Genomic DNA, 57,671 nt, shown 5'->3' on the forward strand with positions numbered 1-57,671 from the left:
TAATCAGCAAATTTTAGCAAATGAAAAACATAAACAAATTATGATAAAGAAAATTTTAAAAGAACTACGCTTGAAAGACGATTATGATGCGGAAACGATGCTCGCTATGATTTCACTTGAGAAAAACAAATTGAATCGTCCGAAAGATGTAAAAGCGAAGACACCAGTCGAGCAAGAATTTAAAGAAGTATATGAACGTTTTGAAGAGGTAAAACAGCAATACAATTATATCGATTTCGATGATATCTTATTAGAAACGTATTATATGCTAGAAAATAACGCTCCTTTGCTTACTCAATTACAACAACGGTTCCACTATATTGAAGTAGATGAGTTCCAAGATACATCGTATGCACAATATGAAATTGTAAAATTGTTAGCCACACCAAGAAATAATTTATTTATCGCTGGTGATGATGATCAAGCTATATATGGCTGGCGAGGAGCAAGCCACCAAATCATTTTATCTTTTCCTAAGGAATTCGATAATACAACAATCATCGCACTTAATACGAATTATCGATCCAATCCATTTATCGTCGGACTCGGAAATGAGGTTATCAAACTAAATCAAGAACGTTTTGATAAAGAGCTATATTCTGTTCGTGAAGAAGGTGTACAACCCTTTTACGCACGACCAGCTACGACTCTTGATGAAGCAAATCAAATTTTGCAGCTCATTCAAGAAAAAGTGGATAGCGGCGAACGTAACTTCAAAGATTTTTGTTTACTATATCGCACACACTCTGTAAGCCGCTCATTACTTGATCAGCTTACAATTCACAAAATCCCGTTCATTAAGCACGGTGCGAGTCAGTCATTTTATGAGCATTCTTTAATTAAGCCAGTATTAGATCATTTAAGGCTGGTGGTGGAACCGTTTCGACTAGAATCACTTTCAAATATATTACCAACGATGTATATCGGACGTGATGATTGCATTTCATTTATTGAACGTGAACAATGGAAATATGGTGAGGGTCGTTTCCCTTCTCTTCTTCATTTCTTATTATTAAATCCAAGCTTAAAACCTTTTCAAGTGAAAAAGGTAAATGAGCGTATCGATTTTATTAAATTTATAAAAGAATTAGAACCGAAAAAAGCATTAAAAGAAATTATTCATGGTAAAGGAAAGTATTTAGAGTACTTACAAAGTAACGATCGTTCTTCCTTTACGATGCATAAAGATATACAAGAAGAAATGTTAGAAGAATTAATGGAGTCTGCAAATCGTTTCACCGATATTACATCTTACTTACAATTTATTGATGAGGCGATTCAAGGTCAAAAAGAAATGGAAGCATTAAAAACAATGCCACAAAAAGATGCCGTTTCGCTTATGTCAATTCATAATGCAAAAGGTCTTGAATTCCCATGCGTCTTTTTACTTGGAGCGAGCGATGGGATTCTGCCCCATACTTCTTCTTTAAAAGATGCAAATGATCGCGTTACAGATACTTCTGAAGCTTTAGAAGAAGAACGCCGACTACTTTATGTTGCCATTACGCGTGCAAAAGAAGAACTTTACATTTCCTCTCCGCAATTTTTCAGAGGAAAGAAATTAGATATATCTCGTTTTTTATATACAGTGCGAAAAGATTTACCTGAAAAGACATCCACTACATAAGTGGTGTCTTTTTTTATATCACGTTATGTACATCCCCACTACATAAATTCCCTGTTTTTATCATATGAATTAACGTAATATCAATCATATCCCATTCATATTGTAATAGTGTATGTCAGAACTCACGATAAGGAGTGAACATAATGAGCTGCAATTGTAATGAAGATAACCAACATGATTTTGATTTTAATTGTGTATCGAATGTCGTTCGTTTTATACATGAATTACAAGAATGCGCAACGACAACATGTGGATCTGGTTGCGAAGTTCCATTTTTAGGAGCACATAATAGTGCTGCAGTAGCGAATACACGTCCTTTTATTTTATACACTAAAGCTGGAACACCTTTTGAAGCATTTGCACCGGTAGGAGACCTTAAGAACTGTACTTCCCCTATTTTCCGTGTTGAGAGTATAGATGATGATGACTGTGCGGTATTACGTGTATTAACTGTAGTATATAGTGATGGGTCCCCTATAAAAGCTGGTGACGATCCGATCTGTACGTTTTTAAATGTACCACATGCGAAGTTAAAATCGACTGCTGCTTGTCTTACCGTTGATCTAAGTTGCTTCTGTGCTATTCAATGCTTACGCGATGTTTCTATATAAAACTAAATACTAATTTAAGCATGGGTTGGGTGGCAGAATTTTCTGCCACCCAATCCATGCTTAAAAGGTATTATTATGTATTTTTCTTAAAATTGGGAACTTGTCTAGAGCACAGAACCTGTCCCTTTCATTAACTAAGAGTAGAAACAGATGAAGGAGTGAGAAGCATGTTCTCTTCTGATTGTAAAGCAACTGAAATCGATTGCACGCCGAAACCAGCTAGTTCACTACCTGCCTTTGGTTTTGCGTTCAATGCATCAGCACCTCAATTTGCTTCATTATTCAAACCACTACTATTACCTAGCGTAAGTCCAAATCCAAATATCACTGTTCCTATCCTAAACGATACAGTGAGTATTGGAGACGGTATTCAAATTCAACGAGCTGGTATTTACCAAATCAGTTACACATTATCAATAAGTCTTGATAATTCGAATGCAATACCAGAAGCTGGTCGTTTCTTCTTATCATTAGATACACCACAAAACATTATTCCTGGCTCAGGTACAGCGGTCCGCTCTAACGTTATTGGTACTGGTGAAGTAGATGTATCCAGTGGTATTATTCTTATTAACTTAAACCCTGGTAACTTAATTCAAATTGTACCAGTTGAATTAATTGGAACTGTAGATATCCGTGCTGCAGCATTAACAGTTACACAAATTGGTTAATAAAAAGTGGTATTTCTTCATTGAAATACCGCTTTTCTATTTATAATAAAAAACACTCACAATAACATGAGTGTTTCAATCTTCATATTGTTTTATTATGTTCTTCTTTTTCCCGCAATTACATCCCTTTTTCTTCACAAATCCTTGTTGCTCTAATTGCTCTTGATATGCCTGTTGTTGTGCATGGTGTTGTTGCTGTATATTATACCATTGTTGCAGGTCATATGAATTTTGCCTTGGATTATTGCTCACAGCAAACATCTCCTCTACTGTCAATTCTGTCTATTTACTATATGAACAACTTCTTATTTCCGTTCCCTCATTCGTTTAAACTCCGCTTTTTCTCGTGTTATGAAAATATATTATTCTCCCATAAAATATCCCGTAATCGTTTCAATGATCGCTGCGGCACCCGCAATAGCTAATAATGCAAGTAACGGCTCCGCGGCAATAGGAATCCACTTATATAAAACCAATAAAAAAGCACTAACCCATACACCTGTACACCAATAGCAGCTTAATAATTCACCAATCCACTTTCTTAACCCTTTCCCTTTCACCTTTGTAAAAGTTGATACACTTCCATCCGGCTCTGTAATCTCTAATTCATCAATAAACGGTCTTCGTAAAAAGGCTGTAATTTTATCATAAACAATGAGACGAGTTAACCTAAAAGCTGCTAGTGCAAAAATAAAAAATAAAAGCCAACTTGTAAACAACATGATCCCACCTTCCTTATCTTCTTTCGCCTATTTAAAAAAAAAGGTCTTGAGATTGTGACCAAATCCCCCCGACTCCAATATCTTATTAATGTAAATACAAACAAGAAGATAAGGAGTGACATTAATGAGTTGTAACGAAAATAAACACCATGGCTCTTCTCATTGTGTAGTTGACGTTGTAAAATTCATCAATGAATTACAAGATTGCTCTACAACAACGTGTGGATCTGGTTGTGAAATCCCATTTTTAGGAGCACATAATAGTGCTGCAGTAGCAAATACACGCCCTTTTATTTTATACACAAAAGCTGGAACACCTTTTGAGGCATTTGCACCAATAGGAGACCTTAAGCAATGTACTTCCCCAATTTTCCGCGTTGAAAGCGTAGATGATGATAGCTGTGCTGTACTACGTGTATTAACTGTAATATTTAATGATGGGACGCCTGTAAAACCTGGTGACGATCCAATTTGTACGTTTTTAAATGCGCCAACTTCGAAATTAAAATCGACTGCTACTTGCATTACTGTTGATTTAAGCTGTTTCTGTGCGATTCAATGCTTACGCGACGTTTCTATCTAATAAGTTAAGTAAACTAAAAAACTATTAGGGTGGTAGAACATTTCTACCACCTTTACATATTTATAAACCAGCCATATCAATCGATTTGATATCTTCTATAGATAACTTAATATCTCGCATACTATTTGGTGGCATAATGGACACAATGCCATTACGGTACGATATAATCGATCCGATATATGCGATTGTCGCTGTTTTTATTCTACATCTTACTTTCGGAATGTAATGAGGGCGATTTAATAAAAAATGAATTTTTTCTTCATTATTCATATCCTTAAATGATTTATTGTACGGGACCGTTCTCACCTGCTCTTCTTGTTCCTCCTCTTCTATTTTTTCTTCTACTTGCGGCTCTTCTTGTTGTTTTTGTTCTACTACCTCTTCCACAGCACTACTTACAATATTTTCATTTCTATTACTTTGTTCTTTGCGATCCTCATTTTCAAAGTTTGTAAGAATAATTCTTTTTATTTTCGGTGCAGCAAGTTCTAAATTTACTTGCGTGATATATAACAACGGTTTTCCAACTGTTGAGCTTTTATTTTTATTCTTCACACTCGTCCCTCCCACTTCCATACGTAGCTGGATAAATCGTGTACTATTATAGTTATATTCATCACGCGGCAAGAACTTTCGTAAAAATCATTCTTTCTGAGAACAATAAAAAAGAGCAGCCTCAATGTTTAGAGACTGCCCTTTAAAAACTATAATCAATATTTATCCTAAAATATGATATCCTGAATCAACGTGAATATTTTCTCCTGTTACCCCACGTGCTAAATCACTGAATAAGAATACTGCTGTATCGCCAACTTCTTCTGGAGTTGTTGTACGACGAAGTGGCGCACGCTCCTCGATTTCTCTTAAGATTGAATTGAAATCGCCTACACCTTTCGCAGATAACGTACGAATTGGTCCTGCAGAAATAGCATTAACACGAATACCATGTTGACCTAAATCGTTCGCTAAATATTTCACACTCGCTTCTAATGAAGCTTTCGCAACACCCATAACATTATAGTTTTTCACAACGCGCTCGCCGCCAAGGTATGTTAACGTTAAAATATTTCCGCCTTCTGTCATTACCTTCTTCGCTTCTCTTGCTACAGCTGTTAAAGAGAATGCACTAATATTTTGTGCAAGTAAAAATCCATCGCGAGAAGTATCTACAAATTCACCTTTTAAATCGTCACGATTTGCAAAAGCAATACAGTGTGCAACACCGTGAATTGTACCAACTTCTTGCTTAATCGTTTCAAAGCAAGCTGTAAGTTCCTCATCATTCGTTACATCACAAGGTAATACAAGTGATTCTTGTCCTTCTAATGTGTCTGCTAATTCACGAACATTTCTTTCTAAACGTTCTCCAGCATATGTGAATATTAATTTTGCGCCTGCATTATGCAAAGAGCGAGCAATTCCCCATGCAATACTTCTTTGGTTCGCAACGCCCATAACAACAAATGTTTTCCCTTGTAATAGTTCCATGATATATCCTCCCAGAAATACTTATACTTGTTATTAGTACCTGATACTATAATTATAGTACCATAAAACCTCTTAAAGGCAAACAAAAAAGTCATTAACATAAATTTGCTAATGACTTTTTGTTTCTATAAAAAACCGTTCTAATCCTTCTTCCCAGGAAGGCATTTGTAAAAAACCATTTAATCGTAGCATGTTATGTTGAAAAACGGAATATTTCGGTCTTGCAGCTGCCGATCCAAATTCTTCGGTTGAAACGGGTAATACTTTCACCTTACTGTTTGTATGTGAAAATATTTTTTGAGCAAATTCAAACCAAGAACACGAACCACTATTTGATACATGATACGTACCGTATAAAGAAGTATGAATAAGTTTATTAATAATAACATTTAAATCCGCCACATACGTGGGAGAGCCAATTTGATCCGATACAACTGTTATTTCTTCTCTTTCTTTTCCTAATTGTATCATCGTTTTCACAAAATTATTACCATATTTACCATACAACCAAGATGTACGGATGATAAAATATTTATTATGCAGCTCTTTGACGAACTGCTCCCCCGCATACTTAGAAGCTCCGTATATATTTATTGGCGCTGGATTATGAAATTCATGATAGCCATCTGGTCTATCGCCTTGAAATACATAATCGGTACTAATATACACTAACTTAGCCCCTACTAGTTGCGAGGCAATTGCTACATTTCGAGCTCCTATTGCATTTATTCTATACGCAAGATCCTGTTCTTTCTCAGCATGATCTACTTTCGTGTATGCTGCACAATGAATAATTATATGTGGATGTATTTCTTGTACCACTTGCTGAATTTGGGATATATTTGTTACATCTAGTAGCTTTTTATCAAATGGATATATGTCATATACTTCAGGATTTAACTCTTCTTGTAGTTGCTTTCCTAATTGACCATTTGCTCCTGTTATGATAACCCGCTCTTTCATTTACATGCCCCTTACTGATCTTTTAGTGGTTTCCACCATTCCTTATTCTTTTCATACCAATGAACCGTTTCTCGCAATCCTTGTTCGAACGTATACTTCGGTTCCCAATCAAATTCATTCTTCATTTTCTCTGCATCAATCGCATAACGGCGGTCGTGCCCTAAACGGTCTGTCACATATTCAATATCTTTTTTTGTTTTTCCTAAGAAAGTAATAATTTGTTCCACAACTTCTACATTTGTTTTTTCATTATTTCCACCTACATTATATACTTCTCCTACACGTCCCTTATGCAAAACAATATCAATTGCACTACAATGATCTGTTACATGTAACCAATCTCTTATATTTAACCCATCACCATATAACGGTAGTTTCTTTCCTTCCAGCGCATTTGTAACCATTAACGGAATTAACTTTTCAGGATATTGATATGGTCCATAGTTGTTAGAACAGCGTGTCACTATGACTGGTACTTGATATGTTTTATAGTAAGATAAAGCTATCATGTCAGCGCTCGCTTTACTTGAAGAATATGGACTATTTGGAGCTAACGGGGTTTCCTCAGTAAACTTTCCTGTTTTCCCTAAAGAACCGTATACTTCATCCGTTGATACTTGCACCAGCTTAATATGCGGATATTTTTTCACCAATTCTAATAAAGTAACTGTCCCGATTACATTCGTATCATAAAATGGGATCGGGTTTTCAATGCTACGGTCCACATGTGATTCGGCTGCGAAATTTACAATCACTTGGACATCCCGATCTTTTATGACATGCTCTAGCAGCTCTCCATTTTGAATTTCTCCTTTTACAAAAGAGTAATTAGGGTGACCTTGAAGAGACTTCACGTTATTTAAATTCCCGCTATATGTTAATGCGTCATAATTAATAATCTTATATGTTCCATAGCTTTGTAACATGTAATGAACAAAGTTGCTTCCAATAAATCCAGCCCCACCTGTTACTAATATATTCATAAACAACGCTCCTACTTAAAAACTATCTTCATATTCCTGAAGTGATGGTAATACTTGATCCTTATCAGACAATATCGGATTTGTCACCGGCCATGGAATTGCTAATTCTTTATCTTCCCAAAGCAATCCCGAATCATGCTCTGCGCTATAATATTCATCTACTTTATACATAACGATAGTATGCGGAACAAGCGTACAAAACCCGTGCGCAAATCCTTTTGGCACTAACAATTCCCTATGATTATCCGCACTTAAAATGTATCCTTTCCACTGTTTAAACGTAGGTGAATCTTTTCGCAAGTCTACGATAACGTCATAAATTGCTCCTTGCATAACTTGAATAAGTTTCGTTTGTGCTTTCGGATTTTTTTGAAAATGTAATCCCCGAATCGTTCCCGCCCTAGTGGAATAAGATACATTATCCTGTACAAATGAATACGCAATCCCTAATGTTTCTAGCACCTTCTTATTATAACTTTCTGTAAAAAAGCCACGCTCATCCTCAAATAATCTCGGTTCTAACAATTTCACATCGGTAAAGTTCGTTTCTACAACTCTCATATTCTCACCTATTCTCCGTTAAACTGTTTCCCAAAGTTTATATCCCGCGCTAACACATTCGCCTTTTGAAGAGAAGCATGAGTTCCTGCATCCGTCCACCAGCCGTTCATTTCATTATAAGTAAGTACTCCTCGTTTTAAATACCAATTATTTATATCTGTAATTTCAAGTTCTCCCCGTGCAGAAGGTTTTAATTCTTTTATATAAGAAAAAACTTTCGAATCATACAAATAAATCCCTGTGACTGCATAGGAACTTTTCGGCTCTTTCGGTTTTTCTTCAATTTCAACTATTTTGCGGTCTTGAATATGTGCTACGCCAAATCTTTCGGGATCGTCTACAGATTGTAATAGTACTTTCGCACCTTCTTTTTGATTTGTAAACTCTTCAACATACGGACGAATATCATCTGAGAAAATATTATCTCCTAATATAACTACCATACGGTCATTCCCTATGAAATCTTCACAAAGTCCTAACGCTTGTGCGATTCCACCAGCTTTATCTTGCACACGATACGTAAAGGATACGCCAAATTCATGACCACTTCCCAAAAAACTAACAACATCCCCCATATGCTCTTTACCCGTAATAATCATGACATCTGTAATCTCGCATTGTTTCAGCTTATATACCGCATGATAAATCATCGGATACCGTCCAACAGGAAGCAAATGTTTATTCGTCACTTTCGTTATTGGATATAGTCTCGATCCAGTACCACCTGCTAAAATAATCCCTTTCACCCTACATCTCCCCCTTATGATGGAGATAATATATCTTTGTAATGTTCTACAAATACTTTTCGATACTTCTCATATGTATCCGCATCAAACTCATCTCCGTTGTAATGAATACACCATAAATTCGCTTGATTTGGTATACCGATCAAATAACCAGCCTTTTGAAACTCTAAAGACTGCGACACATCATAAAAATCGAACCCTTGAAACAAATCTTCTCGCCACGAAATATCATACTGCGTTGCCATTAGTAAACCAGCAATTGCTTGAACTGACATAAAAGATTGATTTCTATAAAACCCCTGATCTAAACTTAATAATTAATAATTCCGCTCTTTATACTCGATCACTTTCCCTACTAAATTTTTCCCTTCCCACCATATCCCGTTACTCGGTAAAAATTGAGCTCCAGCCACTCCAATTAAACCAAGCTTTTCATTATCTTTAAAAAGAGAAATAAGTGTATATAACATCTTGCGATTAATGAGGTAAGTATCTTGATATATATACACTTTGTACTTCGCAGGGTATGAAAGCGCTTGGTTGTATGCACCTGCCATACTTTTTGCATCTCGTATTGGAAAATTCACACCGCATAGCCAGGGGGAACACAAAGAGTTCTTATTTGCCTCTCACATTGTTTGAATAGTTCTTCCTTATTTACATAAACAATGCCTAATATTGTATGATCTTTTACTTTATAATCCACCCTTACTCTTCCTTATTTACATCTGACATATAGTGCTCCACAAATATTTCCCTATACTTTTCATAGTTCGTCATATTCACATCAAAATGATAATGAATACACCAAGCGTCGCGCTGTACAGGTACACCGACTGTATATCCCGCTTTTATAAATTCAAATGATTGAGATACATCATAAAAATCAAATCCATCAAATATGTCTTCTCGCCACGGAACGTCATATTGCGTCGCCATCAATAACCCGTCAATACATTCTACAGGAATAAATGTTTTCGATTCATGGAACGGTTGCTCTAAACTTGCCATATAAAACAAATCATTCATATAACCAATGACTTTTCCAACAATCCCCCGCCCTTGACCCCATACTCCAGTTGGAGGTACATATTGGGCTCCAATCATCCCAATCATCCCAAGGTGTTCATGTTCCTCAAATAATTGAATTAATTGGTACAGAAAAGTTCCATTTATAATAAAAACATCTTGGTGTATATACACTTTATATTTCGCTGGATGCGAAATAGCTTGATTGTATCCACTTGTCATACTTTTCGCATTTCGAATCGGCATAAATTGTACCGTATACCCTGGAGGTACTGCCAATGTCATTATATGTCGTGCACATTGTGCATACAATTTCCGGTCGTTTATACATGTAACAAATAATATTGTTTTCTCTGCATCGCTCATAATTGTGATTTTTCAGCTTCAATAATATACTGAAATACAACCGTCTCAGCCATAAAGCCGCTTCCTAGGTTATATTTTTTACAAATTCCATATAACTCCTCAATAAGTGGTTCATATATTTTATGATCAACATATACACGATCTACTTTACTAATAGCATATCCCGCTTTAAAAAACATTCTTAGCATTTCATTAAATGTAAAGAAACGTATATGTGTTTTGTCTAATAAACCATATTCTGTATACGTCCAGTTTCCAGCAAGTAAGGGAGCTAATACTGAAATATGAGATACGTTCGGTATACTGGCTAAAATCACACCATTTTGCTTTATATATGGCTTAACTTTTTCAATTACAGCCCATGGATCAAATAAATGCTCTAATACATCTCCGAATATGACACAATCAAATTGCTCCTCCTCATAAGGAAGATCTATATTTTCTATATCACCTAAAACCACATGGTCCAGTCTCTCTCTTGCCTTTTCTGCAGCCTCTGGAAATACCTCAATTCCTGATACACGTGTGCCATTTTCTTTAATAGCGGCTCCTAGTGCACCGCTCGAGCAACCAATATCAAGAACTTCTCCCCAGTCCTTTTTGATATGCTTCAATAAATTCGGATTTACTGCATTATAATGATGTTCGGATTTTCCTTCATGTAAAGAGCTTTTTTCCCGATTCATTTCACACACTCCTTATGCAAATTGAATTTGAAATATAAATCTCATATGAATTCTATAACGTGAAACTGTAATCAATAAGCTTTTTTTCATTTCCTACTGATTAGTAGCCTTCACCAATCGAGTGTTTACAGGCAGCCCGGCTTCCATCGCTCTAATCCACTCTTGAGGTTGGAGTCTTACTACCAGCTAAAAGATGTTACCTGCACTTGATTACATTGCTGCTACTTTAATATATAGCCAATCTATTAGAGTTAGAATAACGATAAACCATTTCTAAAAAACGAAACCTATTACACTTTATATTGTTCATCGAAAATCCCCCGAAAATATTTACGATTATATTCAATTGCAGCATTATTTGGAACATAAGCAGCTGCTAATTCATTGTAATAATAAGCTTTCTCTTGATCTCCTAACTTGCTATAACAAATACACATTTGTAAATATGGTAGCCATGTGTAGCTTGCTGGACTATGAAAAGGACTATCCTTTGCCAGCGGTACTTCTGTTGCAAGTTTAAACCAAAATATCGCTTCATTATATTTTTCTTGTTCCATATATATATATCCTATTCTTGTACAATTCTCTCCTCTTGGAATATCATAGCGAAAAGATTTCGTACAAGATTCAATTGCCTTTTCCCAATCCCCGCGCTTTGCATAACAATCTCCTAGCTTACCACATGCATAAATTTTCTCTTCATGCCAACCTTCGTCTTGATTAAGAAATACTTCATATAGCAAAATTGCATCCTCATATTTTTCATTATCCATAGATTCATTCGCATAATAAAACAAATCTCTCGGACTTAATTCTTCTCCAGCCGCTACAGCATTTTGAAAAATTTTCAAATTACGGTTCGTTACTTTTTTTTCTTTTTTATGCGTAACAGCGACATTACTATTCAAAATCTCACCAGAAATAGCTAAATACTCATGAACCTTTCCAAACCATTGAAACTGTTTTTCTCGCTTTACAAGTCGATATCTTTTTGTACAATATAAAGGCTTCCCATTAGAATCCATTACAAGATAATACGGCATCGAAACAGCATCCACATTAGAATCTAATTCTTCTTTTAACTGTTTCAGCGCTTCTTGAGCATCCTCTAATAGCACATCATCAGCATCTAACCATAATATATATTCTTGCGTTGCTTTTGAAAAAGAAAAATTTCTAGCTGCCGCAAAATCATCAATCCATGGAAAATTGTATATGTTAGAGGTATATCGAGCTACAATTTCTTTCGTGCGATCAATGGAACCTGTATCAACTACAATAATTTCATCAACAATGTTTTCTACGGCATCCAAACATCGACCTATCGTATTTTCTTCATCGCGAACAATCATACATAAACTAATTGTAGGCCTTTGCTTGTTCAATACCATCACCCTCTTCCAAATCAATCATATGTTATATACACAATAAACTTTCCATTTTTTTATCTTGTTCAAGTAGTTCAAGATTTCTTTTCAACAATTCACATGTCCTTGTCATTTTCTTCTAGTTTTTCACCTACTATATAATGAACGCTTTCTGGAGGTGAACTTATGTCAAATAATAATTATTCAGATGGATTAAATCCCGATGAATCTTTATCAGCTAGTGCATTTGATCCTAACCTTGTAGGACCGACATTACCACCAATACCACCGTTTACGCTTCCGACTGGGCCGACCGGGCCAACCGGGCCGACTGGGCCGACTGGTGCAACTGGACCTTCCGGTGGACCAATTGGACCGACTGGACCAACTGGGCCGACTGGTGCAACTGGCGCAACTGGTGCGACTGGACCTTCTGGTGGACCGATTGGGCCGACCGGTGTAACTGGGCCGACTGGACCTTCTGGTGGACCGATTGGGCCGACTGGCGCAACTGGGCCGACTGGTGCAACTGGTCCAACTGGTCCAACTGGTGCAACTGGACCAACCGGGCCGTCTGGTGCGACTGGTGTGACTGGACCAACCGGGCCGTCTGGCGCAACTGGTGCGACTGGTGCAACTGGACCAACCGGGCCGACCGGTGCAACTGGACCTTCTGGATTAGGTTTACCAGCAGGATTGTATGCATATAACTCTGCTACAGCTCCTTTATCTATTGGAATTAATCAACCCGTACCATTTAACACGGTTGGATCACAGTTTGGTACAGCAATTGCTCAAATGGATCCCGATACTTTCATAATTAATGAAACTGGATTCTATAAAATTACTGTTATTGCATATACTACAGCAGTAAGTTTATTGGGTAGCCTCGCAATTCAAGTGAATGGCTCTAATATACCAGGTACAGGCACAAGCTTAATCTCAGTTGGAGCACCTATCGTTATCCAAGCCATTACACAGATTACTGTCACACCATCACTAGTTGAAGCGGTTGTTACGGGAATTGGGTTATCATTAGCTCTTGGTACAAGTGCATCCATTATTATTGAAAAAATTGCTTAACTTTTACTTAGCAGTAAAACTAATACTAGTTTTACTGCTTTTTCAGTTATGAATTCAATCATGAAACTTTGACTACCTACATAATCATATTGTTGTATGACATTTCGCAGGAGGCATAAATATGGAAAATAAATCTGCTGTTCAGCTTTATCTCGAATTACTAAAGAAAACAATTTTATTTGAAATATGGTTAGAGTATGAGCCATATTTACCAGCCTCATTACATATTTCTAAAGACCTTTCCTATGAACCGGTTACAGTACCACTCCCTTTATTTATTAAGCGCTATGCTGAAAACCATAACTTAAAAATTGTAAAACCAAATATTTTAAAAAGTGAGCGCCAAGATGGCACGGACTGGCCACGAGCCGCACACAGTATGATTGGCCGAGAACGAATGAATCAATTACACGAAGCTATGGAAACTGTGGTTCGCGAAAATATAGAAGGGGATTTTATCGAAACGGGTGTATGGCGCGGAGGCTCTTGTATTTTTATGAATGGATTTTTACAAGCGAATAATATTACAAATCGTAATGTGTGGGTTGCAGATTCATTTGAAGGTCTACCAGCACCGAATATTGAACAATATCCACAAGATTACGATGATTATTTACACACATTCGATTACTTACGTGTTTCTTTAGAACAAGTACAAGAAAATTTCAACAAATATAATTTATTAAATGATCAAGTGAAATTTTTAAAAGGCTGGTTTAAGGATACTTTACCAAGAGCACCAATAGAAAAAATTGCAATTGCTCGCCTTGACGGTGATATGTATGAATCTACGATGGATGGTCTCGTAAACTTATATGATAAGGTTTCTAAAGGCGGCTATATTATCATTGATGATTACGGTCTACCACCTTGTGCAGAAGCTGTTACAGACTTTAGACATCAACGAAACTTAACAGCCCCTATTACAAAAATCGATGTATTTGGTGTGTATTGGAGAAAAGAATAAGAGAAATTTTAAACTGCAGGAGATTCTATTCCTATCTATTATTCACTCCCACTCATGACAGAATACAGCATTCGTTTTAGGAATCTCCTTACATATATAAATGTAGAAAAGGCAAACAGCGAAATGAAAAGAATATTGCGCCCTCAATTTTCCACTATAAAAAAGGAGTGTAATCATGAGCGAACTAAAAAAAGAAATAGCATTACTCCCCCCTCCCGAACTCGTTCAATATGTAGGTGGTGATTTCCAAAAAGTTGGAAAAGAATTCATGAATCATTTCATTCAACTTGGAGCTTTACAATCAAATGAAAAAGTATTAGATGTAGGTTGTGGTGTAGGTCGAATGGCTGTGCCATTAATGAATTACTTAAGTGATGATGGAGCGTATTATGGATTTGATTTGTTTAAAGATGGGATTAATTGGTGTAAAAATAATATTGCAACTAGACGTAATAACTTCCATTTTGAACATGTTGATATATACAATCAATTCTACAATCCTGAAGGAAAAGAAGATGCCTCTCAATATCGTTTTCCATATGAAGATGAGACATTCGATTTTATCTTTTTAACTTCTGTATTTACACACCTTCTCCCAAAAGAATTAGAACATTACGTATCTGAGATTGTGCGTGTATTAAAAAAAGACGGAAGATGTTTTATTACGTTCTTTTTAATAAACCCTGAATCGTCCTATTATTTAAATACAGGACTAAGTACACTAGGTTTTTATCATCAAATGGATAATTGCTATGTTTTAAATAAAGATATTCCTAATTTTGCAGTTGCTTATCCTGAAACTGATATTTGCACCTTATTGAATAAATATGGATTAGAAATAATGAATAAACCGTATTATGGTTTATGGTGCGGCAGACATGAATATACAAGTTATCAAGATATTGTTCTTACAAAAAAAAGCTTCTGAAAGGAAGTTACGTATGACGCGTGAAAAAAATCCACCTCTCGTTTCCATCCTTATTCCTACTTATAATCGATCACATTATTTCAAAATCGCTCTAGAAAGTGCATTAGCCCAAACTTATTCAAATATAGAAATTATCATCGGGGATGATAGTACAAATGATGAAACAGAAACTTTAATACGTGAACAGTATTTGCCGCATTACAAAAACGTAACATACATTCGAAATACCTCTACTCTAGGACAATTTCACAATGACCTTATGCTCATAGAAAAATCAAGTGGCGAGTATATAAATTTTTTAATGGACGATGATGTATTTTATAAGCAAAAAATAGAAAAAATGATGTCCTATTTTGAGCAAGAATCCAATAAAAATCTTGCCCTTGTCACTTCTTACAGAGTACGTATTGATGATCATGGCGATCCAATAGATGATGCCCAGTCAACACAAAGATTATATAGTGAAGACACCCAATTAAACGGAATATTTTTAGGTGACTGGATGTTAAGAGTCGGGCAAAACATTATCGGTGAACCTACAACTACTTTGTTTCGAAAAAGTTTTCTCACTGAGCCCTTCGGCACACTTAACGGAAGAGAATACGCTTGTAGTGTTGATATGGCATCATGGATTTCTTTACTTTCTAAAGGAGATGCAGTATACATTTCTGAATCTTTAAGTCAATTTCGCCACCATGCTGGGCAACAAATACACAATAAACTCCTTCAAGGTTGTGAAGATTTCACACATCTCGTTGTAACATCAAAAGAATACGGCTTTTTACAAAACACTACAGACTATAGAACAGCTCTACTTAGCGCCTACCAATGGTGCAAAGGTTCTTTACAATATTATCGCAGTCTACCAGATCTCATTCCAGACGCACATGTACGTCTTTCCCATTGTTTGGATATAATTATTAAAGAGTTAAATTATTAAGCTATTCGATAAAACAAAGAATGTATGAACTATATACATGATTCACATGGTTCATACATTTTTTCTAAACTACAATACCCATTCATATAAAAAGCAGTAGAAAGGAATACACACATTGAAAGATTCAAATTCTCAATATCAAATAGACTACGTATTACTACTCATTTTATTTGCCATTGGGACTGTTAGTTGTTTTGCTATTGCAAGTGCGCAAACCTCTTTACCACCATTTTTACAAAACGTAAATTTTGTACTAAAGCAAATCCAATGGTACTTCATTGGATTTATAGCCATTGGTGTTATTATGATTATCGATTTCGATCGTTATCAAAAAATTGCTTGGTATTTGTATAGCTTTGCAATGGTACTGCTAATTGGGCTAGAACTTCAAGTCCCAGGTGCTGTTACAATTAAAGGCGCTACCGCTTGGTACAGGCTTCCAGGCATCGGAAATTTACAGCCGTCTGAGATTATGAAATTGTTTTTAATTATCGTCATTGGACGAATTATAGCGGATCATAATGAAAAATATTTTTTCCGAACAACACGCGAAGATTTTATATTGCTTGGAAAAATATTTGCAACAAGTTTGCCACCACTACTCCTTATTGCAAAAGAACCTGATTTAGGAAATACGATGGTCATTTCGGCGATGCTCGCAGCAATGATATTAGTGTCTGGTATACGATGGCGTTTCATTTTCGGATTAACCTCTGTGAGTTGTGCTGCTGGTTCTGCCCTAACATATATTTATTTTGCTCATACGGAATTCTTCAAAGAACATATCCTACAAGAATATCAATTAAACCGATTCTACGGCTGGTTAGCTCCTTACGAATATGATGCGCAAGGCTATCAATTAAGACAAGCATTTTTAGCTGCTGGATCAGGAGAAATGCAAGGAAAAGGTTGGGAAAATGGACAAGTATATTTTCCAGAACCACACACAGATTTTATTTTCACGAATGTCGCTGAACAATTTGGCTTTTTAGGCGCAAGTGTCATTATTTCACTTTTTTTCTTACTCATTTTCCGAATGATTCATATCGCTATAGAAAGCAATGACCCTTTCGGTAGTTACATTTGCGCTGGTACAATCGGCATGTTTACTTTCCAAGTCTTCCAAAACATCGGAATGACAATTGGATTACTCCCTATTACAGGAATCACATTACCTCTTATGAGCTACGGAGGAAGTTCGCTACTTACATACATGATTGCGATTGGATTTATTTTAAATGTTCGCTCAAGAACGAAAATCTTTATGTTTAAATGAATCACACAAAAACGGTATATTTTTATCTCTATCCCTTTTTAGTTATACTAATGAAAAATAGGCTGGAGGTTTAAATATGAAATATGACATTATAGGTGATATTCACGGCTGCTTCCAAGAGTTTCAAAATTTAACAACGAAACTAGGATATAACTGGAATAGCGGTCTGCCGGTTCACCCTGATCAACGTCAGCTTGCATTCGTTGGTGATATTACAGACCGTGGTCCCCATTCATTACGCATGATTGAAATCGTATGGGAACTTGTCATAAATCAAAAAGAGGCTTATTACGCTCCTGGCAATCACTGCAATAAACTATACCGTTTCTTTCTTGGGCGTAATGTAACAATCGCTCATGGGCTCGAAACAACTGTTGCTGAATATGAAGCATTACCTTCTCATAAGCAAAACATTATAAAAGAAAAGTTCATCACTCTTTATGAACAATCGCCTTTCTACCACATATTAGATGAAAAAAGAGTAATCGTATGTCACGCTGGGATTCGGCAAGATTACATAGGACGACAAGATAAAAAAGTACAAACATTTGTATTATATGGCGATATTACTGGAGAAAAGCATGCTGACGGCTCACCTGTCCGTCGCGATTGGGCGCAAGAATATAAAGGACAAACTTGGATTATATATGGACATACACCAGTAAAAGAACCTCGCTTTGTAAATCATACAGTCAATATCGATACTGGCGTTGTATTTGGTGGTCAGCTCACTGGACTACGTTATCCCGAAATGGAGACTGTTTCCGTCCCTTCTACCTTGCCTTTTGTCGCTGAGAAATTCCGTCCAATTTCATAACTTTCCTTACTTCGTACAATCCATAAATCACGGCGGATTACCGTATTTTGAAGTGTATCTCATCTAAAAACTAAATAAAGTAATTAAAAAAAGATGCAATAAAGTGCATCTTTTTTTAATTACCCTACATATAATGTCGCAGGAGGTGACAGAATGAAGAAAAAATCTTCTAAACAAAAAAGAAAATGCCCACCTTTATATCTGCCCATGTATGGAATTAACAACTGGTGCAGTATTCGAGCTGCAGCTTTAGAAGAACTCGAAGAAAAAAAGTCATCAAAAAAAGCAAAGCAAGAACAAAATATGTCTCTTTAGAAAACGCTGTAATGAGCCGCATAATCGATAATAGAAAAACGAAGATGCAGCAAAAAAACAATTCTCTCTCTACTCATGATGAACAGGTAATACATGCTGAGCAAACAGAGAAAAATACGGAGGAAAATATCCCCGTAGCAATAAATAAAAAAGCGGAACCAGAAATTCCAGCAGCTATTATAAATCAAGTGAAAAAAATAAAAGAAGCATTAGCCCCCCAAAATAATGTACAAACGGAAAAAACGATCATCATTCAAGCCCCTGCACCTGAAAATACAAAAGTAAAAAAAGGGAGCAGGTATGCACATGCAGAGGGGCTTCACTCTCATGCAGAGGGTACAGCTTCACATGCAGAAGGGCTCCTTACACACACAATAGGTCCTTTTTCTCATGCAGAAGGATCAAAAACAAAAGCAACTGGACATAGTTCGCATAGTGAAGGAAGTGAAACGACAGCAGGTGGTTCTTACTCTCACGCAGAAGGTAAACATACGATTGCTTTAGGCGAAGCAGCACATGCAGAAGGAACCGCAACTATCGCTAACGGATTCTCTTCTCATGCGGAAGGTATGCATACATCAACAGCTCAATTTGCAGGTAGCCATATTATGGGGCGCTTCGGCGTGGCAGAAGAATCTTATTCTTGGTTCATTGCAAATGGCACAAACGACACTGACCATAATATAGGTGCAAAATGGCTTGCTCATAATGGAGAAATGTACATTGAAGGCGCTTCTTACAACGCAAGCGGAACAGATTTTGCACAAATGTTTGAAACAGAGGACAACAAGCCAATTGATGTTGGTTATTTCGTTACATTTAGTAACGAAGAAAAAATTCGGATCGCTACTTCAAACGATTCATTCCTACTAGGCGTATCTAGCGCTACGCCCGCTATCATCGGAAATAGCGGTGCTTTAAACTGGAAAAAACGCTACGAAACGGATAACTTCGGAAGACGGAAATATACAAAGACGGCAACACAAGAAATACAGCCACTCTTAAATACAAACTGGGACCCAGCTTGCAAATATATAGCAAGAAAGGATCGTGCCGAGTGGATTCCTGTCGGATTAATTGGACAAATATTAGTACGTGATGATGGGACTTGCGACACTCATGGATTTTGTCGTCCAAATGATGATGGCATCGCTACAAAAGCCGAAAGTGGTTTTTTCGTTATAAAGCGTACGGGTGATAATCAAATTTTAATATTATTCCGTTAAGAAAAAGGGAACAAAATTCTTCATTGCATAAGAATTTTGTTCCCTTTTTAAATATGTTTTAATAGCTCTTTCATATCGGGTGGAATCGTCGTAGTAAACGACATTTCCTTTTCTAAAATAGGATGATAAAACGTCAACGATGTACTGTGAAGCGCTTGTCGCTTCATTTCATCCCTTCTTCCTCCATATAAGCTATCACCAAGTAATGGATGTCCCATATACGCCATATGTACACGAATTTGATGCGTTCTTCCTGTTTCAAGTTCAAGCGATACATGCGTCTTATGGTAGGCGCTATCAATCACTCTAAAGTGAGTAACTGCCCTCTGTCCATTCTCACAAACTGTTCGCTCAATAATGCTATCCGATTTTCGTCCAATCGGTGCATCAATCGTTCCTGCTCGTTCTATCATTTCTCCATGAACGACTGCTTCATACGTTCGTCTTACAGCTTTTTGCTGATGCTGTTTCGATAAAAGATGATGCACAAAACGATTTTTTGCAATAAGCATAAGCCCTGAAGTATCACGATCTAATCTTGTTACGATGTGCACCGTACTTGCAACATGCTGCTTATCATAATGAGATAAAAGCGCATTGGCAACACTTCCTGTCGGGTGTTCTCTAGACGGAATCGTTGACATGTTCGCCTCTTTATTAATGACAAGAACTGCTTCATCTTCATATACAATGCTTAACGGGATATCTTCTGCAATCATCCCTTCGCTTCTTTCCTCCACTGGAAAAAAGACACGCAACTCTTCACCAGCTTGTAACTGATGACGAACGCTCGTATGTTGACCATTTACTTCAATTGCTCCGCCATGAAACTTTATATCCGTTAAAGCGGCTTTAGAAATCTCTTTCGTTTTTAAAAATTCCCTAACTAAAATTCCTTCTTCAGCCGGCCCTATATCCCATTTCAACGTAAATCTGTTCAAATATATAAACCCTTTCTATTTATCTGCAACAAACGAGTCACGAACTCGTTTCCAGAACGGGAACGGACGAAAACGAACAAACCGCACTTTCTCGTTTGCAACGCGATACTGGATTGATTTCACATCTTGATGAACCATCGTTAAATGATCCACCGTAATTTGTAAGTTCATTCCTGCAGCCGGTTTCAACACACATGTATGATGCTTCGGCAATACGAGTGGCGAGCCTACAGTACGAAACACACGGTTGTTAATAGATGCCATTTCTGCAATTTGAATCGCTTCAATAGAAGGGTGAATAATTGCTCCGCCAAGCGCTTTATTATAGGCGGTACTTCCTGAAGGAGTAGAAATACAAAGACCATCGCCGCGGAACGTTTCAAAATACTCTCCGCGTATTTCTACTTCTGTTACTAATGTACCTTCCGCACTTTTTACAGTCGCTTCATTCATCGCCAAATACTGTGACTCTTTACTACCATTCACATAGCGAATAATCACTTCTAAAAGTGGATATTCCACCACTTGGAATGGTGTTTTCGCAATTGCAATTACTAATTTCTCTACTTCTGTCGGTAACCAATCTGCATAGAAACCTAAATGCCCTGTATGTACACCAACAAATGCTGTTTCATCCAATCGATTATAATAGCGATGAAACGCATATAAAAGCGTTCCATCCCCCCCAACAGAAATTACAATATCGGGTTCCTTTTCATCCATTATAAATCCAAAATCTAGCAAATACTCTTTCATCGTACTTGCTAATGTATCTGATGATTGATCTCCCTTTGACATAATTGTAAATTTCATCGCCCAACACCCTTTAGTTTATGATTCGGAATCTTTCGCTTCTTGCTTTCTTGAAAAAATCTTCTGTGCTTCTTGAATTTCAAGACGAATAGAAGACATTTCTTCATCTAATAAAAACGCTGCTTCTGCTGCACGTTGTAAGCGTATTTTAATATCTTCAGGAAAACGCCCACTATATTTATAATTTAAAGAATGCTCAATTGTTGCCCAAAAGTTCATTGCTAGCGTGCGTATTTGGATTTCTACCAATACTTTTTGTTCCCCCTGTATCGTTTGAACAGGGTAACTAATGACAACGTGATAAGAGCGATAACCGCTATCTTTCTTTTGCGTGACATAATCACGTTCTTCCACGATTTCAAAGTCATTTCGTTTTCTAAGATATTCTACAACAGGCTTAATCTCATCCACGAATTGACACATCATTCTAAGACCAGCAATATCCTGCATATCTTCTCTCAACCGATCTAACGGTACATTTCTTTTTTCCGCTTTATCGATAATACTCGCAACTGATTTCACTCGTCCAGTTACAAACTCAATTGGGGAATGCTCTGTCAACATCGCAAACTGTGTACGCATTCCTTTTAGTTTCACTTTCAGCTCTGCCACCGCTTGATGGTAAGGTGCTAAAAATTCTTCCCAATTTCGATTCACTTCAACCACCACCAAAATCAATCCATTTGCTTATAGAAATACTTTTTCTACAGCAGTTACTAATTCTTCTCCGTAATTTGCATTACCTTCAATATTTTCAACTAAATATTCTACTTCTTCTTTTAATGCTTCTAATTCCATTTCAACACCATTCACTTGAATAAACATTGCTGTATCTTTATTCATCGCTTCATGCAGCGCTTCCCAGCATGTATGCGGAATACTTACATAAATGAACGATGATTCGTTTTCTAAGATATATAAAAATGATAAATTGTCTGAGTCTACAAGTACGTGATTACGTGCACTTAACTCCTTTACCTCTATTTCAGTATTTTCCGCACAAAAAATAAGAGCATTCTCTCTCTTTTCTACGCTCTTAACTTGGATTTTATTTTGCATGCTCTAACTCCTCCATCTCAACTTCCTGTCTTACTTAACAGTATTATTGTATCATAACATGAACGCAAACAAATAAAACATTGAACCAAATTTGCGAAAAAGCGATAATGTGTAAAGAATTATTTTTCAAAAGGAGCATATACAATGACACAAGAAATTGAAATTGAATTTAAAAATATTGTTACAGAAGAAGAATTCGATACATTATGTAAATTATTCTCTATTGAAGTATTTACAAAACAAGTGAATCACTACTTTGAAACACCGGGCTTCTCATTAAAAGAAGCTGGCTCTGCACTTCGTATTCGTCATAAAGGGGAAACTTATACATTAACGTTGAAACAACCTGCAGAAGTCGGCTTGTTAGAAACGCATCAAGTCGTAACAGCAGATGAAGCAAGATTGATGATGGAAACAAATACAATTATTCAAGGCGCTGTAGTAGATCAACTACACAAATTACAAATTCCTGTTTCTGCTTTAACTTATATGGGTAGTTTAACAACAGAAAGAGCTGAAACATTATTTGAAGGCGGAACACTTGTCTTTGATCATAGTTTCTATTACAATCACGATGATTATGAAATTGAATTTGAAGTGCAAGATGAAGAAACAGGAAAAGCTGCATTTATTCGTTTATTAACGCAACATAACATACCAATCCGTCATACAAATAACAAAGTAAAACGCTTTTTCCTTGCCAAACAAAACAAAGCACGCTAAAGTGAAAATTCCACTAGTGAATACGTTCTACTAGTGGATTCCTCTCACTTACAAAAAGAACATGATTGATTAGCAACATGGAGAATACGCAACGAATGTTTAGTAGGCTATTTATTTGCCCTCCCTAACATTCCATTGCTACAATAGATATACATTTCATGGAAAAAGGAGTTTATAAAGGATGAGCAAGCAACCGATGACACCATTTGAAGCAATTGGCGGTGAACAATGCATTGCAATATTAGTAGACACATTTTATTCCTATGTCAGTAAACACCCTGACTTATCTCCCATCTTCCCAGATGATTTAACAGAAACCGCTAGGAAGCAAAAACAATTTTTAACACAATATTTAGGTGGTCCTAATTTGTACACTGAAGAACACGGTCATCCTATGTTAAGAGCACGCCATCTTCCGTTTGAGATTACTCCAAAACGAGCAGAGGCTTGGCTATCATGTATGGAGCAAGCAATGGATGATACAGGAGTGCACGGTCATATAAGAGAGTTTGTTTTTGAACGTTTAGCATTAACTGCTCAGCATATGGTTAATACTCCAAACGAAACAGGTGAAGTGTAATGGATAAGCAGGAAGCAAAGCATATAAATATGCCATCTCCTTCCGCATGTGAGCATAAGTCTGTAGAAGCATATTTATTTATTGATCCACTTTGTAAAGATTGCTGGGAAATTGAACCCTTTATTATTAAACTATGGCTTGAATACGGGAAATACTTCTCTATTCGTCATATCGTAACAGGAAAAGTGGATGGAACGAACGCTTCCTCACACAAATGGAATAAACCTGCTAATATTCGATTTGTGTGGGAAAAGACAACAAGTTTACAAGGTTTTTCATGTGATGGAAAGGTACATATGCAAGAAGCATCATCAACACCATATTTAGTTTCGATGGCAATTAAGGCAGCCGAGTTACAGGGTCGAAAAGCAGGTTCGAAGTTTTTGCGAAAACTCCAAGAATACATTTTCCTTAAAAATGTATCAAACCCTGACTGCGAATTATTACTTGCATGTGCGAAAGATAGCGACATTGATGTAGAAGAATTTAAAAAAGACCTACATTCTGCTAGCGCAAAAAAAGCATTCCAGTGTGATTTAAAATTCACGAATGAAATGCATATTACAGAAATACCTTCCCTCGTCTTTTTTCATGCGAATTCAGATGAAGAAGGTATTAAAATTGCTGGAACTTATTCCTATGACGTATACGTACAATTATTGAAAGAGCTCGTAAAATGTGAAATTGAACCAGAACCGTTACCACCTCTAGAAGTATTATTAGAAGCAACACAATTTATCTCTTCAAAAGAAGTAGCATTTATATATGACTGCCCGCAGCAAGAAATCGAGCGCGAACTAAAAAAATTGCAACTGAAACGAAAAGTACAAATGATTGAGGTAAAATGCGAACGGTATTGGAAATGGATAGCAATAGAAAAAGACCTGGTGTAAACACCAGGTCTTTTTCTTTACGGCTTATAAAAATATTAAAGGGGATGGGAGAAATTTTCACGTTCAAACAAAGGGGTATATGTTTGTATGTGAATTCGTTCACGCTTATTATATTACAAGATTCGACGTCAGATGACAACCCCTTTTGTCGAATTTCACACTTTTGTCACATTCTAAACGTTTTCATTTTTGAATAAGCTATATAAAAGCTCTTTAGGAGGTGTTTTTCATTAAAAAATCCTATCTGTTACTCATTTTTTTATGTGTCCTCGTTTCTTTTTTCTTGTATATTCTCTCTCTACTACAAGCTTTTCCTAAAATTATTGCTTTGCCTCTTTTATTTGGAGTCATCGTCATCGCTCTTTCTTATTTCAATCATAGAAAACGATTTAAAGGGTTTTAATTTCAAAAATCAACTGTAAATCTGTCCTCTAATTTAGAAAAAACAAGGAAATTCACCTTGTTTTTCGACAAATATCGACAAATTGTTTTCCAAATAAAAAGACGAGGATAAATCCCTCGTCTTTTCTATTACTTCTCTTCAAATAATAACGCTTCTAATTCATTTAATTTTTCTTCGAATACTTGTAGTGCTTCTTTTACAGGTTCTGGAGACGCCATATCTACTCCTGCTCTTTTCAGCACTTCAATTGGGTAATCCGAGCTTCCTGCCTTTAAGAACTCGTTAATGTAACGTTCTACTGCTGGTTGCCCTTCTTCTAAAATTTGTTTCGATAAAGCTGTTGCCGCACTAAATCCTGTTGCGTATTGATATACGTAATAGTTGTAGTAGAAGTGCGGAATACGAGACCACTCTAAGCCAATTTCTTCATCGATTACTAACGCGTCACCGAAGTATTTCTTATTTAAATCGTAGTAGATTTCCGTTAACATGTCTGGCGTAACAGCATGTCCTTCTTGTACTTTCTTATGAATAATATGCTCAAACTCTGCGAACATCGTTTGACGGAATACAGTACCACGGAATCCTTCTAAGTAATGATTTAATAAGTATAGACGCTCTTTCTTATCTTCTGTCGTTTTTAATAAATAATCATTTAGAAGTGCTTCATTACAAGTTGATGCTACCTCTGCAACGAAGATTGAATAATCCCCATATACGTGCGGCTGTGTCTTTCTTGTATAGTAACTATGCACAGAATGACCAAACTCATGAGCAAGTGTAAATAAATTATTTACATTATCATGCCAGTTCATTAAAATATACGGATTTGTCCCGTATGCACCAGATGAATATGCTCCGCTTCGCTTTCCTTTATTCTCGTACACATCTACCCAACGATTTTCATATGCTTCTTTCAAAATTTCAACATACTCATCACCAAGTACGTTTAAAGATTTTAATAACAGGTTTTGCGCTTCTTCATATTTCACGTTCATTTTCACTTCTGGTACGAGCGGTGTATATAAATCGTACATATGGAGCTCATCAAGTCCTAATGCTCGTTTACGAATATCAATGTAACGATGTAATAGATGTAAGTTGTCATTTACTGTTTCAACGAGTTGATCGTATACTGCTTCCGGAATATTATTATTACTTAATGCAGCTTGGCGAGCAGAATCATATTTACGAACGCGTGCATTGAAATTATTACGTTTCACTGCACCGCTTAACGTACTTGAGAATGTGTTCTTAAATTTCCCGTACGTTTCATAAACAGCTTTGAATGCATCTTCACGGACACGACGATCATCACTTTCTAAAAACTGAATGTAACGGCCATGCGTAATTTCTATTTCTTCTCCATCCTCACCTTTAATAGATGGGAATTTTAAATCCGCATTATTCAACATACCAAATGTATTACTTGATGCACTCATCACTTCAGACGCTTCCGCTAGTAAAGCTTCTTCCGCTTCAGATAATACGTGCGGGCGTTGACGTGTAATTTCTTCTAATGCATGTTCATATACACTTAAATCTCTATTTTCTTTCAAGAATGTTTGCAGTGTATCTTCTGAAATCGTTAAAATTTCAGGCACGATATAAGCTGTACTACTAGATACTTGTGAGTATAAATTTGTCGCACGATCATTTAATGCTTGATATACAGAGTTTGTCGTATCTTGATCGTAACGCATATGAGCATATGTATATAGCTTACCTAATCGCATTGAAATCTCATCTTCATATTGCAGTGCCTCAAGTAAGTTGTCCGCAGAGTCACCAAGCTTACCTTTAAATTCAGTTAACTTCGGTAATAACTCTTTAATAGCTTGGAATTCCTTTTCCCATTCTGCATCTGTTTGGAAAATATCTTCTAATCGCCACGTATTTGCTTCTTCAATCTCATTGCGATCTGGTAATGTTTTTGCTTTGTTTTGTTCAGACATTCTTAAAGCCCTCCTTTAAATATCTCTACTTAAGTACAATTCGTTTTTTTGCTATGTAATTCCTTCACAATCCCCCTTTATTATATCCCCTTTTCCATCTCTCATGTTGAACTTTGCCTCAAATAAAGATAAGGCATACGCTAAACATATTTCATCATGCTTCCTAATATCTTCCTCTGTGTGCAACGTAACTACATCCCTTGTTTTCTCGTAGGTATAAGTTCCCACTTTATGCAAGACACCTACATAACATAAAAAGGTCATATATTCGGTAACTGCCTCTTTCCATATGTGCCGCGAAAAATAGGGAAGTAGGCGTCTTTTCGAATACTTCTTCACATAACTACACACATACCCCAGGGAAATACAATCCCCTACTACAAGTTGCCCTATACACTTCATATATAAAACAGCTTGCCATATAAATGGATTCGTTTGAAAAGCAAATGCAGACGGAAGCGGAACACCAATTTCAGAAGGAAAGCTCGCTGGAGGGCATTTTAATTGATATAAGAGGTGTAGTAATGACTTATAATTATAAGTCCAAATTGGCAGAGCATTTTGCCGAAAATAGCTCTTCCTTTTCTTCCACTCCTGCTCTAATTTTTCTTTTTGGAAAGGAACAGAGGAAAAAAGCATGTCAATAGTAGTCGTATCGCTTGGTAAATAAATAGTATGCGAGAAAGAGACATTTGTAGAAAACGGAGTGATAAATGCGCATTTCATAAATGATTTTTGCTTCGGACAGAAGAAAATAAGAAGTGGCTGAGGATAAGATTGTAAGGAGAAAGCCAGAAGTGAGGAGAATTTCATCAAATATGCAGATTGCTTTTTTAATTGATTTCCACCAATAATCCAGATGATCTGGATGCCAGCTTGCCAATACGAGTATGTTCGTTTCGAAAGCTGCTCTACGGAAAGATTCGCACATTGATATTCAATCGCAACTTTTCTATCTGCTCTCTCTACGAAAACATCTGGCCTTTGCTGAATTTCTGGAAGGTAATGCTCTATATTCACATGAAACTTTTGACGTTTCAACCATCTATATAACAATTCTTTACCATTCATATGATATATAGATTCTACTTCATAAAAGGCAAGGCACGAATCAACTTTCTTATGAGCAAAATGCCAACTTTTTTGTGTCCCTAATTTCATTCGCACTTCCTTTCCGCAAGCTATGCAAAAGAAGCGTTCCATTTTGCGCATACGTTGTAAAAGCTCTTCATCACGATTATACAGTAGATGAATTTTCTCCCCATTTTCTCTTTTAGCGATAAACATTTGAATCACACCCTTTCAGCTCCTTATATTCTACAATTTGTTACAAATTCCTTTAAAAAAGAGATGTCCAAATTTCGGACATCTCTTTCTATAACAACGGTGATAATAACCGGTACGTCGATTCCACAATCCTTCTATGGAGACGTCTTTTATGAAAACGATCGACATGAATTTCACTTGATTCTTCTATATCTTCTTTAAAGTCTTGAACGAGTTTTCGAATGCTATCTGTATCATATAAAAAGGCATTCACCTCAAAATTCAAATGAAAACTTCTCATATCCATATTTGCTGTTCCAATCGAAGCTAAATCAGAATCGACGATGACCACTTTACTATGAAGAAAACCTTTTTCATATTCATATATCTTTACTCCTGCATCTAAAAGCTCTGGGAAATATGATCTTGATGCATAAAAGACAGTGCGCTTATCAGGTTTACTCGGCATGAGTAAACGAACATCAATACCAGCAAGTGCCGCTACCTTTAGTGCTGATAAAATGTCATCATCCGGAATGAAATACGGCGTTGCAATCCAAATGGATTTCCGAGCAGAAGCAATCATTGCAAAATACAAATGTTTAATCGTTTCCCATTTATTATCTGGTCCACCTGCAACGAGTTGCACTCCTCCCCAATTTTCCCCTTCTACTGCTGTCGCTTGTAAATATTCAGGGGCTAACACAGCCTCACCAGTCATATAAAACCAATCTTGAAGGAAAATAAGTTGCAAGCTTTGAACAGCTTCACCACGTAAATATAAATGTGTATCTCGCCAAAAACCGAAATATTTATCCTTCCCTAAATATTCATCACCAATATTTAGTCCACCTACAAACCCTTCATTCCCATCAATAATAACGATTTTCCGGTGGTTTCGATAATTAATTTTATCGTTTAAAATCGGAAAGCGCACAGGGAAGAACGGAATCATTTCTACACCTGCATCGTTTAATTCTTCAATATACGATTTCGATAACTTAAAACTGCCAACCGCATCATATAAAAAACGCACGACAACGCCTTCTTTTGATTTCTGTATTAAAATATCTTTAATTTCTGTTCCTAGCTTATCATCACGTACAATGTAATATTCCATATGAATATGATGTTTCGCTCGTTTCAATCCGTCTAAAATAGCCTGAAACGTTTCATCTCCATTTGTTAATGTTCTCGTTTCAGTTTGGAATGAAATATTTAAAGCACCTAATCGATCCGCTAAACGAAATAACAACTCCTGATGCTTATGATCACGCAAAATTCGCTCTTCATAATCTTCATGTCCCTTATATTGTAAAAACGCCTGTTCATCGAGTAAGGCCTTCTTCTGGAACATTCTTTTTCTCCGAAAGTTCTGTCCAAATAATAAATAAGCGAAGAATCCAAATACCGGAAAAATACCTAACACAATGAGCCATGTAAGTGTTTTAGATGGGTGACGGTTCTCTAAGAAAATAACGCAGCCAATTAAAAATGCAGATACCGTAAATAAAATACTAATAATACCTAAAATCGAAACATCTTTTATCCCAATTACATCCGAATAAAATGCTACATCAATAAACATACGCAACGAAACAAATAACGCGAACAATAGTAGAACAAAGAAAATCAACTTTAACGTATTTTTCATCTCTTACCTCCTTACGAAGAAAGCTTTCCTATTCTTCATATAAAAAGCCGATTTCATACTACAGAAATCGGCCTACGTTTTAGCAGGAAAATTATTGCGAATTGTTTCAAGCGCATGCTCTTTCACAATTTGTTTCCCATACTCACCTACACGATGAATTGTTAAAGTAGATTCTTCTCCATATTCTAAAATAATACTTAGAATACGATCAATTTCCTCTTCATCATGTAGCACTTCATCGAATTCCACATATACATAATAGCGGTCCTCAAACGAATACAGCTCATCTTTTATATCCTCAAAGATAAGACGGTGGCTTAATGAAATAACATCTTCAAAATCATTAAACTTAATTAAAAAGCCAAACGTACCATCTTCATTAAAGTTTGTTCCTGTTTGTTCCTCTACCTCTTCCACTAATTCTTGCTGGAATAATGATTCGATCCCTTCATCTAGAGGAATGTCTATAATTTTATCTACCCCTATTGGCAGCTCCAGCTTTTGTCCATCCTTTGACAGCTCTGCTTTCGTTACAAGTACTTCAATCCCTTTATCGACTGCTTGCACTTGAATCCATAGCGGTCCATCAATAAAGAAATCGTCATGATCACGAGCTTCGTCCATCATCTCCCAAAAGAGCTCTTCACTTCGTTCGCGGTCGTACCAAATTTCTTCACGATTAAACCCTCTGTCCTCTATATCAACGTACGTAATAAAAAATTTCATCGTATGGTCATTAATTCTTTCAATTTCCAAAATACAACTCTCCCTTCCTGCTTAGAATTGTTATGAAGGGATTCCCCACTCATATGACAAATCAATAGATTCTTGTACTCTCATTTTATGATAAGATTCTCCAGAATGGAAATAAAATCGATTTATTTTACAAAAATAGTTATATGCCTATCTTCATTCGATCATCTACACGAATATATCATTATAGCGATTTCTTACTCACAAAAAATTTGGACATACATTTCCACATTCCCCCGTACACTGTAATAAAGTGAAACTTCCTTTACAGAAGATTTTTTAGTCCCCAAGATACAGGGAAACCTTCTTCATCACATACATATAGTTCGCTTATTAAAACATCATAAATGGAGGCAGACGAATGGACTTAGAGTTTTTAACATCTGTACTAATGATTGTCGGTATCGATGTTGTATTAGGTGGCGATAACGCAATTGTCATCGCATTAGCTAGCCGAAATTTACCTGAACCTAAACGAAATAAAGCCATTTTGATCGGTACTATTTTAGCAATTGTACTACGAATTCTCCTTACCATACTAGCTGTCTACTTACTTGACATTCCATTTCTACAGCTTACTGGCGGGATTTTACTTACATTAATTGCAGTCAATTTATTAACTGATAATAGCAACGACCTTTCTTCTATTCAAGGAAAAACAACTTTATTCCAAGCTGTGCGTACAATTGTATTCGCAGATCTCGTTATGGGGTTTGATAATGTTATCGCCATTGCAGGTGCAGCTCACGGGAGGTTTTTACTCGTCATAATCGGCTTGTTCATTTCTATACCGATTATCATTTGGGGCAGCAAACTTATTTTAATACTTATGGAACGCTTTCCATTCCTCATTTATTGCGGCGCAGCAATTCTTTCCTATACAGCAGGAAAAATGGTTACACACGAAGATAGACTTGCAACTTTCTTTCATAACAATCCAGATTTCACCACGAGCATTCCTTACCTATTCATTTTCACTGTTCTATGCATCGGTATTATCGTTCAACAAGTTCGATTACGGAATGTGAAACATTAAAAAAAACCTTCTACTATATAATAGGTAGAAGGTTTTCATATTATTATAATTAATTTACAAGACGCTGTGCTTCACGTAATTGGAACGTTCTTACTGTACGTGGTAAGAAACGGCGGATTTCGTCTTCATTGTAACCTACTTGAAGGCGTTTTTCGTCGATCATAATTGGACGACGTAAAATCCCTGGATAGTCACGAATCATCTTATATAAATCTTGAAGTGGTAAAGACTCTAAGTTTACATTTAATTCTTGGAAAACTTTCGAACGAGTAGAAATAATCTCATCCGTTCCGCTTTCTGTCATACGTAAAATCTCTTTAATTTCCTCAATCGTTAATGGATCTGAGAAAATATTACGTTCTGTATAAGGAATATGATTTTCCTCTAGCCATAATTTCGCCTTTCTACAAGACGTACAGCTTGGAGAACTATATAATGTTACCATACAAAGCTCACTCTCCTTAAAGAGTACAAATTCTGTACTAATTACAGTTTAAATTTCTAATTTCAGCAATTTTTCGCGATAACTTGTCTTATTGAAAAGTGCAAAAATCGCATTTCATGTAAGCAACAACTTTTAATAAACAACAATTACTTTTAATAAGTAACTTCTATAATCATTATACAATAGATTTTACAAGAAATATACAGTAAATTTCCTGTTAGTTGAGAAAACTCTTCCGTGTATTTCACTGCTATGTAACATGATTACACTCACTTAAACTGTCCTTTAACAAGGACATTCAACCCTTTTTAACACTCGCTTTCCATAGATTGTTCATATGATATATAGTTATATTCCCATACTCTTTCCTATGAAAAAGAGAACGTTTTCTTACTTTTCCCTGATAATTCAATTAAAAAATGTAAGACATACAGGTAAAAACAAAAGGAACATTTGTTCTTATTTTAACAAATATTTTTCCCCCTGTCTAGATGATTTCTAAAGCAATTTAAATATTTTTCTGACATTTCTTTCTTTTTTTCCCCTTATCTCATACAATAAAAATACAGACAGGCAAAGGGGGAATTTGAAAATGATTGCTTTTTTTATTGATTTTGCCACCGTCGCTGCCCTCATCATCGGAATAACAGCATTGATTGGAGTCATTACAAATAGCATCGGAGAAAAACTCTTTGGCGGAAAAGAAAAAATGAAGTTTGTTAACAAAAGTTTGGATGTACAATCTGGTTGGAACCAAGTTGGTGGAAAAGGTATCTATAAAAAACGCACGTATTAAAAAAAAGCAGGTAATCACCTGCTTTTTTGTTATTTCCCTACTGATGCCCATTTGAAACTTACATCGCCACCATATTTATGGTTGTACATATCTTTAATTGTTTCTCTTTGTAAATACGCTCTACCACGTTGATATACTGGAACAATTGCAGCGTCATCAAGTAACATTTTCTCTGCTTCAAGTAGGTTTTTCCAACGAGCATTTACATCGCTACCATCTTTTTTCGCTTTCATGATAATTTCATCATATTTCGGATTAGAGTACTTCATTTTATTTTGTGATCCATCAGTTACAAACATATCAAGATATGTAATTGGATCTGGGAAGTCTGCACTCCATCCAGAGAATGACATTACATAATCGCCCGCATCTTCTAATTTTAGTTTTTGTGCGAATGGTTGTTGTTTAATTTTCACTGTTAAACCTGGTAAATTCTTTTCTAGCTCACCTTTTAAATATTCACCAGTTTTCTTCGATAATTCAACATCTTCATTTAATAACTCTAATTCAATTTCATTTTTGCCAAGCTCTTTTAAACCAGCTTCCCAATATTTCTTCGCTTCTTTCACATTTGGTTTTACAATATCCCCATTTTCAGCACGGAAATCTTTTTTATCTGGTCCTTTAATGAAGTTATCAGGAATTAATCCCGTTGCTGGCTTAGAACCGTTATTTAATAGTGTATCAACGAATGGTTTACGGTCAAAAGCAAGTGAAATCGCTTTACGAATATTTTTATTTGCTAAAGCTGGATCTTTCTGATTTAAACGAAGGAAGAATACAGATGTATCTTCTACTGTTTTGAAATCAGGTTTGCCTTTATATTTATCGATGAATTCCGCTAATAACGTCGCTCGGTCGATTGCATTTGTTTCATATAAGTTAATTGGCGTAGCTGTATCTTTTACAATATTAAAGTTTACTTCTTCAAGTTTCACTTCTTTATTGTCCCAATAGGATGAACTCTTTGTCATTTTAAAGCTACGTTCATGTTGCCACTCACTTAATGTAAATGGTCCATTATAAAGCGTTGTATTTGCTTCTAAAGCAAACTTCGTACCTTGCTCTTTCACAAACTTTTCATTCACAGGATAGAAGATTGGATAGACCATTAAATCTACAAAATACGGAATCGAGTTGTCTAATTCCACTTCTAATGTATGATCATCAATTGCTTTTACGCCTAATTGATCTGGACTCATCTCTTTTTTGTTAATTTTCTCTGCATTTTTTATGTCATACATAATGTATGCTGATTTCGCTGCTGTATCTGGATTAATTGCTCTTTGCCATGCATATACGAAATCTTTCGCAGTTACAGGTTCACCATTTGACCATTTTGCATCTTCACGTAATTTAAATGTATATTTTTTACCATCTTCGGATTTTTGGAATTCTTTCGCTACACCTGGAACTAACTTATCATCTTTTCCAAGACGATATAAACCTTCCATTGTATTGTTCATTACTTTCGAAGAAACCGCATCAGCTGATAAAGCTGGATCCATCGTTGGAATTTCTTGTGTCTCAATTAAGTTTATAACTTGCTTTGTACCGCTCTTCCCGCTATCCCCTTTTGCGTTCGCTTGCGGCTCTTCCTTGTCATAACTACATGCCCCTAAAATCATGCTCATTGCTACCGTTGATAATACAAAAACCGGCATCTTTTTTTTCATATTTCCACCCTCCACAAAAATGTTAGCCCTTTCATTTTCAAACAAAAAGAAATATATATATGTTCTAACAATTCATATTATACACACAAATATATTTTTTGTATATTTATATTTCTATTTTATTAAAATTTTCTGTTAAAAAATAACTCTTTGTAAACGTTTCATACTGCCGTTTATCCATACTAAAGTGCAAAAAATAATTATTTTTATATTTTTCTAAATTATCAGAGAAAAACGAATTTTATATCCTATTATATTTTCTGTATAATTATCCTTCACTTTTTAACATAAAATAGCGCTCCCTTCATATTAAAAATATGTAGGTTAAAATGAGTGCAAAGGATAAGAAAGTATGTTACGATACACTTTGCTAAAAATAGATATCGGTAAAGAGGGGACGGACATGACAGCAACTCACTCCAAAAACAGGCCGGCAGAGAAATTAAGTTTATTCTTATTAACATGGCCTATTTTTCTAGAAGTTTTTCTTTTTATGTTGATGGGGATCGCTGATACTTTCATGTTAAGTGCATTATCAGACGATGCTGTATCTGGGGTTGGTGCAGCAAATCAATATCTCCATATCGCTATTTTGGTACTAGAAGTCATAGGGAACGGCGCAGCTATCGTTGTATCTCAATACCTCGGTTCCAAACGCTTTATGGAAGCATCTAAAATATCAGCATTAGCCGTTACATTAAATTTAGTAGTCGGGCTCGTTATAAGCGCTGGTTTTCTTTTATTTTCGAAACATATGATGATGGCAATGAACTTACAAGGCGACGTATTAACGTATGCACAAAACTATTTATCTATCGTCGGGGGAGCTATCTTCCTTCAAGCTATTATTAACTCATTAGCTGCAATTATCCGCGTACACGGTTTCACAAAGCAAGCAATGTTTATTTCACTTGGGATGAATATTATTCATATTGCCGGAAACTACGTACTCATTTTCGGGAAATTCGGTTTCCCAGAGCTCGGTGTGCAAGGGGCAGCCATTTCTTCTGCTGTCAGCCGACTTATCGCACTTATTGTTTTCTTCTGGTTACTGTACCGCGTTATGGGATACCGTGTGAAATTACAATATTACTTCACCTTATCAAAAGAATACGTCGGGAAAATTTTAAAAATCGGCATTCCATCGGCATTCGAACAAGTTATGTATCAAGCTTGCCAAATTGTCTTCCTATATTATGCAACATATTTAGGAACAGAATCATTAGCAGCTAGACAATATGCTACTAACATCTCGATGTTCACTTATTTATTCGCAATTGCGATCGGTATGGGAACTGCAATTATTATCGGCCGCCTTGTTGGTGGCGGCGAAAAAGATGAAGCATATGAACGCGTATGGAAAAGCGTAAGATGGGCAATTGGCGTAACTTTATGTATGGTCATCCTCGTGATTACATTCCGCACACAATTAATGGGACTGTTTACAGATAACCCGCACATTATTTCATTAGGTGCGTCAGTTCTTTTACTAAGTGTACTACTGGAAACAGGACGTACGATGAACATCGTCATCATTAACTCACTTCGTGCAGCTGGTGATGCAAAATATCCTGTTTTAATCGGTGCATTCTCTATGGTATTAATGAGTTTACCGCTCGGATATTTCTTCGTCTTCTATTTAGACATGGGGCTAGTTGGTATTTGGCTAGCGATTGCTATCGATGAATGGACCCGCGCCATTATTATGTTCTTCCGCTGGAGAAGTAGAGCATGGGAAAGTTATGCGCTTGTGAAACCAGAAGAGCAAGATGAGAGTGTTTCTGTTCATGCGCAGTAGTACTCCTTTGATCGAGATGCATTCATTTGTAAATGAAATTTATATTGTAGATTCTTTAAATAATAGAAAAAGCTGTTCCAACAAATTGTTGGAACAGCTTTTATTTAATTATACTTTTCAATTTCTATCTTCAATTCGTCAATGTTCTTATTAGAAATCGTATCCGATATTTTATGATCCACTTGATTTTTTAAAATATATGTTTGGTTATCTTGTTTCTTTTTAACACTTACTCTCTTCATCTCTTTCTAACAAAAAAAGAGCCATCCTTCCATAACAGAAGAATGACTCTCTTTCTTATTGATAAATCTCTTTATATTTCTTGTACTCCGCTTCAGAACATAATACGAAATGTCCTGGGCGAATTTCGCGCATTGTTGGTGCTTCACTACCATAATCATGTTGAGATGGATCATATACGATACGTTTACGATTGCGCTCATAATCTGGATCTGGAAGCGGAATTGCTGATAGTAGTGATTTTGTATATGGGTGAATTGGATTCGCATATAACTCATCACTTGTTGTTAACTCAACGATTTGACCACGGTACATTACACCGATGCGGTCACTAATGTATTTTACCATCGATAAATCATGGGCAATGAATAAGTATGTTAAACCTTTTTCTTTTTGTAACTGTTTCAGTAAGTTTACAACTTGCGCCTGAATCGATACGTCAAGTGCTGAGATTGGCTCATCGGCAATGATAAACTCAGGTTCTACAGCAAGTGCTCGAGCAATACCGATACGTTGACGTTGTCCACCCGAGAACTCATGCGGGAAACGGTTTGCGTGTTCTTTATTTAAACCAACTGTGTTTAACAGTTCATGAACACGATCCATACGCTCTTTTTTGCTTTTTGCTAGTCCATGAATATCAATACCTTCTGCAATAATGTCCCCTACTGTCATACGAGGGTTTAATGATGCATATGGATCTTGGAAAATCATTTGCATTTTACGGTTGAATTTCTTCAGTTCTGCACGTGATTTTTTACCATGTACATTTTCACCATCGAACAACACTTCACCAGCAGTTGCATCATATAAACGAATGATCGTTCTTCCAGTTGTTGATTTACCACAACCAGATTCTCCTACAAGTCCAAATGTTTCACCGCGATAAATGTCAAATGAAATATCATTAACCGCTTTGACAACACCACCACTCACGTCAAAGTGTTGTTGTACATTTTTCACTTCAATTAATTTCTCACGTTGTTTAGTCATGTTGTTCACCTGCTTTCATTTGAAGAATGCGTTTTTCAACGACTGCCGGCGGTTTTACTTCTGGAGCTTGCTCATGAAGTAACCAAGTTGCCGCATAATGTGTATCACTTACTTTAAATAAAGGTGGCTCCATTTCAAAATCAATTTTCAGCGCCTGTGGGTTACGTGGTGCAAAAGCATCACCCTTCGGCGGTTTTAATAAGTCTGGAGGCGTTCCAGGGATTGCGTATAATTCTTCCTCTGATCCATCTAAGCTTGGCATAGATGCAATTAAGCCCCAAGTGTATGGATGTTTCGGATTATAGAAAATTTCATCTACAGTTCCAATTTCAACAACTTTACCAGCGTACATAACTGCAACTCGGTCAGCAACGTTTGCTACTACACCTAAGTCATGCGTAATGAAAATGATTGCTGCTTCTGTCTTTTGCTGAATGTCTTTCATAAGCTCTAAAATTTGCGCCTGAATCGTAACGTCTAGCGCCGTTGTCGGCTCATCGGCAATTAATAATTTCGGGTTACAAGCTAACGCCATCGCAATAACTACACGCTGTCTCATACCACCTGAGAATTGGTGAGGATATTGTTTTAAACGTGCTTCTGGATTTGGAATACCTACAAGGTCGATTAATTCTAACGCAACTTTACGTGCGTCTGCTCTACTCATCCCTTGGTGTTTAATAAGACCTTCCATAATTTGATTCCCAATTGTCATCGTTGGATTTAATGATGTCATAGGATCTTGGAAAATCATTGCGATATCTTTACCGCGTACTTGCTGCATTTCTTTTTCCGTTAATTTCGTTAAATCACGACCATCAAATACAATCTCTCCATTTTTAATACGTCCTGGAGGATTTGGGATTAATCCCATTAGCGCTTTAGAAGTAACTGATTTCCCAGAACCAGACTCTCCTACAATCGCTAATGTTTCCCCTTTTTTCAAATCAAAAGTAACTCCGCGCACTGCTTGTACTTCACCTGCATGTGTATCAAAGGAGACTTGTAAATCTTTTACCTCTAACAATGTTTTCATTTTTACTTCTCCCTCCTTGTTTACTTACGCATTTTTGGATCTAACGCATCGCGTAATCCATCTGCCATTAAGTTAAATGCTAGAATTAACATACTGATGACAACCGCAGGGATGAACATCATGTGTGGATACGTTTGAATTGACTTATATCCATCGTTTACAAGAGAACCAAGTGATGCGAATGGTGGCTGAATTCCTAAACCGATGAAGCTTAAGAATGCCTCACCAAACACCGCTGATGGAATTGTAAACATTGTCATTACGATAATTGGTCCCATAACGTTTGGAATTAAGTGTTTCACAATTAATTGTGTATTTGTTGCACCTAATGTACGAGACGCTAATACATACTCTTGGTTTTTTAACTTTAAGATTTGTCCACGAACAATCCGCGACATCCCTATCCAACCTGTAATCGCCATTGCGAGTGTAATCGACCAAATACCAGATCCCATAATGATTACCATTAAAATTACGATGATTAAGTATGGAATACCGTTAATAATCTCCATAATACGTTGCATAATATTATCTACTCTACCGCCATAGAATGCTGAAACTCCTCCGTATGCAACCCCAATTACTAAGTCAATTGCTGCTGCTAAAAGAGCGATATATAATGATACGCGTGTACCTTCCCATGTTCTTGTCCATAAGTCACGGCCAAGGTCATCTGTACCAAACCAGAAGTACTCTTTAATATCACGTTTTGCATATTGGTCAACACCATATTGATCTGTACCGTCAAATGGTAACCAATGAACATTTTCAATAACTGGAATTTTCGGTGGTAATTTCGCACGACCTAAATCTTGCTCTTTATACGAGTGTTTACTTACCACAGGTCCGAAAATCGCTAATAGTGTGATGATAACTAGTAATACAAGACCAAGCATCGCACCTTTATGTTGGAACAAACGTCTTCTTACATCTTGCCAAAACGTTAAGCTTGGACGGGCAATGACTTCATTATCAACATTATTTTGATTTGCTTGTTGAAATAGATCTGGAGATAATTTTTGTACATCTTTCATCATTTTTTCCCTCCCGCTAAACGAATACGAGGATCAATAATTCCGTATAAAATATCGACAATGAAAATAACTAAAATGAAGATTGCACTATAGAAAATCGTAGTTCCCATAATAACTGTATAGTCATTTAAAGTAATCGATTTAACGAATTGTTCCCCAAGTCCAGGTACAGCGTAAATTTGCTCGATAACAAGTGTCCCTGTAATTAACGCAGCAACCATCGGTCCTAAAATTGTTACAACTGGAATTAACGCGTTACGAAGTGCGTGTTTTACAATGATAACACCTTGGCTAATCCCTTTTGCTTTCGCTGTTAAAATATAGTCAGACTGCATAACTTCAATTAATTCTGCACGAGAGAAACGTGCGATTGTTGCGATAACTCCCATTGATAATGCAATTGTAGGCATTACAGTAAACTCTGGTCCTTTCCAGAAGGCTACTGGGAACCAACCAAGTTTTACCCCTACGAAATACTGCAGTAATGCGGCGAATACGAATGATGGTACTGACATTCCGAGTACCGAAATAACTGTGGCACTATAATCCACCCACGTATTATTACGAAGTGCAGCAACAATACCTAAAATTAATCCGATAAATGTTCCTAATATAATCGCTTGTAAACCAAGTTGTGCGGATGGTCCAATACGATCCACAATCATGTCTGTTACTGGACGGTTATCATATTGGAATGATACCCCTAAATCACCTTGTGCTAAGTTACCTAAGTAACGTGCATATTGAACTGGTACTGGATCATTCAATCCGTATTTTTCAAGAATGATTTCTTTTTGTGCCGGTGATAGCTTCTCCTGGTTTTTAAGCGGAGAACCCGGAAGTAATTTCATCAAAAAGAAAGTCAGTGTAGTAATTAAAAATAATGTCAAAGCCATGTACACGAAACGTTTTAATACATAACGTCCCATAGTCAAGCACCTCCCCGTTTTTCTCAAAAGCAATAAGATAGTTTAAAATATTCTTACTTTTATTTTTTTAAAATAAGAGCATATGCCCATCATAGGCATATACCCCTGTAAACGATGGAAAAAAAGATTATTTTTGTTCAACAGATGCCCATTTGTAAGTTAATTTACCACCATAGTTGATTGGGATAATATCTTTTACAGCACCTTTTACTACATACGCTGAACCTTTTTGGAAGATCGGAGCGATAACCGCATCCTCTTTAATTAGCATTTTCTCTACTTCTAAAAGGTTGTTCCAGCGAGCTTGTAAATCTTTTGTATCTGTTTTAGCTTTCAGAATTAACTCATCATATTTCGGATTAGCATATCCTGTTTTATTTTGAGAACCATTCGTAACAAACATATCTAAATATGAGATTGGATCTGGGAAATCTGGTCCCCAAATACCAAACGCAATATCATATTGCTGAGAATCTTCTAATTTATTTTTTTGTGCGAATGGCTGCTGTTTCATTTTAATCGTTAAACCAGGTAAGTTCTTTTCCATCTCACCTTTTAAGAATTCACCAACTTTTTTAGCATCTTCATTATCAAAGTTTAAGAATTCTAGTTCAATTTTATCAGTGCCAAGCTCTTTCTTCGCTGTTTCCCAAAGCTTCTTCGCTTCTTTTGGATTTGTTTCAACTAACTTTCCATTTTCAGCTCGGAAATCTTTTTTATTCGGGCCTTCAGCGAAATCTTTTCCAACAAATCCGTAAGCTCCAATTGCACCGTTATTTAAAATAACTTTTGCAATGTTATCACGGTCAAATGACATTGAAATTGCTTTTCTTAAGTTTTTATTACTTAAGTACTGATTACTTTGATTAAATCTTAAGTAAGCAACCCCTGCTTCTTTTCTTGTTTGGAACTCTGGACTCTGTCTAAATTTATCAACAAATTCCGACGTTAAAGCCGCACGATCAATCGCGTTTGTCTCATATAAATTTACATCAGTTGCTGTATTTTTTACAATATTAAAATTGATCTCTTCGATTTTAACCGTTTTATTATCCCAATACGAAGGGTTCTTCTTGAATTGGAAACTTTGTTCATGTTTCCAATCACTCATTACGAATGGCCCGTTATATAGTGTTGTATTTGCCTCTAAACCGAACTTATCACCTTGTGCTTTTACAAAGTTTTCATTTAGTGGGTAAAACACTGGATAAACTGTTAAATCAATAAAGTAAGGAACAGGGTTGTCTAATTCCACTTCTAATGTATAATCATCAATCGCTTTTACACCTAATTGGTCAGCAGGTAATTCTTTTTTATGAATCTTCTCTGCATTTTTAATATCAAACATAATGTACGAATACGTCGCTTTTGTCTCTGGATTTACTGCTCTTTTCCATGAATACACAAAGTCTTTAGCTGTTACAGGTTCCCCATTCGACCATTTCGCATCTTTTCTTAACTTAAATATGTATTTCTTCCCATCATCTAGCTTTTCAACATCTTCAGCAACTCCAGGCATTCTCTTTTGATCTTTGCCCGTACGATACAAACCTTCCATCGTATTATTTAAAGCTGTAGAAGATGAAGAATCAGATGCTAATGATGCATCCATTGACGGAATTTCAGATAACTCTGTTAAATTAAGAATCTGTTTTCCGTTACTACTACTAGTAGCGTTCTCTTTCCCTTTTGCTTTTGCGTCATCTTTTTGGTAGCTACACGCGCCAAGCAACATACTTGCAGTTAAAGTTGATGCAAGTAATAACGGTATCTTTTTCTTCATGTTGTGTTGCCTCCCCTAATTGCACTTCCTGTACCCTCACTTGTTAAAAAGTAGAATTGAAAGAATAATCTCCAAGTTTCTACAATTTTCATTATACATATAATACGACGATTGTGAATATAGTTTTTTGTTTTTTTGTTAAAATTTTTAATAAAATGTTTATATTTTTATTTTTCTGTAAAGGTATACGTTAACATTGCTACCATCATCTTGAAATCAGACCTTTAATTGCGTATAATTTTCAAAAAATTAATTCTAGTACTTATTATAGCTTTTATAGTATAATAATTCTAGTAATATTTTGACGGAGGGGAATATTTTGAATAAAGTTTTTTTTCATACTTGTATACTAATTTTTATAGCGATAATTGCTTCTAGTATTGGCGCATTCCTCATTTCATCTCAATTTTTGTTGAACTTTGTCAATATCTCGTTTTATATCGCACTATTTTTTATTCTGGTTGGTGGTTTTTTATACATATTTCAAAATGGATTTTTTAATGTAACTCTTTACGCCTTCCAAAAAGTATTTGGTACGAACAAAAAAATAGACTCTTTAATTGAGGAAGCAGAGGAACCTGTTAATAAGAAAGAACGTATTTATAAAACATATTCATTCAAATGGACGTATCCTATATGTATTACAGGTATCGTACTTGGGGTGTTCTCGACTCTCATTAGCTTTACTATTTTGATGTAGTTTGCAAACACTATCCCATATGATATAATTATCAGCAAAACATTTTGTTATAAAACTTTAGTTCTTTCATATTAAAAGAGCTCAAGTAACAATAAATAAATTTATATGTATGCGATGATAAAGAAGAGTACATATTGAGGCAATTTCAGAGAGCTTGTGGTTGGTGTGAACAAGTAATTGTACAATGTGGAATGGGCTTTTGAGCACCAAACCGAACCGAAAGTAGTAGGCTTTGGCGTTATATCCAAACGTTATTATGGATTAAAGAGATTTCACAGTAGTGAAATAATTAGGGTGGTACCGCGGTCCATTCGTCCCTATCATTTTTGGGATGAATGGGCTTTTTTGTTTGCCTTCTCTTCCCCATCACGCATTCAATTTTAGGAGGAATTACTTATGTCAGTTATCTTTTCTGGTATTCAGCCGAGTGGAACGATTACACTTGGAAACTATTTAGGAGCAATGAAGCAATTTACAGAGCTTCAAAACGAACACGACTGTTATTTCTGTATTGTAAACCAACATGCTATTACAGTACCTCAAGATCCCGTACAACTTCGTAAAAACATCCGCAGTCTTGCTGCACTTTATGTAGCATGCGGCATCGATCCTGAAAAAGCTACTTTATTTGTACAGTCAGAAGTACCAGCACACGCTCAGCTAGGCTGGATCATGCAATCTGTTGCTTACGTTGGAGAATTAGAGCGTATGACGCAATATAAAGATAAAGCATCAGGTAGAGATTCAGTTCCAGCTGGATTACTTACGTATCCACCATTAATGGCTGCTGATATTTTACTTTATAACACAGAAATCGTACCAGTTGGTGACGACCAAAAGCAACATATTGAATTAACACGCGACTTAGCAGAGCGTTTCAACAAACGTTACCGTGAAATCTTCACAATGCCTGAAATTCGCATTCCAAAAGTAGGAGCTCGCGTTATGTCATTAACAGAGCCAACGAAAAAAATGAGTAAATCTGATCCAAATCCAAAATCAATGATCAGCATGCTTGATGAGCCAAAAACAATCGAAAAGAAAATTAAAAGTGCTGTAACTGATTCTGAAGGTATCGTGAAATTTGATAAAGAAAACAAACCTGGTATCTCTAACTTATTAACAATTTACTCTTCATTCTCTGGAAAAACAGTTGAAGAAATTGAAACAATGTATGAAGGAAAAGGATACGGTGATTTCAAAGGCGACTTAGCTCAAGTAGTCGTAGAAGCAATTCGCCCAATCCAAGACAAATATAACGAACTAATCAACTCACCAGAACTAGACGAAATTCTAGACAAAGGTGCCGAAAAAGCAAACCGCGTCGCATTCAAACAACTACGCAAAGTAGAAAACGCAATGGGATTAAGTAGAAAACGTAGGTAACATATAAAGCGGAAGCGGCTCGTTCAGAATGTGAGGGGGATGGAGCTCCTGACGTAGAGGCGCTTTTTGCCTCGCAGGAAGGCGCGAAGCCACCGAACATTCTTGCCGCTGGAGCTGGATTTTATATAAAGCGGAGGCAGCTCGTTCAGCTCTGACTGGCTAAGGTTCTTTCGCATAGAAGACGCTTTTTGTCTTCTTATGCGGAAGGTTCTTAGACACGAAGAGCTTGCTGCCGGAGCTAGATTTCTACAAATTAAAAAAAACCGCCAATTGGCGGTTTTTTTTAATTTACCTTCTGCTCATTTTCCATTTCCCATAACTTTTCAAAAAATGGCTGTCCTTTTACAAGGCGCTCGCATAATTGTTCATGCTTCTCAGACCAGCCTGATTTCGCTTCATCATATAATCTAGCCCAAATATCTTCAAATTCCATATGTTGAACTGTTCCATATTCTGATGGATCCCACTCTGTGTACCAATAGCGAATCTCAGCTGTATTTTTCGTTGTATGTAATTGATCTAACGCCATAAATAATAATTGTTTTAACTGTCTTTCTTTACGAGTCAAACCATTCATAATGAAAGGAGATGGTGATAAAATATGATGCTCTTTTTCTGTTTCTTCTACTTGGAACTCATACTTTTCCGCTTGTACGTTTTCTACCATCTCATATACCATCTGCTCTTGGCGAGGTATAAGTCTGCTTTTTCGAATTGGCACATTGTAGCCAATTGAATCAATCGCAATAATTCCTTTTCCATCTGTAACTACAAAACAATATTCCTGTTGCAAACGTTCGTGATTTTTACGAATATAAGCCTTATGATGTACGTCTTCCAATAACTTTTGTGGAAGCTCTAACAATTCGTTCTCGATGTAATGATATAATGTGGAATCTACTTTTAATAATGGCACTTGATCTAATAGTTCAATCGTATCATCTTTCCGCCATTCGTAAAAATGACAAACGTTATACCCATTTTCTTCACCTTCAAACCAATTTACCCATACATCATGTAGATATAACATTCTCTACCCCTCACTTCACTACTGTTTGTACCAATCATTATGTTCATTTTTGCTTAACTTTATTCCACTTAAGGAAATATATTCTAATTATTATTTTTTCTTCTATAATATTAAAAAAAACAGGAGATATAGCCCCTGTTTTTTATGGAACATGAAACGTATTTGCTTTATCCAATATTTCTTTCGCATCTATAGATAATAAAGATAGTGTATCTTCTTCCAATGCTACACAATCTTTTACAATATGAAAGCCAAGCGCATAACCAAGCATTTTCGGATAAGAATGAAGACCATTTAATAAGATATCATGCTCCCTTGTTCCTCGTTTTATCGTTATTCTTTCGTGTACAACGTTCCTCCAATAATAAAGTGCTTCTTCTTTTGAAAGGTACGTCGTCCACGGCGCATTATTTTTTTCTGTATACCTTTCCGTTACTGCCTGCTCAGCTAACCCTTCCATAATCATCGTATCAAGTAATGTATACTCTGTTTCTTTCTTTTCAATTTGATGTAACCTGCATATATGGTGATATTCATGTGCCAATAACGCTTTTAACTCTTCTAAAGAATTCCGCCCACATACGAACAAGAAAATAACGTGGCGCATAGAAAGCCCCGCTTTCCCGTTATATTCTTCTTGTACAGTTCGGTTATAGGAATCTGATAATAAAATAAAGATAGGGATATCTGGACCGTTTAACCATTTTTTTAATTTATCATACTCCATACTTAACTCTTTCCAGATTTCCTTTTTCTCTAACTCTTTAATTTCTTGTTCTCCTCGCATGACCGGGCGATACATACCTTTGGAAATTAAAAAGCGATACAATCTTTCTTTCGGTAACGGGATATACTTCGTAAATTTTTCACATAGTTTTTCTGGTCGTCCGTAATATAGATGTAGCCACTCAGCTGTTTCAACAACCCCCATCTTTATCCCTCCTTTTTCTTATGTATATGCAAAAAGGGAAAAAGACGTAAAAATAAATAAGGTGTTTTTTCGTAGTTTGTTACGAAAAAACACCTTATTTCATCTATTATTTATACGATTTAAATACTAATACTGCATTATGACCGCCGAATCCTAATGAGTTACTTAATACTGCGTTTACTTCTTGATGTCTCGCATTATTCGGTACGTAATCTAAGTCACATTCTGGATCTGGTGTTTCATAGTTAATCGTTGGAGGAATTACTCCGTCTGTAATTGATTTAATAGAGAAGATCGCTTCAACAGCACCAGCTGCTCCTAATAAGTGACCTGTCATTGATTTCGTTGAGCTGATTGCTACTTTATACGCGTGCTCACCGAACGTTTCTTTAATTGCCATCGTTTCATACTTTTCATTCGCATCTGTACTTGTACCGTGCGCATTAATGTAATCAATATCTTCTGGCTGTAGACCTGCATCTGCTAAAGCTTGACGCATTGCACGCACGCCGCCTTCACCACCAGGAGCCGGCATTGTAATATGGAATGCATCACCAGTTGCACCGTAACCAGCGATTTCCGCATAAATGCGAGCGCCACGAGCTAATGCGTGCTCTAATTCTTCAAGAATTAAAATACCTGAACCTTCACCCATTACGAAACCGCTACGATTTTTATCGAATGGACGGCAAGCTCTTGCTGGATCTTCATTAAATGTTAATGCTTTCGCTGAACTGAATCCTGCGAATGCCATACTTGTTAACGGCGCCTCTGCTCCGCCTGTAATCATTGCGTCAGCATCACCGCGCTGAATCGCTTTAAATGCGTCACCAATTGAGTTTGCACCAGATGCACAAGCTGTTACAGAACAAGTATTGATTCCCTTCGCCCCTGTTGCGATCGATACTTGACCTGCTGCCATATCTGGAATCATCATCGGTACGAAGAATGGGCTCACGCGGCGCGGGCCTTTCTCAGTAAAAATCTTAAATTGTTCTTCGTATGTTTCCATACCGCCAATACCAGAACCAATCCATACACCAATTCGAGGTCCGTTTTCTTCTGTAATCTCAAGCTTTGCATCTGCAACTGCCATTTTCGCTGCTGCTACTGCATATTGTGTAAAGCGATCCATACGGCGCGCTTCTTTTTTATCAATATATTTCTCGACTTCAAAGTCGTTAATTTCTGCTGCTACTTTTGCTGGAAATAGTTCCGGATCAATTCTTGTAAGTCGTCCGATTCCAGATACACCCTTTTTAATGTTTTCCCATGCTGTTTCAACATCTGTACCGACCGGTGTAACAGCTCCTAGTCCTGTAATTACGACCCTCTTTTTTTCCATACAAAATACACTCCTTTTTTTCTCTCAGTCCTTATTTACCCCAACGAAGAGCGACTGCTCCCCATGTTAATCCGCCGCCAAAACCAACAAGTATAATTAAATCACCGTCTTGAATACGTCCGTTTTGCAATTCCTCTACCATTGCAATCGGAATTGAAGAAGCTGATGTATTACCGAACTTCTCAATTGTCATACTCATTTTTTCTTGTGGTAAATTTAATCTCTCTCTTGCAGATTCCATAATACGAATGTTCGCTTGATGCGGTACTAAGAAATCCACATCTTCTTTCGTAAGACCAGCTTTATCTAAAACGCGAAGACAAGAATCACCAAGTTGACGAACGGCAAATTTAAAGACTTCTCTGCCATTCATCATAACATACTCATCTTGATAAAGATGCTTACCGCCACTTCCGTCTGCTCCTAATTCGAAAGATAGAACGCCTCTTCCTTCTGAAACAGCTCCCATTACGATAGCACCGGCTCCATCTCCAAATAGTACTGCTGTATTTCGATCATTCCAGTCTACAATTTTAGATAGCTTATCACTACCAACTACTAATACATTTTTATAAGTTCCCGTTTGAATAAATTGCTGCGCTGTAATCATTCCGTACATAAAACCAGCACATGCTGCACTTAAATCCATTGCAGCTGCATGTTTTGCTCCAATTGCTTCTTGAATCACACAAGCCACTGCTGGAAAAGCACGATCTGGCGTTACTGTCGCTACTAAAATAAGATCGATATCCTCTCCACTAATCCCAGCGTCTTCAAGTGCTTTCTTAGAAGCCTCTACCGCCATATATGAAGTATCTATTGTATCATCGGCAATGCGTCTTTCTGCAATTCCCGTTCTCGTACGAATCCATTCATCGGATGTTTCCATTATTTTCTCTAAATCGTGATTTGTGACTACTTTTTCTGGCACATATCTTCCGATCCCTAAAATGCCCACGTTCACATCGCAGCCCTCCGTTTTATATCAATTATTATGACTTGGTACTAATTTTAAAACATAAATGTATTTTTGTCTAGAATATATTTCAACCAAAACATAAAGGTAGCGTATTATTCTCTTTATTCTTCAGTAAAAGAAACAGAAACATACCTCTCCCTATTTCGCTTAAAATATAAAAAAACCCGAACCGCTTCTACTCACGGTCCGAGCCTCTCTCCCATCCAAAAGAAGGATTTTATTCTTTATTCTTTATCCGCTTTCCCAAGCTCATATGCTTCGTTCATTACTTTCATCAATAACTCTAACACTGGTTGTGCTTTCTCCATATCAAGCGCAATTCCATTAGAATCTAAAATTGCCTTTGCTTCTGGTAAATGCTTCATTGCGATTTGTAAAAATTGCATGCTTTTTTCGTTCATATTCTATTCTTCCTCTCCAATAAAACTTTCACATATAATAGTGTAACATGCGCGCTACCCTTCGTATAACTCTTTATATTTTTTCATATGGGCCAATTGCTTATTTAAACCGTATTCTAACGGGGTATTTCTTTTAATTGAAATATCCTCGGCCGCTTCATCTCTTTCTTCCTTACTATTTTTATTCACTTTATCATCTGCACGTAAAAGGCTCATACCTTTTTCCCATAACGACTGTTTTCCACTAAGTAAATTGTATATACCAACATGCTCCCCGTTTGCTCCATTTTCCCATAAGTATTCACATACATCTTCAACGTAAAGTAGATCGCTCCCTTTTTCCTCACTCGTACAATGGCACTCTTTCTCATCCAGCTCCGATAAAATGAGCTGATGATACATCATAAAAGATGGTTGCCACGGTCCATATAATGTAGGAACTCGAAATACACTATATTGTAAATTTCCTTTTTTCAATCCTTCTTCCACTTTCGAAAATAGACGTTTATTTTCGGATTCCTCTTGGCTTCCTACTTCAATAGAAGAAATTAAATTTAACTTTACTTTCTGCTCATCACACATTTTTATAATCCGCTTTAAATATTGTAATATGACCCTTTCATTCCGAAATCCGCTTTGCTGATTCGGTTCGTACAAGCAAAAGTAAACGGTGTCGAAATTCTCTCCCTCTACTGATCTCCATCCATCCTCATCTCTTATGGAATAGTACGTCAATAACGCATTTCGCCCAATTAACAATAACTTCTCTTCATTAATTTTTGTCATACTATCGAATTCATCAAAATCAAGGCCATACACTTCTACTTCTTCTGCGATCATTTTATTCACAAGGTGATAACCTACAAACGTAAGTGCACCTACAATAAGCACGCGTTCCATACCACCAACCCTTTCCCCTTGAAACAAATAGCTCCTCATTTATGTATATGGGAGCTTCACAGTTCTTCTTCATATTTTTTAAAGAAATCAGTTGTTTGCCTAACCATTTTATATTTCACATCTTGCAGATGGAATAAGACAGAAGTATCGCATTGATTAAATTGTCTCATTTTCTCATATTTACGTAACAATTGTTTTCTTCCTCTCTTCTCTTGTGTTGATACGAAAATTTTAACAGGTACACAAGACGGAAGAAGCGTAAATGATTTCTTATTTATTTTTGATTCTAATTCTTCTTCTTTGGAATCATACGCCAAACTTAATTCTTTCACTAATCTTTTGTAAAAAAACTTATGCTCTTTCTCAAACCCCACATATTCTGGTAAATCTAGACACGGATTTAACATAACGACAGAGCGTATACACTCAGGATATTTATTCATCATCTCAAGGGCTACAAGCGCACCCATCCCATCGGCCATAATATGCATTTTCGCATTCAATGTCTCTTTTCTCAACACAACATCATACAAGCGTTTTGCGAGACGAACAGATTGATCGTTTCCCCAATGCCTTCCATATAAATTAGAGGAAAATACCGTGTAGCCTTCTTCAATAAGACCATGTAAAAAGTAAGATCTTCCCGCATGCTGTGTCCATAAACTTGTACCATTCTCAATAAAGTAGTTGTAATCACCAAGAAGCATAACAGAAAATCCATTTGGCTTCTCCGGCAAATAAATGACACATGGTTCTTTTTCTAAGTAAAAAAAACGTTCCGTAATACTCATTTTTCCCCCGCCTTATTTTCTAAACGTATAAAACCACTCTTTTATACTGTATGAACAGAATGCAAATTTGCGTTGAAAAATCTACAAATATTTTTCTATATTCTTTTTTCAATTGTGTTACAATAAGGACAGATTGAACGAATAGAGGTGTAAAATATGCGTTTCATTTGGGCATTAATTTGGTCGTTCTTGCTTGTACATATGATGAGCTATGTAATCGGCTCTATGACTGGCGGTACATACGATTTTAACCAAGCGTCTATTTTCTCAGTTGTTCTTGCGGTATTAGTACTAGCGATTTCAGCTGCAATTCCAAACGAGCCAGTAGAACAACACTAAAAAAGAGTCCGGATTTTATCCGAACTCTTTTTTATTTTTATTTCACATGAACGACTAACTCGTTATTTTCAACATCAACAACTACGTGACTATTGTCAGTAATCGTTCCTGCAATTAATTCTCGTGCTAGTTTCGTTTCCACTTGACGTTGTACATATCGTTTTAATGGACGAGCTCCGTACATCGGATCAAATCCAGCTTCTACAACGAATCCTTTCGCGGAATCTGTTAATTCTACTGTAATGTGACGGTCAGCTAAACGACCTTGTAATTCTTTTACAATTTTATCAACAATACCTTTAATTTCATTCGCTGTAAGAGGTTTGAATAAAATAATTTCATCGACACGGTTTAAAAATTCTGGTCGGAAATGTCCTCTTAATTGTCCCATTACAAGCTCTCTTGATTCTTCTTTAATCGAACCATCTTCTTCTAAACCTTCTAATAAGTGAGCAGATCCAATATTTGAAGTCATAATAATAACTGTGTTTTTAAAGTCTACTGTACGGCCCTGTGAATCTGTAATGCGGCCATCGTCTAACATTTGTAATAAAATGTTAAATACTTCTGGATGTGCTTTTTCAATTTCATCTAACAAAATAACGGAATATGGTTTACGTCTTACTGCTTCTGTTAATTGACCACCTTCTTCATATCCTACATATCCAGGAGGTGCACCAATTAAGCGGGACACGGCATGTTTCTCCATGTACTCGGACATATCGATACGAATCATTTGCTCTTCACTATCAAATAAAGACTGTGCTAACGTTTTCGCAAGTTCTGTTTTACCAACACCTGTTGGTCCTAAGAAGATGAAAGAACCAATCGGACGGTTCGGATCTTTAATACCAGCGCGAGCACGAAGAACTGCGTCTGATACTAGGCTTACCGCTTCTTCTTGTCCGATGACACGCTCTGATAAAATTTGCTCTAGGCGTAATAATTTCTCACGTTCACCTTCAACAAGTTTTGCGACAGGAATACCCGTCCAGCGTGAAACAATATCTGCAATCTCTTCTTCACTTACTTCCTCACGTAATAAACGATTTTCTTGTTTATTATGTGCGCCCATTTCTTCTGCTTCTTTCAACTCTTTTTCAATCGCAGGAATTTTCCCGTGACGAAGTTCAGCTGCTTTATTTAAATCGTAATTCCCTTCTGCTTCTTCTAACTCTCGGCGCAGGCGCTCTAAATGTTCGCGTAAGTCACGAACTTTGTGAATATCTTCTTTTTCCTTCTCCCATTTCGCTCTCATGCCACTTGCAACTTCTTTTAAATCCGATAATTCACGTTGCAACGTTTTTAGACGTTCTTGGCTACCACGGTCTGTTTCTTTTCCAAGAGCTGCTTCCTCAATTTCTAACTGCATAATGCGGCGCGTTACTTCATCTAATTCTGTTGGCATAGAATCAATTTCCGTACGAATTGTTGCGCACGCTTCATCAACAAGGTCAATCGCTTTATCTGGTAAGAATCGATCTGAAATATATCGATCTGATAAAACGGATGCTGCTACAATCGCGCGGTCATGAATATTTACACCGTGATAAATTTCAAAACGCTCTTTTAATCCACGTAAAATTGAAATGGTATCTTCAACAGTTGGTTCTTCTGCTAATACTTGTTGGAAACGTCTTTCTAGAGCTGGATCTTTCTCAATATATTTACGATATTCATCGAGCGTCGTTGCCCCGATACAATGCAGTTCACCACGCGCAAGCATCGGTTTTAACATATTCCCTGCATCCATCGCTCCTTCTGTTTTACCAGCGCCAACGATTGTATGAAGTTCATCGATGAATAGTAAAATGCGCCCTTCACTCTTTTTAATTTCATTCAATACAGCTTGCAGACGCTCTTCAAACTCACCACGGAATTTCGCACCAGCTACGAGCGCGCTCATATCTAATGCAAAAATCGTTCTATCTTTTAATCCTTCTGGTACATCCTTTTTCACAATACGCTGCGCTAACCCTTCAACGATTGCTGTTTTACCAACACCTGGTTCACCAATTAAAACAGGATTGTTTTTCGTTTTACGTGAAAGAATGCGGATAACACGGCGAATTTCACTATCCCGGCCGATTACAGGATCAATTTTCCCCGCTCTTACTTCTGCCACTAAATCACGGCCATATTTTTCTAACGCTTCATAAGTTGCCTCTGGATTTTGACTAGTCACTCTTTGATTCCCCCGAACTGTCATTAAAGACTGTAATAAATTATCTTTCGTAATATGAAATCTTGTAAATAATTGATTGATATCGCCTTTTTCTTCAGCAAAAGCAAGCAATACATGTTCGACTGAAATGTAATCATCTTGCAGTTTTTCTGCTTCCTTCTCCGCTCTTACAAGCAGTTGTTGCAGAGTGCTTGTTATATACAATTTCCCAGCTTCTGCTCCGCTTCCCGTTACAGAAGGTTTCTTTTTAATTAAGCTTTCTATTCCTTGCTTTAATGCTTCTATATCAACATTCATTTTTTGAAATATACGTACTGCTAATCCATCTTGCTCCTCTAATAATGCAAGTAATAGATGAACAGTATCCACCTCTTGGTGATGATGAGATACCGCTAAAGATTGGGCACTCATAATCGCCTCTTGTGTTTTTGTTGTCATTTGATTTAAGTCCATCTTTACAGCCCTCCAAAAGTTTGACTTTCTTTGACCTTTGATTTGATTATACGCCAACTGACTTTTTTATACAATAAATTTGCTTATGTATTTTCAAACTTATTATCTGAAAAAGAAAACAGGAACATTCATTATATTGTTCAAAATGGTTCGGTAAATGAAATTATAATGTGTAACGAAAAAAAGCCGCAATAATGATTGCGGCTTCTGTTAGGGTTTTCTTTTATATGTCCACTGACGGTTATGATTCGTGTTATCTGGGAATTTTTCACCGGCAGTTAGTTTCACCATTTGCGGATCTTTCACCATACTTCCTGTTTCACCAATTTCTACGTAAATGCCATCATTTGGCGCTTTTTGTCCAGAACGAAACCTACGATTTTGTCCCATTTTCATTCTCCTTCCATGACGTCTTTGCCTCATTAGTATATCCATTTTAAAAGAAAGCTTTTCTGTCATGTTTAGGAAACAAGTACTACATCTCATTCTTGTACATATATATGAATGACACAAATGGAAGCAGGGATTTCTTTCCTACTTTGTAGAAAAAAAAAGAAACCAACCTACTCTAGGCTAGTTTCAAAGGAGAGTCAAACATATACGAGAAGATTACATGTTCATTATAAGCTTCATCACATGAGCAATGTAACCCTTTTCACAATTTGTCCATAATGAAAGAAACATTGTTTGAACTTTCCAAAAAAATGTTGACTTTTCTTAATTTCCAACGATAAATAGTAGACACCACAGCACCTTGAGACGTAAGATGGATATATAGTGAAATTTCCATCTATGGTGGTCTCACCCAGTCTAACCTCTTATTTCTGCATATTAAAAACGGAAATACAGATAAAAACAAAAAAATTATTATAAGAGGTGAAATTATGAACAAACAACATTTAATCGCTTTAGACTTAGACGGTACTTTATTAACAGACAACAAAATAATTTCGACTCGAACGAAACATACAATTGCAAAAGCAAAGGAACAAGGACATATCGTTGTTATTTCAACAGGGCGTCCATTCCGCGCTAGTTATGATTACTATAAAGAACTTGGCCTGAACACACCTATCGTAAACTTTAACGGCGCTTACGTACACCATCCCCTTGATGCAAACTGGGGAACACATCACTCTCCTCTTGAATTAGCAACGGCGCAAGAAATTGTCCGAGCTTGCTTTGATTTTGGCGTGAAAAATATATACGCTGAAGTAATGGATGATGTGTATGTTCGTGAAATTGATGAAGATAAAAAACATATTTTCGAATTCGGTTCTCCAAAGATTTTCACAGGAGACTTATTAAATACTTTAAATGATCATCCAACTTGCTTGTTAATTGACGCACATGACGAGCATTCCACTGCAATTCGTCAACATTTAACTGATATGCATGCTGAAGTAATCGACCATAGAAAATGGGGCGCACCTTGGCCAATTATTGAGATTGTGAAAAGCGGATTAAATAAGGCGGTCGGATTACAAAAGATTTCCACTCATTACAACATCCCAAAAGAGCGAATTATCGCTTTCGGTGACGAAGATAACGACTTTGAAATGATTGAATTTGCTGGTCACGGCATTGCAATGGGAAATGCCATTCCTGAATTAAAAACACTCGCTAATCATACGACGTTAACGAACGAAGAAGATGGGATTGCGCTATATTTAGAAGAGGTTCTTGGGCTGTAATCTAAAAATTCCCTGCTTATAGTTTCTCGCCAAATGTTCATACTATTATTAGACGCACAAATCAGCGCGTCGATTGTTTTCAGCTAAATAAAGGGGGTTTTTCGAATGGGTAAAAAGAACAAATCAAAACGTTTTATCCAACAAGGAGCCGATTCTATTATGAAGCACGATGCCAGATTCCCGTACAGAGGTACATTAGCTGAGGCAGAAAAAGCGAGAAGCAACTCTTCTTTTGGAGGGGTTTAAATGGGTAACTTACTATTCCAACAAGCTAGAGACGCTGTTGTAAGCGCCGTTTCTTGTTCAAGCGGCACTGAACAACAAGATCTCGTATATAGAGCAAAAAACGCTTTGCAATCCGCTTATGCAAACTCTTCCACTGCTGAAAAGGCTCAGCTACGCGAAATGCAAGAGCAATTGCAAAACATTACGAACTTGCATTAAAAAAGAGGACCAGCTTTGGTCCTCTTTAATCTTTTCGAAACAATCCAAACACCCCGACCGTTTGCAGTACATTTGTAAATGCACCTGGGTCCACTTGTTTAATAACTCTCTCTAATTCATATAACTCATAACGAGTAATAACAATCATTAACATTTCTTTATTTTCATTTGTATAAGCACCTGTTGCAGGTATCGTTGTAATCCCTCTCACCAAGCGTGAATGAATCGCCTTTCGTACATCTGCACCATTCTTCGTAACAATTAACGCTGTAATTTTCACATGACGCGTATGAATCCCATCAATAATTCTCGTTGACACATACAAAGTCAACAAAGTATATAACGCTTTTTCCCATCCATACACATAGCCAGCAGCGATAATGATAATTGCATTAAAAAAGAAAAAATATGTGCCAACAGGTTTATCTTTTATTTTTGATAAAATCATGGCGATAATATCTAAACCACCTGTAGAAGCACCCCACTTTAAAGCAATCCCTACCCCAATCGCTGAAATAATCCCGCCAAAAATCGCATTCAAGATGATATCATTTGAGACCGCTCGAACTGGGATAATTTCTAGAAATAATGTCATAAATATTACGCAAAGAAAACTAAAAAACGTAAAAGCCTTCCCAACCTTTTTCCACGCTAAAATAACGACAGGAATATTAAATAAACTAAACAACACGCCTGTAGATATATGAATAGATAAAAAGTCACCTAATATTTGCGATAATAATTGAGACAATCCAGCAAAACCACTCGCGTACACTTTCGCTGGTGTTAAAAATAAATTCATCCCAATTGCATTTAATAAACCTGCGACGATTACAACGATTAACTTCTTTATAAGTTCGGTATAATTTAACTTCAAATCCATTTCCAATCCACCTTTATTATTCATGAATGCACCGCTATACATAGTCTTTACGAAAAAGGAAATGATAAACGTACAACGTTTAGAAATGGAGTTGATACATATGCCACATACGAGTGATAACGACAAAAAAGCACGCGATAATAATGCAAAGCGCGCACAAAAAAATGAGCAAGAACAAAAAAATATTCAGCAAGGTAGGCGTACTTATTCTAAAAAGACCGATCACCTTTGATCCCATCGTACATCAACATAATTGTTGATGTACTTTTTTACATTTTACAGGGAAAAACATTAAAAATTCACTTCATGTTCACTTCTATATTCTACAATAGCGATAACATATTCGGATGAGGTGTTAGCATGAGAGGGAAACATATTTTCATTATTACTGCACTAATAAGTATATTAATGCTATCTGCTTGTGGACAAAAAAACGGCTCGGCTACAGT

The 57,671-nt window shown here is 36.5% G+C and carries 60 protein-coding genes, 2 pseudogenes and 1 other annotated feature (2 of these 63 cut by a window edge); of the genes and pseudogenes, 25 read left to right on the forward strand and 37 right to left on the reverse strand.

Going from position 1 to position 57,671, the window contains the following annotated elements; all coding sequences use genetic code 11:
* From EUC40_RS19725 to exsF, 3 genes are all read left to right on the forward strand, one after another.
* Positions 1-1,627, forward strand: partial view of an ATP-dependent helicase gene (locus EUC40_RS19725; RefSeq protein ID WP_156576343.1) — the 3' portion only. The gene continues 440 nt to the left of window position 1, outside the view; only the last 1,627 of its 2,067 coding nucleotides appear in the window; its start codon lies off the left edge, out of view; it ends in the stop codon at positions 1,625-1,627.
* Between the two features lie 143 nt (positions 1,628-1,770).
* Entirely contained in the window at positions 1,771-2,238 is a 468-nt protein-coding gene (locus EUC40_RS19730; protein WP_156576344.1) for a CotY/CotZ family spore coat protein, read from the forward strand.
* A gap of 167 nt (positions 2,239-2,405) precedes the next feature.
* Positions 2,406-2,909, forward strand: coding sequence for an exosporium protein ExsF (exsF, locus tag EUC40_RS19735; RefSeq protein WP_156576345.1), 504 nt, complete (start codon positions 2,406-2,408; stop codon positions 2,907-2,909).
* 75 nt (positions 2,910-2,984) lie between these two features.
* Here the strand turns inward: exsF and EUC40_RS19740 are convergent, their stop codons facing one another.
* Positions 2,985-3,170, reverse strand: coding sequence for a cytochrome C oxidase subunit III (locus EUC40_RS19740; protein ID WP_156576346.1), 186 nt, complete (start codon positions 3,168-3,170; stop codon positions 2,985-2,987).
* 101 nt (positions 3,171-3,271) lie between these two features.
* Positions 3,272-3,631 (reverse strand): DUF1360 domain-containing protein, encoded by a 360-nt coding sequence (locus tag EUC40_RS19745; protein WP_000899657.1) that lies wholly within the window; start codon positions 3,629-3,631, stop codon positions 3,272-3,274.
* A 124-nt stretch (positions 3,632-3,755) separates the two neighbouring features.
* On the opposite strand from EUC40_RS19745, the gene EUC40_RS19750 reads away from it, so the two are divergent.
* Positions 3,756-4,214: a CotY/CotZ family spore coat protein gene (locus EUC40_RS19750; protein WP_156576347.1), complete on the forward strand. Its 459-nt coding sequence runs from the start codon at positions 3,756-3,758 to the stop codon at positions 4,212-4,214.
* 60 nt (positions 4,215-4,274) lie between these two features.
* Here the strand turns inward: EUC40_RS19750 and EUC40_RS19755 are convergent, their stop codons facing one another.
* The 10 genes and pseudogenes from EUC40_RS19755 to EUC40_RS19800 form a co-directional block, all read right to left on the reverse strand.
* A complete protein-coding gene (locus EUC40_RS19755; RefSeq protein WP_156576964.1) occupies positions 4,275-4,790 on the reverse strand; it encodes a spore coat CotO family protein in 516 nt (171 codons plus the stop codon).
* A 141-nt stretch (positions 4,791-4,931) separates the two neighbouring features.
* Positions 4,932-5,702, reverse strand: coding sequence for an enoyl-ACP reductase FabI (fabI, locus tag EUC40_RS19760; RefSeq protein WP_000421885.1), 771 nt, complete (start codon positions 5,700-5,702; stop codon positions 4,932-4,934).
* 108 nt (positions 5,703-5,810) lie between these two features.
* A complete protein-coding gene (gene rfbD, locus EUC40_RS19765) occupies positions 5,811-6,665 on the reverse strand; it encodes a dTDP-4-dehydrorhamnose reductase (RefSeq protein ID WP_156576348.1) in 855 nt (284 codons plus the stop codon).
* 11 nt (positions 6,666-6,676) lie between these two features.
* Positions 6,677-7,648 carry a dTDP-glucose 4,6-dehydratase gene (rfbB, locus tag EUC40_RS19770; protein ID WP_156576349.1) on the reverse strand — a complete coding sequence of 324 codons (972 nt, stop codon included), beginning with the start codon at positions 7,646-7,648 and terminating at the stop codon, positions 6,677-6,679.
* Between the two features lie 15 nt (positions 7,649-7,663).
* Entirely contained in the window at positions 7,664-8,209 is a 546-nt protein-coding gene (gene rfbC, locus EUC40_RS19775) for a dTDP-4-dehydrorhamnose 3,5-epimerase (RefSeq protein ID WP_156576350.1), read from the reverse strand.
* A gap of 8 nt (positions 8,210-8,217) precedes the next feature.
* A complete protein-coding gene (locus tag EUC40_RS19780) occupies positions 8,218-8,955 on the reverse strand; it encodes a sugar phosphate nucleotidyltransferase (protein ID WP_156576351.1) in 738 nt (245 codons plus the stop codon).
* A gap of 14 nt (positions 8,956-8,969) precedes the next feature.
* Positions 8,970-9,661, reverse strand: a pseudogene (locus EUC40_RS19785) (glycosyltransferase family protein).
* Between the two features lie 2 nt (positions 9,662-9,663).
* Positions 9,664-10,350, reverse strand: coding sequence for a glycosyltransferase family protein (locus EUC40_RS19790; protein WP_156576352.1), 687 nt, complete (start codon positions 10,348-10,350; stop codon positions 9,664-9,666).
* Complete coding sequence (locus tag EUC40_RS19795; protein WP_156576353.1) at positions 10,347-11,036, reverse strand: class I SAM-dependent methyltransferase; 690 nt, start codon at positions 11,034-11,036, stop codon at positions 10,347-10,349. Before EUC40_RS19795 ends, EUC40_RS19790 begins: the two co-directional genes overlap by 4 nt.
* A gap of 290 nt (positions 11,037-11,326) precedes the next feature.
* Positions 11,327-12,427 carry a glycosyltransferase gene (locus tag EUC40_RS19800; protein ID WP_156576354.1) on the reverse strand — a complete coding sequence of 367 codons (1,101 nt, stop codon included), beginning with the start codon at positions 12,425-12,427 and terminating at the stop codon, positions 11,327-11,329.
* Positions 12,428-12,589: 162 nt separating this feature from the next.
* Here EUC40_RS19800 and EUC40_RS19805 point away from each other — a divergent pair, with 162 nt between their 5' ends.
* The 7 genes and pseudogenes from EUC40_RS19805 to EUC40_RS19835 all read left to right on the forward strand — a co-directional run bounded on the left by EUC40_RS19805 (position 12,590) and on the right by EUC40_RS19835 (position 19,955).
* Entirely contained in the window at positions 12,590-13,486 is an 897-nt protein-coding gene (locus tag EUC40_RS19805) for a BclA C-terminal domain-containing protein (RefSeq protein WP_156576355.1), read from the forward strand.
* Positions 13,487-13,607: 121 nt separating this feature from the next.
* Positions 13,608-14,453 carry a TylF/MycF family methyltransferase gene (locus EUC40_RS19810; protein ID WP_098663003.1) on the forward strand — a complete coding sequence of 282 codons (846 nt, stop codon included), beginning with the start codon at positions 13,608-13,610 and terminating at the stop codon, positions 14,451-14,453.
* A 175-nt stretch (positions 14,454-14,628) separates the two neighbouring features.
* Positions 14,629-15,381: a class I SAM-dependent methyltransferase gene (locus tag EUC40_RS19815; protein ID WP_156576356.1), complete on the forward strand. Its 753-nt coding sequence runs from the start codon at positions 14,629-14,631 to the stop codon at positions 15,379-15,381.
* A gap of 13 nt (positions 15,382-15,394) precedes the next feature.
* A complete protein-coding gene (locus EUC40_RS19820; RefSeq protein WP_156576357.1) occupies positions 15,395-16,321 on the forward strand; it encodes a glycosyltransferase family 2 protein in 927 nt (308 codons plus the stop codon).
* Between the two features lie 115 nt (positions 16,322-16,436).
* Positions 16,437-17,597, forward strand: a complete 1,161-nt coding sequence (locus EUC40_RS19825; RefSeq protein WP_071711062.1) for an FtsW/RodA/SpoVE family cell cycle protein — start codon at positions 16,437-16,439, stop codon at positions 17,595-17,597.
* A 76-nt stretch (positions 17,598-17,673) separates the two neighbouring features.
* Positions 17,674-18,414 carry a bis(5'-nucleosyl)-tetraphosphatase PrpE gene (gene prpE, locus EUC40_RS19830; protein ID WP_071711063.1) on the forward strand — a complete coding sequence of 247 codons (741 nt, stop codon included), beginning with the start codon at positions 17,674-17,676 and terminating at the stop codon, positions 18,412-18,414.
* Between the two features lie 153 nt (positions 18,415-18,567).
* Positions 18,568-19,955 (forward strand): annotated as a pseudogene (locus EUC40_RS19835) (peptidase G2 autoproteolytic cleavage domain-containing protein).
* Between the two features lie 47 nt (positions 19,956-20,002).
* On the opposite strand, the gene EUC40_RS19840 reads toward EUC40_RS19835, so the two are convergent.
* Genes EUC40_RS19840 through EUC40_RS19855 form a run of 4 tightly spaced genes read right to left on the reverse strand, consistent with a single transcriptional unit; the run spans position 20,003 to position 22,768 of the window.
* Positions 20,003-20,896, reverse strand: coding sequence for an RluA family pseudouridine synthase (locus EUC40_RS19840; RefSeq protein ID WP_156576358.1), 894 nt, complete (start codon positions 20,894-20,896; stop codon positions 20,003-20,005).
* A 15-nt stretch (positions 20,897-20,911) separates the two neighbouring features.
* Positions 20,912-21,709, reverse strand: a complete 798-nt coding sequence (locus EUC40_RS19845) for an NAD kinase (RefSeq protein WP_000673190.1) — start codon at positions 21,707-21,709, stop codon at positions 20,912-20,914.
* An 18-nt stretch (positions 21,710-21,727) separates the two neighbouring features.
* Positions 21,728-22,366, reverse strand: a complete 639-nt coding sequence (yjbM, locus tag EUC40_RS19850; protein WP_071711066.1) for a GTP diphosphokinase — start codon at positions 22,364-22,366, stop codon at positions 21,728-21,730.
* 30 nt (positions 22,367-22,396) lie between these two features.
* Entirely contained in the window at positions 22,397-22,768 is a 372-nt protein-coding gene (locus EUC40_RS19855) for a UPF0738 family protein (RefSeq protein WP_001180011.1), read from the reverse strand.
* Positions 22,769-22,912: 144 nt separating this feature from the next.
* Between EUC40_RS19855 and EUC40_RS19860 the strand changes: the two genes are divergently transcribed.
* The 3 genes from EUC40_RS19860 to EUC40_RS19870 all read left to right on the forward strand — a co-directional run bounded on the left by EUC40_RS19860 (position 22,913) and on the right by EUC40_RS19870 (position 24,964).
* Entirely contained in the window at positions 22,913-23,491 is a 579-nt protein-coding gene (locus EUC40_RS19860; protein WP_071711067.1) for a CYTH domain-containing protein, read from the forward strand.
* Positions 23,492-23,672: 181 nt separating this feature from the next.
* Positions 23,673-24,071: a globin domain-containing protein gene (locus EUC40_RS19865; protein ID WP_000043382.1), complete on the forward strand. Its 399-nt coding sequence runs from the start codon at positions 23,673-23,675 to the stop codon at positions 24,069-24,071.
* Positions 24,071-24,964 (forward strand): ClpXP adapter SpxH family protein, encoded by an 894-nt coding sequence (locus EUC40_RS19870; protein WP_000360661.1) that lies wholly within the window; start codon positions 24,071-24,073, stop codon positions 24,962-24,964. The genes EUC40_RS19865 and EUC40_RS19870 overlap by 1 nt, the downstream gene beginning before the upstream one ends.
* Positions 24,965-25,495: 531 nt before the next feature.
* Here the strand turns inward: EUC40_RS19870 and pepF are convergent.
* From pepF to mecA, 4 genes are all read right to left on the reverse strand, one after another.
* Positions 25,496-27,322 carry an oligoendopeptidase F gene (gene pepF, locus EUC40_RS19880; RefSeq protein WP_071711069.1) on the reverse strand — a complete coding sequence of 609 codons (1,827 nt, stop codon included), beginning with the start codon at positions 27,320-27,322 and terminating at the stop codon, positions 25,496-25,498.
* A 51-nt stretch (positions 27,323-27,373) separates the two neighbouring features.
* Positions 27,374-28,618 (reverse strand): competence protein CoiA, encoded by a 1,245-nt coding sequence (locus EUC40_RS19885; RefSeq protein ID WP_156576360.1) that lies wholly within the window; start codon positions 28,616-28,618, stop codon positions 27,374-27,376.
* A gap of 79 nt (positions 28,619-28,697) precedes the next feature.
* The gene (locus EUC40_RS19890) at positions 28,698-30,242 is read right to left on the reverse strand and encodes a cardiolipin synthase (protein ID WP_071711071.1); all 1,545 of its coding nucleotides are present in this window, start codon (positions 30,240-30,242) and stop codon (positions 28,698-28,700) included.
* Between the two features lie 72 nt (positions 30,243-30,314).
* Positions 30,315-30,998: an adaptor protein MecA gene (gene mecA, locus EUC40_RS19895; RefSeq protein WP_000402129.1), complete on the reverse strand. Its 684-nt coding sequence runs from the start codon at positions 30,996-30,998 to the stop codon at positions 30,315-30,317.
* 358 nt (positions 30,999-31,356) lie between these two features.
* Between mecA and EUC40_RS19900 the strand changes: the two genes are divergently transcribed.
* A complete protein-coding gene (locus EUC40_RS19900) occupies positions 31,357-32,031 on the forward strand; it encodes a TerC family protein (protein ID WP_156576361.1) in 675 nt (224 codons plus the stop codon).
* A 49-nt stretch (positions 32,032-32,080) separates the two neighbouring features.
* Here EUC40_RS19900 and spx read toward each other — a convergent pair whose 3' ends face one another.
* The gene (gene spx / locus EUC40_RS19905; RefSeq protein ID WP_000258267.1) at positions 32,081-32,476 is read right to left on the reverse strand and encodes a transcriptional regulator Spx; all 396 of its coding nucleotides are present in this window, start codon (positions 32,474-32,476) and stop codon (positions 32,081-32,083) included.
* 592 nt (positions 32,477-33,068) lie between these two features.
* Between spx and EUC40_RS19910 the strand changes: the two genes are divergently transcribed.
* Positions 33,069-33,272 carry a hypothetical protein gene (locus EUC40_RS19910; protein WP_071711073.1) on the forward strand — a complete coding sequence of 68 codons (204 nt, stop codon included), beginning with the start codon at positions 33,069-33,071 and terminating at the stop codon, positions 33,270-33,272.
* Between the two features lie 29 nt (positions 33,273-33,301).
* Here EUC40_RS19910 and EUC40_RS19915 read toward each other — a convergent pair whose 3' ends face one another.
* Positions 33,302-34,948: a peptide ABC transporter substrate-binding protein gene (locus EUC40_RS19915; protein WP_071711074.1), complete on the reverse strand. Its 1,647-nt coding sequence runs from the start codon at positions 34,946-34,948 to the stop codon at positions 33,302-33,304.
* Between the two features lie 352 nt (positions 34,949-35,300).
* Between EUC40_RS19915 and EUC40_RS19920 the strand changes: the two genes are divergently transcribed.
* Complete coding sequence (locus tag EUC40_RS19920; RefSeq protein WP_156576362.1) at positions 35,301-36,746, forward strand: MATE family efflux transporter; 1,446 nt, start codon at positions 35,301-35,303, stop codon at positions 36,744-36,746.
* Between the two features lie 297 nt (positions 36,747-37,043).
* Here EUC40_RS19920 and EUC40_RS19925 read toward each other — a convergent pair whose 3' ends face one another.
* From EUC40_RS19925 to EUC40_RS19945, 5 genes are all read right to left on the reverse strand, one after another.
* On the reverse strand, positions 37,044-37,979 hold the full coding sequence (locus tag EUC40_RS19925; protein WP_000166356.1) for an ABC transporter ATP-binding protein: 936 nt from the start codon (positions 37,977-37,979) through the stop codon (positions 37,044-37,046).
* Positions 37,972-39,015, reverse strand: coding sequence for an ABC transporter ATP-binding protein (locus EUC40_RS19930; protein WP_000854340.1), 1,044 nt, complete (start codon positions 39,013-39,015; stop codon positions 37,972-37,974). The genes EUC40_RS19925 and EUC40_RS19930 overlap by 8 nt, the downstream gene beginning before the upstream one ends.
* 20 nt (positions 39,016-39,035) lie before the next feature.
* Entirely contained in the window at positions 39,036-40,052 is a 1,017-nt protein-coding gene (gene opp3C, locus EUC40_RS19935; RefSeq protein ID WP_000974108.1) for an oligopeptide ABC transporter permease, read from the reverse strand.
* Positions 40,049-40,978, reverse strand: coding sequence for an oligopeptide ABC transporter permease (opp3b, locus tag EUC40_RS19940; RefSeq protein WP_000534169.1), 930 nt, complete (start codon positions 40,976-40,978; stop codon positions 40,049-40,051). The genes opp3C and opp3b overlap by 4 nt, the downstream gene beginning before the upstream one ends.
* 127 nt (positions 40,979-41,105) lie before the next feature.
* Positions 41,106-42,761 (reverse strand): peptide ABC transporter substrate-binding protein, encoded by a 1,656-nt coding sequence (locus EUC40_RS19945; RefSeq protein WP_071711076.1) that lies wholly within the window; start codon positions 42,759-42,761, stop codon positions 41,106-41,108.
* Between the two features lie 319 nt (positions 42,762-43,080).
* On the opposite strand from EUC40_RS19945, the gene EUC40_RS19950 reads away from it, so the two are divergent.
* Positions 43,081-43,461 carry a DUF3899 domain-containing protein gene (locus tag EUC40_RS19950; protein ID WP_001044986.1) on the forward strand — a complete coding sequence of 127 codons (381 nt, stop codon included), beginning with the start codon at positions 43,081-43,083 and terminating at the stop codon, positions 43,459-43,461.
* Between the two features lie 105 nt (positions 43,462-43,566).
* Positions 43,567-43,783: a binding site (T-box leader), on the forward strand.
* 74 nt (positions 43,784-43,857) lie between these two features.
* Entirely contained in the window at positions 43,858-44,847 is a 990-nt protein-coding gene (trpS, locus tag EUC40_RS19955) for a tryptophan--tRNA ligase (protein WP_029442135.1), read from the forward strand.
* Between the two features lie 283 nt (positions 44,848-45,130).
* Here the strand turns inward: trpS and EUC40_RS19960 are convergent, their stop codons facing one another.
* The 7 genes from EUC40_RS19960 to EUC40_RS19990 all read right to left on the reverse strand — a co-directional run bounded on the left by EUC40_RS19960 (position 45,131) and on the right by EUC40_RS19990 (position 51,224).
* Entirely contained in the window at positions 45,131-45,877 is a 747-nt protein-coding gene (locus EUC40_RS19960; protein ID WP_000966131.1) for a YjbA family protein, read from the reverse strand.
* A gap of 142 nt (positions 45,878-46,019) precedes the next feature.
* Positions 46,020-46,808 (reverse strand): DUF2268 domain-containing putative Zn-dependent protease, encoded by a 789-nt coding sequence (locus EUC40_RS19965; protein WP_156576363.1) that lies wholly within the window; start codon positions 46,806-46,808, stop codon positions 46,020-46,022.
* Between the two features lie 106 nt (positions 46,809-46,914).
* The gene (gene fabF / locus EUC40_RS19970; RefSeq protein ID WP_156576364.1) at positions 46,915-48,153 is read right to left on the reverse strand and encodes a beta-ketoacyl-ACP synthase II; all 1,239 of its coding nucleotides are present in this window, start codon (positions 48,151-48,153) and stop codon (positions 46,915-46,917) included.
* A 31-nt stretch (positions 48,154-48,184) separates the two neighbouring features.
* Positions 48,185-49,117: a beta-ketoacyl-ACP synthase III gene (gene fabH / locus EUC40_RS19975; protein ID WP_001100546.1), complete on the reverse strand. Its 933-nt coding sequence runs from the start codon at positions 49,115-49,117 to the stop codon at positions 48,185-48,187.
* A gap of 239 nt (positions 49,118-49,356) precedes the next feature.
* Positions 49,357-49,533 (reverse strand): ComZ family protein, encoded by a 177-nt coding sequence (locus tag EUC40_RS19980; protein ID WP_001003337.1) that lies wholly within the window; start codon positions 49,531-49,533, stop codon positions 49,357-49,359.
* Between the two features lie 54 nt (positions 49,534-49,587).
* Complete coding sequence (locus EUC40_RS19985; RefSeq protein WP_156576365.1) at positions 49,588-50,460, reverse strand: NAD-dependent epimerase/dehydratase family protein; 873 nt, start codon at positions 50,458-50,460, stop codon at positions 49,588-49,590.
* Positions 50,461-50,489: 29 nt separating this feature from the next.
* Entirely contained in the window at positions 50,490-51,224 is a 735-nt protein-coding gene (locus EUC40_RS19990; RefSeq protein WP_071711080.1) for a lipase family protein, read from the reverse strand.
* A gap of 156 nt (positions 51,225-51,380) precedes the next feature.
* Here EUC40_RS19990 and EUC40_RS19995 point away from each other — a divergent pair, with 156 nt between their 5' ends.
* Positions 51,381-51,563, forward strand: a complete 183-nt coding sequence (locus EUC40_RS19995) for a YjzD family protein (RefSeq protein WP_001211116.1) — start codon at positions 51,381-51,383, stop codon at positions 51,561-51,563.
* Positions 51,564-51,600: 37 nt separating this feature from the next.
* Here the strand turns inward: EUC40_RS19995 and clpB are convergent, their stop codons facing one another.
* Positions 51,601-54,201 (reverse strand): ATP-dependent chaperone ClpB, encoded by a 2,601-nt coding sequence (clpB, locus tag EUC40_RS20000; protein WP_156576366.1) that lies wholly within the window; start codon positions 54,199-54,201, stop codon positions 51,601-51,603.
* Positions 54,202-54,411: 210 nt separating this feature from the next.
* Positions 54,412-54,591: a YjzC family protein gene (locus EUC40_RS20005; protein ID WP_000531421.1), complete on the reverse strand. Its 180-nt coding sequence runs from the start codon at positions 54,589-54,591 to the stop codon at positions 54,412-54,414.
* A 494-nt stretch (positions 54,592-55,085) separates the two neighbouring features.
* On the opposite strand from EUC40_RS20005, the gene EUC40_RS20010 reads away from it, so the two are divergent.
* From EUC40_RS20010 to EUC40_RS20020, 3 genes are all read left to right on the forward strand, one after another.
* Positions 55,086-55,895: a Cof-type HAD-IIB family hydrolase gene (locus EUC40_RS20010; RefSeq protein WP_001041234.1), complete on the forward strand. Its 810-nt coding sequence runs from the start codon at positions 55,086-55,088 to the stop codon at positions 55,893-55,895.
* Positions 55,896-56,000: 105 nt separating this feature from the next.
* On the forward strand, positions 56,001-56,141 hold the full coding sequence (locus EUC40_RS20015; protein ID WP_000516818.1) for a hypothetical protein: 141 nt from the start codon (positions 56,001-56,003) through the stop codon (positions 56,139-56,141).
* Complete coding sequence (locus EUC40_RS20020) at positions 56,142-56,339, forward strand: DUF3813 domain-containing protein (RefSeq protein WP_071711082.1); 198 nt, start codon at positions 56,142-56,144, stop codon at positions 56,337-56,339.
* A 25-nt stretch (positions 56,340-56,364) separates the two neighbouring features.
* Here EUC40_RS20020 and EUC40_RS20025 read toward each other — a convergent pair whose 3' ends face one another.
* A complete protein-coding gene (locus EUC40_RS20025; protein ID WP_071711083.1) occupies positions 56,365-57,222 on the reverse strand; it encodes a YitT family protein in 858 nt (285 codons plus the stop codon).
* A gap of 100 nt (positions 57,223-57,322) precedes the next feature.
* Here EUC40_RS20025 and EUC40_RS20030 point away from each other — a divergent pair, with 100 nt between their 5' ends.
* On the forward strand, positions 57,323-57,454 hold the full coding sequence (locus tag EUC40_RS20030; RefSeq protein ID WP_156576367.1) for a DUF3941 domain-containing protein: 132 nt from the start codon (positions 57,323-57,325) through the stop codon (positions 57,452-57,454).
* Between the two features lie 128 nt (positions 57,455-57,582).
* On the forward strand, positions 57,583-57,671 hold the 5' portion of the coding sequence (gene prsA, locus EUC40_RS20035; RefSeq protein WP_071711084.1) for a peptidylprolyl isomerase PrsA. It continues 769 nt past the right edge of the window; only the first 89 of its 858 coding nucleotides appear in the window; its start codon is at positions 57,583-57,585; its stop codon lies off the right edge, out of view.

The sequence above is a fragment of the Bacillus luti genome (genome assembly GCF_009739945.1).
GTDB lineage: Bacteria > Bacillota > Bacilli > Bacillales > Bacillaceae_G > Bacillus_A > Bacillus_A luti.

What these genes read in the sequence shown, in the direction of transcription:
- EUC40_RS19730 (WP_156576344.1), top strand. Translation starts at nt 1,771, where the DNA reads ATGAGCTGCAATTGTAATGAAGATAACCAACATGATTTTGATTTTAAT.
- exsF (WP_156576345.1), top strand. Translation starts at nt 2,406, where the DNA reads ATGTTCTCTTCTGATTGTAAAGCAACTGAAATCGATTGCACGCCGAAA.
- EUC40_RS19740 (WP_156576346.1), bottom strand. Translation starts at nt 3,170, where the DNA reads ATGTTTGCTGTGAGCAATAATCCAAGGCAAAATTCATATGACCTGCAA.
- EUC40_RS19745 (WP_000899657.1), bottom strand. Translation starts at nt 3,631, where the DNA reads ATGTTGTTTACAAGTTGGCTTTTATTTTTTATTTTTGCACTAGCAGCT.
- EUC40_RS19750 (WP_156576347.1), top strand. Translation starts at nt 3,756, where the DNA reads ATGAGTTGTAACGAAAATAAACACCATGGCTCTTCTCATTGTGTAGTT.
- EUC40_RS19755 (WP_156576964.1), bottom strand. Translation starts at nt 4,790, where the DNA reads ATGGAAGTGGGAGGGACGAGTGTGAAGAATAAAAATAAAAGCTCAACA.
- fabI (WP_000421885.1), bottom strand. Translation starts at nt 5,702, where the DNA reads ATGGAACTATTACAAGGGAAAACATTTGTTGTTATGGGCGTTGCGAAC.
- rfbD (WP_156576348.1), bottom strand. Translation starts at nt 6,665, where the DNA reads ATGAAAGAGCGGGTTATCATAACAGGAGCAAATGGTCAATTAGGAAAG.
- rfbB (WP_156576349.1), bottom strand. Translation starts at nt 7,648, where the DNA reads ATGAATATATTAGTAACAGGTGGGGCTGGATTTATTGGAAGCAACTTT.
- rfbC (WP_156576350.1), bottom strand. Translation starts at nt 8,209, where the DNA reads ATGAGAGTTGTAGAAACGAACTTTACCGATGTGAAATTGTTAGAACCG.
- EUC40_RS19790 (WP_156576352.1), bottom strand. Translation starts at nt 10,350, where the DNA reads ATGAGCGATGCAGAGAAAACAATATTATTTGTTACATGTATAAACGAC.
- EUC40_RS19795 (WP_156576353.1), bottom strand. Translation starts at nt 11,036, where the DNA reads ATGAATCGGGAAAAAAGCTCTTTACATGAAGGAAAATCCGAACATCAT.
- EUC40_RS19800 (WP_156576354.1), bottom strand. Translation starts at nt 12,427, where the DNA reads ATGGTATTGAACAAGCAAAGGCCTACAATTAGTTTATGTATGATTGTT.
- EUC40_RS19805 (WP_156576355.1), top strand. Translation starts at nt 12,590, where the DNA reads ATGTCAAATAATAATTATTCAGATGGATTAAATCCCGATGAATCTTTA.
- EUC40_RS19810 (WP_098663003.1), top strand. Translation starts at nt 13,608, where the DNA reads ATGGAAAATAAATCTGCTGTTCAGCTTTATCTCGAATTACTAAAGAAA.
- EUC40_RS19815 (WP_156576356.1), top strand. Translation starts at nt 14,629, where the DNA reads ATGAGCGAACTAAAAAAAGAAATAGCATTACTCCCCCCTCCCGAACTC.
- EUC40_RS19820 (WP_156576357.1), top strand. Translation starts at nt 15,395, where the DNA reads ATGACGCGTGAAAAAAATCCACCTCTCGTTTCCATCCTTATTCCTACT.
- prpE (WP_071711063.1), top strand. Translation starts at nt 17,674, where the DNA reads ATGAAATATGACATTATAGGTGATATTCACGGCTGCTTCCAAGAGTTT.
- EUC40_RS19845 (WP_000673190.1), bottom strand. Translation starts at nt 21,709, where the DNA reads ATGAAATTTACAATTATGTCAAAGGGAGATCAATCATCAGATACATTA.
- EUC40_RS19855 (WP_001180011.1), bottom strand. Translation starts at nt 22,768, where the DNA reads ATGCAAAATAAAATCCAAGTTAAGAGCGTAGAAAAGAGAGAGAATGCT.
- EUC40_RS19860 (WP_071711067.1), top strand. Translation starts at nt 22,913, where the DNA reads ATGACACAAGAAATTGAAATTGAATTTAAAAATATTGTTACAGAAGAA.
- EUC40_RS19865 (WP_000043382.1), top strand. Translation starts at nt 23,673, where the DNA reads ATGAGCAAGCAACCGATGACACCATTTGAAGCAATTGGCGGTGAACAA.
- EUC40_RS19870 (WP_000360661.1), top strand. Translation starts at nt 24,071, where the DNA reads ATGGATAAGCAGGAAGCAAAGCATATAAATATGCCATCTCCTTCCGCA.
- pepF (WP_071711069.1), bottom strand. Translation starts at nt 27,322, where the DNA reads ATGTCTGAACAAAACAAAGCAAAAACATTACCAGATCGCAATGAGATT.
- EUC40_RS19890 (WP_071711071.1), bottom strand. Translation starts at nt 30,242, where the DNA reads ATGAAAAATACGTTAAAGTTGATTTTCTTTGTTCTACTATTGTTCGCG.
- EUC40_RS19900 (WP_156576361.1), top strand. Translation starts at nt 31,357, where the DNA reads ATGGACTTAGAGTTTTTAACATCTGTACTAATGATTGTCGGTATCGAT.
- spx (WP_000258267.1), bottom strand. Translation starts at nt 32,476, where the DNA reads ATGGTAACATTATATAGTTCTCCAAGCTGTACGTCTTGTAGAAAGGCG.
- EUC40_RS19910 (WP_071711073.1), top strand. Translation starts at nt 33,069, where the DNA reads ATGATTGCTTTTTTTATTGATTTTGCCACCGTCGCTGCCCTCATCATC.
- EUC40_RS19915 (WP_071711074.1), bottom strand. Translation starts at nt 34,948, where the DNA reads ATGAAAAAAAAGATGCCGGTTTTTGTATTATCAACGGTAGCAATGAGC.
- EUC40_RS19920 (WP_156576362.1), top strand. Translation starts at nt 35,301, where the DNA reads ATGTTACGATACACTTTGCTAAAAATAGATATCGGTAAAGAGGGGACG.
- EUC40_RS19925 (WP_000166356.1), bottom strand. Translation starts at nt 37,979, where the DNA reads ATGACTAAACAACGTGAGAAATTAATTGAAGTGAAAAATGTACAACAA.
- EUC40_RS19930 (WP_000854340.1), bottom strand. Translation starts at nt 39,015, where the DNA reads ATGAAAACATTGTTAGAGGTAAAAGATTTACAAGTCTCCTTTGATACA.
- opp3C (WP_000974108.1), bottom strand. Translation starts at nt 40,052, where the DNA reads ATGATGAAAGATGTACAAAAATTATCTCCAGATCTATTTCAACAAGCA.
- opp3b (WP_000534169.1), bottom strand. Translation starts at nt 40,978, where the DNA reads ATGGGACGTTATGTATTAAAACGTTTCGTGTACATGGCTTTGACATTA.
- EUC40_RS19945 (WP_071711076.1), bottom strand. Translation starts at nt 42,761, where the DNA reads ATGAAGAAAAAGATACCGTTATTACTTGCATCAACTTTAACTGCAAGT.
- trpS (WP_029442135.1), top strand. Translation starts at nt 43,858, where the DNA reads ATGTCAGTTATCTTTTCTGGTATTCAGCCGAGTGGAACGATTACACTT.
- EUC40_RS19960 (WP_000966131.1), bottom strand. Translation starts at nt 45,877, where the DNA reads ATGTTATATCTACATGATGTATGGGTAAATTGGTTTGAAGGTGAAGAA.
- EUC40_RS19965 (WP_156576363.1), bottom strand. Translation starts at nt 46,808, where the DNA reads ATGGGGGTTGTTGAAACAGCTGAGTGGCTACATCTATATTACGGACGA.
- fabF (WP_156576364.1), bottom strand. Translation starts at nt 48,153, where the DNA reads ATGGAAAAAAAGAGGGTCGTAATTACAGGACTAGGAGCTGTTACACCG.
- EUC40_RS19980 (WP_001003337.1), bottom strand. Translation starts at nt 49,533, where the DNA reads ATGAACGAAAAAAGCATGCAATTTTTACAAATCGCAATGAAGCATTTA.
- EUC40_RS19990 (WP_071711080.1), bottom strand. Translation starts at nt 51,224, where the DNA reads ATGAGTATTACGGAACGTTTTTTTTACTTAGAAAAAGAACCATGTGTC.
- EUC40_RS19995 (WP_001211116.1), top strand. Translation starts at nt 51,381, where the DNA reads ATGCGTTTCATTTGGGCATTAATTTGGTCGTTCTTGCTTGTACATATG.
- clpB (WP_156576366.1), bottom strand. Translation starts at nt 54,201, where the DNA reads ATGGACTTAAATCAAATGACAACAAAAACACAAGAGGCGATTATGAGT.
- EUC40_RS20005 (WP_000531421.1), bottom strand. Translation starts at nt 54,591, where the DNA reads ATGGGACAAAATCGTAGGTTTCGTTCTGGACAAAAAGCGCCAAATGAT.
- EUC40_RS20010 (WP_001041234.1), top strand. Translation starts at nt 55,086, where the DNA reads ATGAACAAACAACATTTAATCGCTTTAGACTTAGACGGTACTTTATTA.
- EUC40_RS20015 (WP_000516818.1), top strand. Translation starts at nt 56,001, where the DNA reads ATGGGTAAAAAGAACAAATCAAAACGTTTTATCCAACAAGGAGCCGAT.
- EUC40_RS20020 (WP_071711082.1), top strand. Translation starts at nt 56,142, where the DNA reads ATGGGTAACTTACTATTCCAACAAGCTAGAGACGCTGTTGTAAGCGCC.
- EUC40_RS20025 (WP_071711083.1), bottom strand. Translation starts at nt 57,222, where the DNA reads ATGGATTTGAAGTTAAATTATACCGAACTTATAAAGAAGTTAATCGTT.
- EUC40_RS20030 (WP_156576367.1), top strand. Translation starts at nt 57,323, where the DNA reads ATGCCACATACGAGTGATAACGACAAAAAAGCACGCGATAATAATGCA.